Origin of the sequence: Paraniabella aurantiaca (assembly GCF_050309965.1) — a bacterium.
Classification (GTDB): domain Bacteria; phylum Bacteroidota; class Bacteroidia; order Chitinophagales; family Chitinophagaceae; genus Niabella.
The window spans coordinates 1,903,158-1,960,430 of sequence record NZ_JBLOSY010000001.1 but is presented as its reverse complement, the minus strand read 5'-3'; the positions used below and the strand labels follow the sequence as shown (position 1 = coordinate 1,960,430).

At 41.0% G+C, this 57,273-nt stretch carries 59 protein-coding genes (2 of these 59 running past the window's edge); 39 read left to right on the top strand and 20 right to left on the bottom strand.

What is annotated here, in order from left to right:
• Both ACLOAU_RS08440 and ACLOAU_RS08435 read right to left on the bottom strand, forming a co-directional pair.
• Positions 1–517 carry the 5' portion of a HEAT repeat domain-containing protein gene (locus ACLOAU_RS08440; RefSeq protein WP_427861424.1) on the bottom strand. Its footprint begins 248 nt before the window's first position, so the window shows 517 of its 765 coding nt (coding positions 1–517); it begins with the start codon at positions 515–517; its stop codon lies beyond the left edge, outside the window.
• A gap of 110 nt (positions 518–627) precedes the next feature.
• On the bottom strand, positions 628–1,965 hold the full coding sequence (locus tag ACLOAU_RS08435; protein WP_427861423.1) for a sensor histidine kinase: 1,338 nt from the start codon (positions 1,963–1,965) through the stop codon (positions 628–630).
• A gap of 253 nt (positions 1,966–2,218) precedes the next feature.
• On the opposite strand from ACLOAU_RS08435, the gene ACLOAU_RS08430 reads away from it, so the two are divergent.
• The 4 genes from ACLOAU_RS08430 to ACLOAU_RS08415 all read left to right on the top strand — a co-directional run bounded on the left by ACLOAU_RS08430 (position 2,219) and on the right by ACLOAU_RS08415 (position 3,787).
• On the top strand, positions 2,219–2,788 hold the full coding sequence (locus tag ACLOAU_RS08430; protein ID WP_427861422.1) for a YceI family protein: 570 nt from the start codon (positions 2,219–2,221) through the stop codon (positions 2,786–2,788).
• Positions 2,789–2,918: 130 nt separating this feature from the next.
• Positions 2,919–3,275 carry a hypothetical protein gene (locus ACLOAU_RS08425; protein WP_427861421.1) on the top strand — a complete coding sequence of 119 codons (357 nt, stop codon included), beginning with the start codon at positions 2,919–2,921 and terminating at the stop codon, positions 3,273–3,275.
• Between the two features lie 6 nt (positions 3,276–3,281).
• Complete coding sequence (locus ACLOAU_RS08420) at positions 3,282–3,602, top strand: GNAT family N-acetyltransferase (RefSeq protein WP_427861420.1); 321 nt, start codon at positions 3,282–3,284, stop codon at positions 3,600–3,602.
• 50 nt (positions 3,603–3,652) lie between these two features.
• Positions 3,653–3,787, top strand: a complete 135-nt coding sequence (locus ACLOAU_RS08415; RefSeq protein ID WP_427861419.1) for a hypothetical protein — start codon at positions 3,653–3,655, stop codon at positions 3,785–3,787.
• A 129-nt stretch (positions 3,788–3,916) separates the two neighbouring features.
• Here the strand turns inward: ACLOAU_RS08415 and ACLOAU_RS08410 are convergent, their stop codons facing one another.
• Positions 3,917–6,148, bottom strand: a complete 2,232-nt coding sequence (locus ACLOAU_RS08410; protein WP_427861418.1) for a glycoside hydrolase family 2 protein — start codon at positions 6,146–6,148, stop codon at positions 3,917–3,919.
• A gap of 329 nt (positions 6,149–6,477) precedes the next feature.
• On the opposite strand from ACLOAU_RS08410, the gene ACLOAU_RS08405 reads away from it, so the two are divergent.
• On the top strand, positions 6,478–7,095 hold the full coding sequence (locus tag ACLOAU_RS08405) for a TlpA family protein disulfide reductase (protein WP_427861417.1): 618 nt from the start codon (positions 6,478–6,480) through the stop codon (positions 7,093–7,095).
• Between the two features lie 35 nt (positions 7,096–7,130).
• On the opposite strand, the gene ACLOAU_RS08400 is transcribed toward ACLOAU_RS08405, so the two are convergent.
• Both ACLOAU_RS08400 and ACLOAU_RS08395 read right to left on the bottom strand, forming a co-directional pair.
• Positions 7,131–7,532 (bottom strand): DsrE family protein, encoded by a 402-nt coding sequence (locus ACLOAU_RS08400; protein ID WP_427861416.1) that lies wholly within the window; start codon positions 7,530–7,532, stop codon positions 7,131–7,133.
• A gap of 2 nt (positions 7,533–7,534) precedes the next feature.
• Positions 7,535–8,035 (bottom strand): GNAT family N-acetyltransferase, encoded by a 501-nt coding sequence (locus ACLOAU_RS08395; protein ID WP_427861415.1) that lies wholly within the window; start codon positions 8,033–8,035, stop codon positions 7,535–7,537.
• A 189-nt stretch (positions 8,036–8,224) separates the two neighbouring features.
• Here ACLOAU_RS08395 and ACLOAU_RS08390 point away from each other — a divergent pair, with 189 nt between their 5' ends.
• From ACLOAU_RS08390 to ACLOAU_RS08350, 9 genes are all read left to right on the top strand, one after another.
• On the top strand, positions 8,225–8,971 hold the full coding sequence (locus ACLOAU_RS08390; RefSeq protein ID WP_427861414.1) for a bestrophin-like domain: 747 nt from the start codon (positions 8,225–8,227) through the stop codon (positions 8,969–8,971).
• A 361-nt stretch (positions 8,972–9,332) separates the two neighbouring features.
• Positions 9,333–9,803: a hypothetical protein gene (locus tag ACLOAU_RS08385; RefSeq protein ID WP_427861413.1), complete on the top strand. Its 471-nt coding sequence runs from the start codon at positions 9,333–9,335 to the stop codon at positions 9,801–9,803.
• 446 nt (positions 9,804–10,249) lie between these two features.
• The gene (locus ACLOAU_RS08380) at positions 10,250–10,897 is read left to right on the top strand and encodes a hypothetical protein (protein WP_427861412.1); all 648 of its coding nucleotides are present in this window, start codon (positions 10,250–10,252) and stop codon (positions 10,895–10,897) included.
• 167 nt (positions 10,898–11,064) lie between these two features.
• Positions 11,065–11,874 carry a hypothetical protein gene (locus ACLOAU_RS08375; protein WP_427861411.1) on the top strand — a complete coding sequence of 270 codons (810 nt, stop codon included), beginning with the start codon at positions 11,065–11,067 and terminating at the stop codon, positions 11,872–11,874.
• Positions 11,875–12,076: 202 nt separating this feature from the next.
• On the top strand, positions 12,077–13,168 hold the full coding sequence (locus ACLOAU_RS08370; protein ID WP_427861410.1) for a serine hydrolase domain-containing protein: 1,092 nt from the start codon (positions 12,077–12,079) through the stop codon (positions 13,166–13,168).
• Between the two features lie 367 nt (positions 13,169–13,535).
• Positions 13,536–14,132, top strand: a complete 597-nt coding sequence (locus tag ACLOAU_RS08365) for a hypothetical protein (protein ID WP_427861409.1) — start codon at positions 13,536–13,538, stop codon at positions 14,130–14,132.
• A 338-nt stretch (positions 14,133–14,470) separates the two neighbouring features.
• Positions 14,471–14,977, top strand: coding sequence for an exonuclease domain-containing protein (locus tag ACLOAU_RS08360; RefSeq protein ID WP_427861408.1), 507 nt, complete (start codon positions 14,471–14,473; stop codon positions 14,975–14,977).
• Positions 14,978–15,086: 109 nt separating this feature from the next.
• Positions 15,087–15,341: a hypothetical protein gene (locus tag ACLOAU_RS08355; protein ID WP_427861407.1), complete on the top strand. Its 255-nt coding sequence runs from the start codon at positions 15,087–15,089 to the stop codon at positions 15,339–15,341.
• A 336-nt stretch (positions 15,342–15,677) separates the two neighbouring features.
• On the top strand, positions 15,678–16,280 hold the full coding sequence (locus ACLOAU_RS08350; RefSeq protein WP_427861406.1) for a hypothetical protein: 603 nt from the start codon (positions 15,678–15,680) through the stop codon (positions 16,278–16,280).
• A gap of 229 nt (positions 16,281–16,509) precedes the next feature.
• Here ACLOAU_RS08350 and ACLOAU_RS08345 read toward each other — a convergent pair whose 3' ends face one another.
• From ACLOAU_RS08345 to ACLOAU_RS08330, 4 genes are all read right to left on the bottom strand, one after another.
• Positions 16,510–16,866, bottom strand: coding sequence for a hypothetical protein (locus tag ACLOAU_RS08345; protein ID WP_427861405.1), 357 nt, complete (start codon positions 16,864–16,866; stop codon positions 16,510–16,512).
• A 335-nt stretch (positions 16,867–17,201) separates the two neighbouring features.
• Complete coding sequence (locus ACLOAU_RS08340; protein WP_427861404.1) at positions 17,202–18,104, bottom strand: IS3 family transposase; 903 nt, start codon at positions 18,102–18,104, stop codon at positions 17,202–17,204.
• Between the two features lie 2 nt (positions 18,105–18,106).
• A complete protein-coding gene (locus tag ACLOAU_RS08335) occupies positions 18,107–18,652 on the bottom strand; it encodes a hypothetical protein (protein ID WP_427861403.1) in 546 nt (181 codons plus the stop codon).
• 171 nt (positions 18,653–18,823) lie between these two features.
• Positions 18,824–19,246: a TIGR03067 domain-containing protein gene (locus tag ACLOAU_RS08330; RefSeq protein WP_427861402.1), complete on the bottom strand. Its 423-nt coding sequence runs from the start codon at positions 19,244–19,246 to the stop codon at positions 18,824–18,826.
• A 448-nt stretch (positions 19,247–19,694) separates the two neighbouring features.
• Here ACLOAU_RS08330 and ACLOAU_RS08325 point away from each other — a divergent pair, with 448 nt between their 5' ends.
• The 4 genes from ACLOAU_RS08325 (at position 19,695) to ACLOAU_RS08310 (ending at position 23,585) form a co-directional block, all read left to right on the top strand.
• Positions 19,695–20,270: an FEKKY domain-containing protein gene (locus ACLOAU_RS08325; RefSeq protein ID WP_427861401.1), complete on the top strand. Its 576-nt coding sequence runs from the start codon at positions 19,695–19,697 to the stop codon at positions 20,268–20,270.
• 314 nt (positions 20,271–20,584) lie between these two features.
• Positions 20,585–21,757, top strand: coding sequence for a hypothetical protein (locus ACLOAU_RS08320; RefSeq protein ID WP_427861400.1), 1,173 nt, complete (start codon positions 20,585–20,587; stop codon positions 21,755–21,757).
• Positions 21,758–21,802: 45 nt separating this feature from the next.
• Complete coding sequence (locus tag ACLOAU_RS08315) at positions 21,803–23,014, top strand: AAA family ATPase (RefSeq protein ID WP_427861399.1); 1,212 nt, start codon at positions 21,803–21,805, stop codon at positions 23,012–23,014.
• Positions 23,007–23,585, top strand: coding sequence for a DUF4276 family protein (locus ACLOAU_RS08310; RefSeq protein WP_427861398.1), 579 nt, complete (start codon positions 23,007–23,009; stop codon positions 23,583–23,585). Before ACLOAU_RS08315 ends, ACLOAU_RS08310 begins: the two co-directional genes overlap by 8 nt.
• A 225-nt stretch (positions 23,586–23,810) precedes the next feature.
• On the opposite strand, the gene ACLOAU_RS08305 is transcribed toward ACLOAU_RS08310, so the two are convergent.
• Positions 23,811–24,053 (bottom strand): helix-turn-helix domain-containing protein, encoded by a 243-nt coding sequence (locus ACLOAU_RS08305; protein ID WP_427861397.1) that lies wholly within the window; start codon positions 24,051–24,053, stop codon positions 23,811–23,813.
• Positions 24,054–24,361: 308 nt separating this feature from the next.
• Between ACLOAU_RS08305 and ACLOAU_RS08300 the strand changes: the two genes are divergently transcribed.
• Together ACLOAU_RS08300 and ACLOAU_RS08295 are read left to right on the top strand one after the other, a co-directional pair.
• On the top strand, positions 24,362–24,850 hold the full coding sequence (locus tag ACLOAU_RS08300; protein WP_427861396.1) for a hypothetical protein: 489 nt from the start codon (positions 24,362–24,364) through the stop codon (positions 24,848–24,850).
• 823 nt (positions 24,851–25,673) lie between these two features.
• On the top strand, positions 25,674–26,192 hold the full coding sequence (locus tag ACLOAU_RS08295; RefSeq protein ID WP_427861395.1) for a hypothetical protein: 519 nt from the start codon (positions 25,674–25,676) through the stop codon (positions 26,190–26,192).
• Positions 26,193–26,201: 9 nt separating this feature from the next.
• Here the strand turns inward: ACLOAU_RS08295 and ACLOAU_RS08290 are convergent, their stop codons facing one another.
• Together ACLOAU_RS08290 and mnmE are read right to left on the bottom strand one after the other, a co-directional pair.
• Positions 26,202–26,606, bottom strand: a complete 405-nt coding sequence (locus tag ACLOAU_RS08290) for a hypothetical protein (RefSeq protein WP_427861394.1) — start codon at positions 26,604–26,606, stop codon at positions 26,202–26,204.
• A gap of 17 nt (positions 26,607–26,623) precedes the next feature.
• Entirely contained in the window at positions 26,624–27,976 is a 1,353-nt protein-coding gene (mnmE, locus tag ACLOAU_RS08285) for a tRNA uridine-5-carboxymethylaminomethyl(34) synthesis GTPase MnmE (protein WP_427861393.1), read from the bottom strand.
• Positions 27,977–28,087: 111 nt separating this feature from the next.
• Between mnmE and ACLOAU_RS08280 the strand changes: the two genes are divergently transcribed.
• From ACLOAU_RS08280 to ACLOAU_RS08250, 7 genes are all read left to right on the top strand, one after another.
• Positions 28,088–28,867: an NIPSNAP family protein gene (locus ACLOAU_RS08280; protein WP_427861392.1), complete on the top strand. Its 780-nt coding sequence runs from the start codon at positions 28,088–28,090 to the stop codon at positions 28,865–28,867.
• A gap of 73 nt (positions 28,868–28,940) precedes the next feature.
• Complete coding sequence (locus ACLOAU_RS08275; RefSeq protein WP_427861391.1) at positions 28,941–29,459, top strand: TlpA family protein disulfide reductase; 519 nt, start codon at positions 28,941–28,943, stop codon at positions 29,457–29,459.
• Positions 29,460–29,636: 177 nt separating this feature from the next.
• Complete coding sequence (locus ACLOAU_RS08270) at positions 29,637–30,302, top strand: DsbA family protein (RefSeq protein WP_427861390.1); 666 nt, start codon at positions 29,637–29,639, stop codon at positions 30,300–30,302.
• Positions 30,303–30,324: 22 nt separating this feature from the next.
• On the top strand, positions 30,325–31,041 hold the full coding sequence (truB, locus tag ACLOAU_RS08265; RefSeq protein ID WP_427861389.1) for a tRNA pseudouridine(55) synthase TruB: 717 nt from the start codon (positions 30,325–30,327) through the stop codon (positions 31,039–31,041).
• A gap of 69 nt (positions 31,042–31,110) precedes the next feature.
• Entirely contained in the window at positions 31,111–31,560 is a 450-nt protein-coding gene (locus ACLOAU_RS08260; RefSeq protein WP_427861388.1) for a hypothetical protein, read from the top strand.
• Entirely contained in the window at positions 31,545–31,985 is a 441-nt protein-coding gene (locus tag ACLOAU_RS08255) for a carboxymuconolactone decarboxylase family protein (protein ID WP_427861387.1), read from the top strand. Before ACLOAU_RS08260 ends, ACLOAU_RS08255 begins: the two co-directional genes overlap by 16 nt.
• A gap of 506 nt (positions 31,986–32,491) precedes the next feature.
• Positions 32,492–32,758: a hypothetical protein gene (locus ACLOAU_RS08250; protein ID WP_427861386.1), complete on the top strand. Its 267-nt coding sequence runs from the start codon at positions 32,492–32,494 to the stop codon at positions 32,756–32,758.
• 17 nt (positions 32,759–32,775) lie between these two features.
• Here ACLOAU_RS08250 and ACLOAU_RS08245 read toward each other — a convergent pair whose 3' ends face one another.
• Positions 32,776–34,317 carry a helicase HerA-like domain-containing protein gene (locus tag ACLOAU_RS08245; protein ID WP_427861385.1) on the bottom strand — a complete coding sequence of 514 codons (1,542 nt, stop codon included), beginning with the start codon at positions 34,315–34,317 and terminating at the stop codon, positions 32,776–32,778.
• 177 nt (positions 34,318–34,494) lie between these two features.
• Here ACLOAU_RS08245 and ACLOAU_RS08240 point away from each other — a divergent pair, with 177 nt between their 5' ends.
• On the top strand, positions 34,495–35,193 hold the full coding sequence (locus ACLOAU_RS08240; RefSeq protein ID WP_114789993.1) for a response regulator transcription factor: 699 nt from the start codon (positions 34,495–34,497) through the stop codon (positions 35,191–35,193).
• 99 nt (positions 35,194–35,292) lie between these two features.
• Complete coding sequence (locus ACLOAU_RS08235; protein WP_427859941.1) at positions 35,293–36,870, top strand: IS1182 family transposase; 1,578 nt, start codon at positions 35,293–35,295, stop codon at positions 36,868–36,870.
• Between the two features lie 252 nt (positions 36,871–37,122).
• Here ACLOAU_RS08235 and ruvB read toward each other — a convergent pair whose 3' ends face one another.
• Positions 37,123–38,157, bottom strand: a complete 1,035-nt coding sequence (gene ruvB / locus ACLOAU_RS08230) for a Holliday junction branch migration DNA helicase RuvB (protein ID WP_427861384.1) — start codon at positions 38,155–38,157, stop codon at positions 37,123–37,125.
• A gap of 108 nt (positions 38,158–38,265) precedes the next feature.
• Positions 38,266–39,585: an OmpA family protein gene (locus ACLOAU_RS08225; RefSeq protein ID WP_427861383.1), complete on the bottom strand. Its 1,320-nt coding sequence runs from the start codon at positions 39,583–39,585 to the stop codon at positions 38,266–38,268.
• Positions 39,586–39,961: 376 nt separating this feature from the next.
• Between ACLOAU_RS08225 and ACLOAU_RS08220 the strand changes: the two genes are divergently transcribed.
• On the top strand, positions 39,962–40,378 hold the full coding sequence (locus tag ACLOAU_RS08220; protein ID WP_427861382.1) for a DUF4488 domain-containing protein: 417 nt from the start codon (positions 39,962–39,964) through the stop codon (positions 40,376–40,378).
• 62 nt (positions 40,379–40,440) lie between these two features.
• On the opposite strand, the gene ACLOAU_RS08215 is transcribed toward ACLOAU_RS08220, so the two are convergent.
• The gene (locus tag ACLOAU_RS08215) at positions 40,441–43,371 is read right to left on the bottom strand and encodes a leucine--tRNA ligase (protein WP_427861381.1); all 2,931 of its coding nucleotides are present in this window, start codon (positions 43,369–43,371) and stop codon (positions 40,441–40,443) included.
• Between the two features lie 282 nt (positions 43,372–43,653).
• Here ACLOAU_RS08215 and ACLOAU_RS08210 point away from each other — a divergent pair, with 282 nt between their 5' ends.
• The 6 genes from ACLOAU_RS08210 to ACLOAU_RS08185 all read left to right on the top strand — a co-directional run bounded on the left by ACLOAU_RS08210 (position 43,654) and on the right by ACLOAU_RS08185 (position 48,664).
• On the top strand, positions 43,654–44,523 hold the full coding sequence (locus tag ACLOAU_RS08210; protein ID WP_427861380.1) for a cell division protein FtsX: 870 nt from the start codon (positions 43,654–43,656) through the stop codon (positions 44,521–44,523).
• Positions 44,524–44,572: 49 nt separating this feature from the next.
• Complete coding sequence (locus tag ACLOAU_RS08205) at positions 44,573–44,824, top strand: DUF3098 domain-containing protein (RefSeq protein ID WP_427861379.1); 252 nt, start codon at positions 44,573–44,575, stop codon at positions 44,822–44,824.
• 71 nt (positions 44,825–44,895) lie between these two features.
• Positions 44,896–45,726, top strand: coding sequence for an undecaprenyl-diphosphate phosphatase (locus tag ACLOAU_RS08200; RefSeq protein WP_427861378.1), 831 nt, complete (start codon positions 44,896–44,898; stop codon positions 45,724–45,726).
• A gap of 46 nt (positions 45,727–45,772) precedes the next feature.
• On the top strand, positions 45,773–46,354 hold the full coding sequence (locus ACLOAU_RS08195) for a hypothetical protein (protein ID WP_427861377.1): 582 nt from the start codon (positions 45,773–45,775) through the stop codon (positions 46,352–46,354).
• A gap of 142 nt (positions 46,355–46,496) precedes the next feature.
• A complete protein-coding gene (locus tag ACLOAU_RS08190) occupies positions 46,497–47,807 on the top strand; it encodes an MFS transporter (protein WP_427861376.1) in 1,311 nt (436 codons plus the stop codon).
• Positions 47,804–48,664, top strand: a complete 861-nt coding sequence (locus ACLOAU_RS08185; RefSeq protein WP_427861375.1) for an MBL fold metallo-hydrolase — start codon at positions 47,804–47,806, stop codon at positions 48,662–48,664. Before ACLOAU_RS08190 ends, ACLOAU_RS08185 begins: the two co-directional genes overlap by 4 nt.
• A gap of 54 nt (positions 48,665–48,718) precedes the next feature.
• Here ACLOAU_RS08185 and ACLOAU_RS08180 read toward each other — a convergent pair whose 3' ends face one another.
• Complete coding sequence (locus ACLOAU_RS08180; protein ID WP_427861374.1) at positions 48,719–49,231, bottom strand: DUF2911 domain-containing protein; 513 nt, start codon at positions 49,229–49,231, stop codon at positions 48,719–48,721.
• 95 nt (positions 49,232–49,326) lie between these two features.
• Positions 49,327–49,989 (bottom strand): YceI family protein, encoded by a 663-nt coding sequence (locus ACLOAU_RS08175; protein WP_427861373.1) that lies wholly within the window; start codon positions 49,987–49,989, stop codon positions 49,327–49,329.
• Positions 49,990–50,121: 132 nt separating this feature from the next.
• Here ACLOAU_RS08175 and ACLOAU_RS08170 point away from each other — a divergent pair, with 132 nt between their 5' ends.
• Together ACLOAU_RS08170 and ACLOAU_RS08165 are read left to right on the top strand one after the other, a co-directional pair.
• The gene (locus ACLOAU_RS08170) at positions 50,122–51,249 is read left to right on the top strand and encodes a redoxin domain-containing protein (RefSeq protein ID WP_427861372.1); all 1,128 of its coding nucleotides are present in this window, start codon (positions 50,122–50,124) and stop codon (positions 51,247–51,249) included.
• Between the two features lie 89 nt (positions 51,250–51,338).
• On the top strand, positions 51,339–52,253 hold the full coding sequence (locus ACLOAU_RS08165; RefSeq protein ID WP_427861371.1) for an energy transducer TonB: 915 nt from the start codon (positions 51,339–51,341) through the stop codon (positions 52,251–52,253).
• A gap of 139 nt (positions 52,254–52,392) precedes the next feature.
• Here the strand turns inward: ACLOAU_RS08165 and ACLOAU_RS08160 are convergent, their stop codons facing one another.
• Together ACLOAU_RS08160 and ACLOAU_RS08155 are read right to left on the bottom strand one after the other, a co-directional pair.
• Positions 52,393–54,105: a M3 family oligoendopeptidase gene (locus ACLOAU_RS08160; protein ID WP_427861370.1), complete on the bottom strand. Its 1,713-nt coding sequence runs from the start codon at positions 54,103–54,105 to the stop codon at positions 52,393–52,395.
• A gap of 118 nt (positions 54,106–54,223) precedes the next feature.
• The gene (locus ACLOAU_RS08155) at positions 54,224–54,871 is read right to left on the bottom strand and encodes a DUF5606 family protein (RefSeq protein WP_427861369.1); all 648 of its coding nucleotides are present in this window, start codon (positions 54,869–54,871) and stop codon (positions 54,224–54,226) included.
• A gap of 203 nt (positions 54,872–55,074) precedes the next feature.
• On the opposite strand from ACLOAU_RS08155, the gene ACLOAU_RS08150 reads away from it, so the two are divergent.
• Positions 55,075–57,273: the 5' portion of an outer membrane beta-barrel protein gene (locus tag ACLOAU_RS08150; protein WP_427861368.1), read on the top strand. 711 nt of this gene lie beyond the right edge of the window; the window shows 2,199 of its 2,910 coding nt (coding positions 1–2,199); its start codon is at positions 55,075–55,077; the stop codon falls past the right edge of the window.

Sequence of the window (57,273 nt, the reverse complement as noted above, 5' to 3'; positions counted from 1 at the left end):
ATAAAGGCAAAATATCTTCGGGGTGTTTCCTGCCTCTCAATTCAATACCATGGCATATTTCGCGTCTTATTTCTTTATCCTCGTGGTGAAGATATTTTCTCGACCAGGCCAAGACCGGTATAGGGTTCACTTCGCCCATCTTTTTGATCGATCCGATAACAGCGTTCCTGGGGGAGTGATGCACATCAAACAAACCTTTATCGAAAAACTGTTGTACGATGTCAAAATCGCGCTTTCCTATCTCACCGGCAGCATTGATCGCGGTTTGCCTGATTTTAAAATCTTCTTTTTGTAAAAGGAGATTTAATAAAGTAATAACCTGCAGTTGCAAATGTTGCTGTTCGAAATAAATACGTCCGATAGCCAGATAGCCGGCTTTGCGGATATAAGTATCATCGCTGGAAAAATAAACAGTAATACCTTCCGTTGCCGATGAAGAAAGGGCCTCACTGATATTTTTTTTTATAGCAGCTGATAAAGCAGCTCTTTCATCTTTTTTCAAATCATAAAATGCCATAATTTTTATTACCTATATGAATAGATAAAATTAACAACAAGAAGAATAGTCTTCGATATTTGCAGACCAGGCACAAAAAAAATACAAGGAATCTGTGTGACGCGGCAATGCTAGTGGTAGAGTTCCAGGGCTTCATTGTTTACACCACTATCTTTTCTATAAGAAAAAGCAGGCACTTGCGCTGTGGGCAGTGTGAGAGAGAATGTTGTTCCCTTATCTGCGCGGCTGGTAAAATTCAGTTGCCCACCCATTTTCTCAGCAAACTCCTGACAAAGCATCAGACCCAGGCCGGTGCCTTTTTCCGAATCCGTGCCTCTTCTTGAGCCAGACTCTACTCTAAAAATTTTGGTTTGCATGGCATCCGGAATGCCAATACCGTCATCTTTTACCACTATAATACATTTATCAGCTTCTGTTATAGCCGTGATCCATACATGACCACCCTTACGTGTAAACTTGATGGCATTCATTAACAGGTTGCGGATCACCAACGCCAGCATCTGCGCATCAGCCTTCACATGAATATGGCGGGGAAGGTCAACCCCTAAAGATATATCCTTTTTAAGACTGATACTCCGGGCCAACTCTACTACGTGGGTAAGTACTTCTTTTACACCCAGTATCTGTAGATCTGCACTAAGACGTTGCTCCTGGGCACGGGTCCATGCCAATATATTGGAAAGCATAAATGAAGTATTGCGTGTCATACTTAGCAATTGTGCATTCATTTCCTTCTGCTCCCGTTCCTCCAGCTCAAAATCTGCCAACAACTCAAGATATCCCTGGAGTGAAGCTAACGGCTCTTTGAGGTCATGGCCTAAAATAGACAAGAGCTTGTTTTTGGTATTATTGGCTTCTTCAAGGGCAATTGATTTTGCAATCAATTCCTCGCGTTGCCGGTTGTAAGATCTCCTGACGAACATCGTTACAATAAAAATAAATATAACAATTCCCAGGTAGGAGAAAAAAACATCAACAAACCTGCTTGTCGTATCACGATAGGTTAATTCAATAAAATTGGGGTTGGTGTACTCGGCCATCATTATGCCGGAGAGCAATACTATATTAAGCGGTAACCAAATATAATACTGCTTTATTGGAGCCGTTGCCGCTGAAATAAAAAAAGCTACGAGAAATATAATATGGTTCGGGCCGTTAATGCCTGCATTATAATAATAATTTACTACTAATGCTATATTTAGAACAATCTGAAAGAGTGTAGCGCTTACCCGCGAATGACCTTTAAAACGGGATAAATAGTATAATACACCTACTAAAAAAGCCATGCCAACCAATATCAGGAATAGCTCCATCGTCAATAAAAAATAAGAGATAGGCGTATATAAGAGTACGCATATAATAAGTGCAACGCAGGTAGCGTTAAATATCCTTCCTTCTAAGGCAAAATGATCCTTATCTCCAATCAACCATTTCCAATAACGAACCATACTAGTTTTTTATGAGGGCTGAAGCAGCGTCAGCTTTTAGAGGGCATTGTAGCTCTACCAGCGACAATTTAAGCCGTAAAGATAGCGGTTTTGCCGTTCATTACCCACGCCACTATAAAATCCAAAACAAATTTGCAGCACCGGGTGAAGCCTGGTGCTTTTTGCAAAAAAAATGAGCATACTTAATCTAGATTAAGTGACAGAAAGCCAAAGCGCTTTAGCTTCGCATTTCATATCAAAAAATAATTCATACATGAAGCGCTATTTATTTATCGCAGCCGCATTTTTAGGCCTTTCCGCATTTACGTTTAATAATTTATGGAAAAATGATCCGGCTCATTCGCAACTGGGTTTTACTGTAACGCACCTGGGTATTAATGATGTTTCAGGATTTTTTAAAGATTTTACGGTGTCTGTAGAATCAACTAAACCCGACCTGAGCGATGCAGTAGTTACTCTTTCTGCAAAAGCAACATCCATTGATACGAGGATCGAAGCAAGAGATAATCACCTGAAAAGTGCCGATTTTTTTGATGCAGAGAAATTCCCTGAAATTTCTTTTAAAAGCACGGGCATTAAAAAAGCAGGAAAAGATGCTTACAAACTAAGTGGTGATTTAACACTTCATGGTATTACCAAGCCTGTTGTTGTAGACCTGCTTTATAAAGGCAAAACTCAAAACCCAATGAGTAAAAAGGAAACTATTGCCTTCCAGGTTACCGGCAGCATTAAGCGTTCAGATTTTAAAGTAGGTGAAAAATTCCCTGACGGTATGGTGAGTGATGTAGTACGCATTAAAGCTGATGGAGAATTTGCTCAATAGCATATTAAGAGTTTAATAGATAACAGCAACCTACGGGTTGCTTTTTTTATTCTTAATAATCACACTTAACCTACATTATTGCCGGGATATACAGAAGCAGGTAAATTCGTAGTGTAAAAAAGGAGTAGTTATGAAAACATTAAAAGCTTACGTGGTTGCAGATAGCAAAACCAACATGGATAGCTTTAAACAAATAGCCGGAAAATTCGACGGCCTTGAAGTGCAGTATGAAACAGATGTAGAGCAGGCTATCAATACGTTCAGCCTGCAAAGCTTTGACTTGTTGATCATTGACAAAGGCTTATCACACGAAGATTATAACAAGCTGCATAAGGTAGCAGACCTCTTGCATCCCGATGCTGCACTGGTAGCATTTGTAATGACAGATGACGAATTTATTCATTACAAGCTGGCTGGATTATTAGCTAAATGGGCCGATGCTCATTCTGAAAGTAAAACCAATTTTATCGATAACCCTAAATTGTAATCATCAATGAAACCTGAATTTGAAGATATACCCCTGGTGCAAAACGAAGCCAATTCGCGTTTTGAAATAGTTGTAGATGGGCTATACGCTTTTGTTGAGTACGAGGTGGACGAAGACGGACTGGTTGCTTTGGTGCACACCGAAGCCGATCCGGGCTTAGCGGGAAAAGGCGCTGCCGCTGCAGTGGTTGAAAAAACATTATTGCAGTTAGAAAAAGAGGGAAAGCAAATATTACCCTATTGCCCTTATGTATTTGCTTATATAAAAAAGCATCCTGAGTGGAAACGTATAGTCCACCCGAGCTTTCCGGCTTATCACCAGTTTTAATTGGTTACTTTTAGCATAGCTTACTCGTTGATACTATGTCAAATATTGGAATGATACATGAAGAACAGGCGGCTAATATCGGGAACTTCCTGGCAGATCGCTTGTTACCGTTCCGGCAAAAAAGATCAGTAGGGTCTTTTGTATTTATCGACCCTATCGAACCGGTACCAGCAGGGATCAAATAGAAATAGCAAAGCTAAACGAGCAGGAGCAAAACCTCGCCGCTTTTCTCAAGTACCGGGCAATGACCAGGAGTTGGTACCCTTACCCCAACCAAAGCCGGGACAACATCAAGATACTCTTCAATAGCTATATTATTTTAACCATTGGTATAAAGAGAAGTCTATTATGTCATCTCTTGTGGCACCTGTTACTTCTATGGCAATGCGATTATTCCATTGTTTGATCAGGGGCATAAAGGAAGACAGGTTAATATCATCCCAATGTCTCCTGGTTCTTACATCCTTTTCCTGCCATACCAGCTCACCATTGATAAAGATCTTTACATCACCTGAAGCGTAGAGCTTTAAGCCCAATCCTTCCGGCACTTTGCCAAAGTCTATATCCTGGTATAAATAAACATTGGCTCCTTTCTTCACTTCAACAGGTTGTTTACTTTTTTCAAATTTAACAGGCCCTGTTAGCCAATCTGCTGCTGGTTGCTGGTGCGAAGAAAAAATAAATGGCCGGTCCGTTTCTGTTCGCTGATTTACAAAAAGAATACGTCCATCCGCATCATTATAAACGGGCTGATGCAATTGTTTTAATAAGGTTTCGGGAATTTTTACTACTTCCCTGTCGTAGGTGAGCAAGCCATTCACCTCGCCTTTCACATCGGTTGTTTGCGTATAGATAGCAGCCGATAATCCACGCTTTACCATCAGCACCACATTATGCATCAATTCGGTATACTCCTTAATGAGTGTATCGCTTTCGGTATAGGTTTTATATCCCCAGTTTCTTTTATTAGGATCCCATATATGATCTTTTACTACCAGGCCTAATCCTCCAAATTCGCCCAAGACCATCGCCCGCCAGGGATTTTGATCCACCACTCCCATAGCCGGTCCCGGGTACTGGTGCACATCCAGTACGTCGCCTACGCCGCGGTCAGTCCAGCCACTGGGCGCATCCACCAAACGGGTGCGATCATATTGCTGCGTCCATGCCGCGATCCTTTTCGTATCGTATTGTCCCCATCCTTCGTTAAAGGGTACCCACATAGCAATGGACGGGAAAAAGCGCAGGTGGTCTATAATAGCCTTCCATTCTTTTTCAAACTGAACAGCCGATTCCTGAGGTCGAACCCAATCTTGAGGATTATCATGTTTAACAAAAGACGGATGATCGGTTCCCAGGAACCCCGAAGGCATATCCTGCCAAACCATCATCCCTATCGAATCGGTCATGTAGTAGTAACGGGAAGGCTCTACCTTTATATGTTTGCGAATGGTATTAAATCCCATTTCTTTCAACTTAACAATATCATACATCATCGCAGTCTCCGATGGTGGCGTCAATAACCCATCGGGCCACCAGCCCTGGTCAAGCGTACCCAGGTGGAAAACCGGTTTGTTGTTCAGCGCCAGGCGCATGTACCCATTCTTATCTTTGATCATGTTGATCTTGCGCAAAGCAAAATAAGTATTGAACTGGTCAACGATCTTTCCTCTTTTTTTAATGGTGATGGTAGTATAGTATAACTGAGGATTGGCAGGAGTCCACAGTTTAGCATCAGGTATCGGAAGTATCAAACTGTTCTGAAAGAAAAGCGTAGTGTCTTTTACAACGGTATTGCCATTTTTAATGGAGATGTTTAGCTCGTGCGACCTGGTAAGGTTTTCTGCCTGGAACGTAAAATAAACCCGGCTACGATCTACATCAGGCATGGGATATACGGTAGCAATATGTTCTTTCGAAACTGCTTCCAGCCATACGGTTTGCCAAATGCCAGATACCGCTTTATACCATATTCCTTTAGGATCCAAAGCCTGCTTGCCACGTGCCTGTATATCGGTATCTGTAGGGTCCCAAACGGATACTACAATTTCCTGTTCGCGGTTACTTTTTAGGTAGGGAGTGATATTTACCTGGAAAGGATCAGAGCCTCCCTTATGAGTAACGACCTGCTTGCCATTTACCCATACTTTGGTTTCCCAATCCACTGCTTCAAAATGCAGGATAATATTTTTATCGGCCCAATCGGCCGGAATGGTAAAACTGCGGTTATACCAAAGCTCCTGTTCGGGCAACAAAGGCTTGCCAACGCCGGATAAAGAAGACTCAATAGCAAACGGCACTAATATTTTTCCCTCATATTGGGTGGGTTTTGCAGCTCCCTTTTTCTGCACACTATAATTCCAGAGACCATTCAGGTTTTGCCATGCCGCCCGTTGCATCTGCGGCCGGGGATGTTGTTGCCAAACATTGTCGGGGGTTACTTCACGTCCCCATTTGGTAGAAAGCGAAACCGGTGCCGGTTTATAGTCCTGTGCCTGCGCAGCTAAAACTGCCAGGGCCAATATACTGGTTAAGAGTTTGTGCATTAAAACGGTTTTAAGCAGGGCTTGTCAGAAGTAGCTGGTTATTGTCAACGTTGGCCGGTTACCTTTACAGGCTAACGATGTCCAACACAAAAATACCGGCTATCATCCGAAATATGATAACAATTTACTGCAAAATACGGGCCTGTTTATGTTAGCCGGAAATTAGCAGAGAGATAAGCTGAACTATATCAAAAGAAAAGCGATCAATTGCAGATCCCTGCTAAAAAATACGAAGACCCCAAAGCCCGGAGTGGTATGTTAATTACCGGCATATACGGTATAAGCGACCGTTGTACTTATTTTTGAGTATCAATCAAGCATTAAAATTTATGACCGACAATAATAACGGGCAGGCAATAAACAAAAAGAATAGGCAACACTTTATACGAAAACATGGATTTCCCATTTTGATGGGATTGATCATCGTTACTCTTTTCGTAAGCCCGGAAGCAAAGTCGTGGACCATAAGGCAGCTGATGCGTACGGGCCTTTATAATGTGAACATCGAAAAAGATATGACGATGCTGCCACAAATGGAGACAGGCTTTGATTTTGAAGATGAAAAGGGAAATATTCAAAACACATCGTCTTTAAAGGGAAAAGTGGTGTTCATCAATTTCTGGGCCTCCTGGTGCCCTCCCTGCCGGGCAGAGTTTCCATCTATTGAAACACTATACTCGAAATTCAAAAATGATCCTGATCTTTTTTTCCTGATGATCAATGAAGATGATAATCGCGCAGCGGGCAGGGATTACCTGCAAAACAAGGGCTATATTACCCCCATGTTCAAAACCAGATCAGTTGTTCCCGCAAACATCTACAACGGAACGTTACCCACCACATTGGTATTAGATAAGAAAGGAAAAGTCGTCTTCAGGCATGAAGGCTTCGCCAATTATGCTTCGGAGGATTTTATCAGCCAGATTAATACGCTCATCAAGGAGTAACTAAAAGAAACCCCACTCGCAGACCTGTATTGAAGCTATGGCTTTACTATTGCCCAACCTTCATATTGCCGCAAAATAATTTCACCATTAGCACTCGGTACATAATGCACAAAGGGGTACAGCTCCTCCCGCGATATGCCACGACCTGTTAAGGTATTCATACATTGCACAAACACCACACCTTTATCAACCAAAGGTTGCAAGAGCGTTTCGTAATTATTAGCCTTAAGCAACATTTCTATACCGTCGCCAAAAGCCAATAGCTCAATAAATAGCTTGTCCTCCAGCCGGGGATCCTTCAATACATTGGTTATATTGCCAATAATACTTTTTATTTTAGGTCCTGCCTCACTAATCACATACAACGCATGATACTGTTGCAAAGGAGCCGCGGCTATACTAAATGCACTACCACCGGTTTCATGTAAACTATCCATAATTAATCTTTCCCTTTTAAATGTAAATAAAGTGTCATATCATGCCATATTTCCCCACCATGAGTGGATTGAGATACACCCAGGTCTTCAAAGCCGAATTTTTGGTAAAAGCCTGTCAGGTGTTCCTTACAGGTTAATATAACACCGCTCCTGTTTTGCGCTGCTGCCTTTTCAATAAGATGTTGCATCAACTTCCCGGCATACCCGTTGTTCCTGAATACCGGCGCTACTGCCAGTCCGAACACAGATTGCCAGGCTCCATTTTCATCGTGTAATGCTGCATGTTCAAACATGGCATCGTTAATGGTTTTATGACCGGTAACCATACCATTAATATATCCCACTATCTCCCCTTCAGCTTCGAGCAACCAAAAATGTTGCGGAAAAACCTCCAGCCTTTTGACAAAAGATGAAGGCGAGGCCGCTTCGTTAGGTGGGAAACATATATTTTCAATCGCACTTATTGCTGCCAGGTCGTTGATCGTTGCGTTTCTAAAAATCATATAACGATATATGATACAAAGTTACAAAAACCAGGAAAGGTGAGAGCCGCCGCTAACCTGTTCATTGCCGCAACGCTTAAATAGCATTATCACAGCTTGTACATTATTACCGGGCAATAACGGTATAATACTGCCGGTATTTTTTGTATATTCGGTTACCCGATTCCCTCTTATTTAACCCTGCTAGTTATGCTGAACTCTTTATGGTGGATGATCTTTTATGTACTGCTCCTGTTTACCTCTTTGCTATTGGGCATACGTTACGGAACGGTATATAAGAAGAAACGCTCCTGGGAAAGCTCGGGTATTGAAAATGCCATCATAGGCATTTTTGGTCTTATTATTTCCTTTACTTTTTTGCAGGCGGGCAATGCCCATAAGGAGCGATCGGCTAACCTTCACCGGGAAGTTAATAATATTGATATGTTGTACCGCTATAGCCGGGAATTGCCGGACTCCATGTACCAGTATACCCGGCATATGCTGGGCAACTTTTTACAATACCAGCTTGCTTATGAAAAAACGGACGACATCACTACCTTTAGTAATGCCAAAAAGATCAGCGATACTTATTGGCAAAAGCTGCAGCGTTTTAAAGCGGAAGCAACGTCTGAACAGGTAGACATTGTGAATAAAATTGCCGGGTATTTTGAACAGATTACCGCCGCTGTTACCTCATATGCTTATGCCAATTATGAACGAACACCCGTTTTCATTATTTTTTTATTGATAACCGTATCCCTTCTTATTGGCTTTTTGGTGGGCTTTATGAACGGCATCAAAACCCGTGTTCATTACCTGGTTCCGCTTATTTATTTTGTAACCATCTCACTCACCATGCTGGTCATCAGCGATCTCAATAATCCGCGGATTGGTTTGATCAAACCGGCCTACCATCATATACAGGCGGCATATGACTTTATCAAACAGCAATAATAGTGTTGCAGCGTGCTATCAACCATCCGTTGATGCAGATAATACGCAATGACAAAAGAGGATCGTCACTTGGAGCGGAGCGCAGCAAAGTCGAAAGGTCTAGTCTCAATGTTATTAATGCCACAAATGCACGAATAATCCGCCGCCGTTAATACAACAATGTCAGCCCTTTAGTAACGTCATCCCGACTGCAACGAAGTGGAGCGGAGGGATCTCCTTCAGGAATACGTACCGCCCAATACATAAAACCGTATTTCATTTTACAAAAAACAAGTACATTAGCAAAATTGATTGGGGGCCCTATCGAACACTTATTTTGGAGTCAATCAAGATTGCTCATAACCAGAAAAAACAAACCTATATGATCTTTCGAATCCTTCCTTTCCTACTGATTTTATTTACCGGTTGTCAAACTGCATCGAAGACAATTCAAACAAAAACACTGGCTGAAGACAATAAAGATATTGTAGTGCTTTCTTATCTTATAAAAGATTATATGCGGAATACGCGCAGCATTAATTTCACGCTTGACGATATCATAAAAAAAGACACTTTAGGACGGATTACAAAAAACTTTTCCAGTTTAGAGGTGGGTGATTGGCCGGATCCCTGGAGAGGTGGTTATGCTGTATATTTTAAATTCGCAGACGGAAGAAACAAAGACTCCGTTAATCTAACGCAGGATGAAAGGATTCCGTGGAAGGTAACCACTAAAACAAAAATTGGCAGGAACAAGGCGCAACTTGCCAAAAAATTTGACGGTGAAATTCATTTTCATTTTCCTGAAAGAGGGTACCATATTAATGAGATCATACTAAAAAGACCTATGTAAGCTGTAAAGAATCGACCATAGTGACAAGCTTTATGTGGTAACAAATGAAAACGAATGCAAGTCACCTGGCGCCGTCATTCCGATACTTGAGAAGCTGGGGAGGAGTATTTTTACAGATAGTAAAACCACTACCCCCCACAAATAACCAGACGGACATATGCTAATAATCTTACCTCATAGGTGAAACGAATGAAAGTCCCCGTATTGTCATTCCATATAATGAACTTTCCAAAGGAGTTCTTCGAACCTTCGAAGAGCATGGCGGAGCGAAGTCTCCGCCCGGATGGCCCGGTCGCCAGCCCGACACGATCATTCTGGCGGGGACGAGGAGGAATTTTGCTCTATTTTCTGCCTAAACTTTGGAGTTAGTGGTTAGTTAAAAAGACCCCGTATCCATAGCAACCATTTACTGATTATCTGCATCTTAAAGGGTATATAAAAAAATCATGAAAAAGATATGCACGATTATTGCGTGCTGCGCCGCTCTGATGCAGCTAAATGCTCAAACAGTTGTAGTTAACTCTAATGGAACACATTCGATTGTAATAGGGGAAGGATCAGTAAAAACCATCGTCAACTCCAACGGAACGTATTCAACCGTAATAGATAACGGAGGCCCCACCAAAACCATCGTCAACTCTAATGGAACGCATTCCATTTTGATTGATCATGGAGGTTCAACCAAGACCCTTGTCAACTCCAACGGAACATACTCTATGTTTATTGATCAGGGAGGCCCCATCAAAACCCTTGTAAACTCTGATGGAACACATTCAACCGTAATTGACAATGGAGGTTCTACCAAGACGATAGTCAACTCCAACGGAACGCATTCAACGTTTATTGGTCAGGGAGGCCCCACCCAAACCCTTGTAAATTCCGATGGAACGCACTCAACTGTAACCGATCACGGAGGAAGCACAAAACCGATTGTAAACCCCAACGGAATTCATGCAACTGTAATCGACCAAGGCGCAATAAAGACAATTGCAAATCCTAACCGAGCTTATTCATCTGTAATTAGTCATAGAACTGCAGGAAAGAATATTCCTGTCAACAAAACTCATTCAACTACCAAAAAAAGAAAAAAATAGAAAGCACTGCTAATATTTACGCTTTCGTTTGGCGGTAGTAAATGTAAGGGAACCATATCCCGTTTTATAAAATGTAAGTACATTAGCAAAACTGCTTTGGGCAGCCAACGCTTTTTAAAAAATTAAAAAAAATATTTCCGAAATATGCATTTAAATTTTGGGGCCAAATGATCAAATACGTTACCAGCTTCATACTGATGTTGCTGCTCTTTTCGACCTCTTTTAGTCAGATACTCAGGCAGGAAGACTTTATAGAGATTGAACCTCCGGCTCCTGGAACTACGGAGTGGTACCCACTTAACCAAAGTGATCGGGTGATAAAAGTTACTATAAAAAAGGGTGCATTACAATTAGAGCAAACCAAAGCAATGAATGGAGATACGGAATACCAACTTCCCGGTGGACTGTTGCTTTCCCGGAACGGCGGGGAGTTTGGAGGCGGGCTTTTTTATAAACCGTTTGACAAGAGAATTAAAAGGATATTTGTTAATAGTGAATGGAAGGATGAGCAGGTAACGCCGACGCTTCAATTTTACTCGGCCCCTGTGAAAGAAGGGTATAGCAAACCTGAATATTTCAGGCTGCCGGGGGGCAACATCAATTCTTTTTTCAAATTTAACGACACAGTGTTCTTTACAGCCGGTCTGGCACATTTAAGTTCCAATGACGGGGCCTTGTTAAAGCTGGCCATTTCTGGAAAAGATACATTTACTATATCAAAGGTGCTTGACTTAGAAGGTGCTCCTATGACGGAAACGGTCGTTAAAGACACAATAATCTTTGTAACTCACGATGGTTTGCTCGTTGTAAGAGATCTTCAAAAAATAGCCCGTTTAAAAAAGCAGTTCTGGACATCGCTTGCGCCCCAATCTGTTGCTTATTTAAATAGCCATAACCTGTATATTGGTATGAGAGGTTGCTATGCGAAAGTAGATCTGGTTACTAGCTCTGTGAGGTGCTTTAAACTAAAACGGTAAAACCAACCCGTAACTTTTACAAAAAATAACTACATTAGTCCGATAGCTAGTAATAAATACTATTGACAGTTAGAGCAAACTATCCATAGATATATCATAAGCATTTGGAAAACTTTTTCGATTAATACCGGATAAGCGTTCGCAATATTTCGGAATTGCAGGCAGTGCTTTCCGACACGATACCTAATTACGTAAACGACTCATGAGAAAATTTATATACCTGTTTTTTATCTTAACTCAAACAAATGTTTTCGTTTTCTCGCAGACGCAAAACGAAAAGATCGATAACTTGGTTCAAGCTTATACCAATCTGAATAAATTTAGTGGCAATGTTTTAATAGCTGAGAAGGGTAAAATAATTTTTGAAAAAAGTTATGGATTTGCTGACAGAGAATTTGATGTTCCAAATTCAAAGAATAGTAAATTCCGTATTGCCTCATTGACTAAGCAGTTTACTGCTGTTTTAATTATGCAGCTTGTTGAATCAGGTAAGATTGAACTAAATGCTACAATTACCCAATATTTGCCTTACTACAAAAAAGAAATTGGAGACCGGATTACAATACATCAATTACTAACACACACATCAGGGCTCGCCGAATATACAGAAAGAGATGATTTCTTTTCCGACATCAGTAAGCATTCGTATACACATAAAGAGTTCGTTCAGAAATTTTGTAGCGATAGTCTTTTATCAAAACCCGGAACCCAATATAAATACTCAAACACAGGGTATTATATTTTGGGAACCATCATCGAAGAAATTACTAAAAATAATTATGCAGATGTGTTACAGAAAAACATCCTGGATGTTGCTGGAATGAAAAATACTGGTGTTGAAAATTCATCAACAATTATTAAACAACTGGCAAAAGGATATAATTTCAAATCTGGCATTTATTTGAATGCCGACTATATAGACATATTATCTACTATTTTTTCGGCCGGGGCTATTTACTCAACAACCGGCGACCTGTTTTTATGGGATAAGGCATTTTATACAGATCAATTACTTACCCAAAAAAGTAGAGAACTAATGTTTACGGCTACTTTGGCAAATTATGGATACGGAGTGGGAATAACCAAATTTTTTGTTACAGACTTAAACAAAGAAATGCACTTTATTTTTCATCAGGGAGCAATTAATGGATTCCGATCTATAATGACACATATTGTCAATGAAAATGTTTTAATCGCAATGCTCTGCAATAATTTTGATACCGACTTAAATCCAATTAGTAATGGAATATTTTCCATTCTTCATAACCAACAATATACAATTCCGAATGAATGAACCTGTCAACCAGTTAAGGCTACCTGTAACATGGTATTGGCAATAGTAGGGCTGCAGAAAAATGCTCGACATTGGTATTTCTATTGTCGCACCATCGTAATCCCGATTATTCCTGGTCAATAAGTTTTTCACCTGTAATGGAAGCCATTTTGTTCTACAAAAAATAACTACATTAGCAAAACTGCTTAGGAAGCTAATGGGAACACCAAAGATTGCCCAGGAGCTATTAACAATATTATTCACAAATAAAGCGGGCTCTACGTAGCTTCATAAGTATTTATCACCGATTAATAGATATTTGTTTCGCATATAAACGAGTTGTGCGTCATTTTAAACCGACATCCTTTTCAAATTTTAATTCATAAAAATGGCTTGGAATAAATATTACATCATTATTAAGTCACCCAGGTTGACAGACACTAAAGAAATTTTGACAAAATTAAATCTGGGACAATACGAACCGAAAGAAGAAGTGCCTTTGCATTATTCCAACAAACCTGATACGCTGTTTACCGGCTTTTACAATGACAACTTTATTGTTGTTCATCCTGACTTAGCATTTCACTTTTTTGGCAAGACACAAACAGAAACTGAAAAAGTATTCATTGACACATTTCCTGACAGCGAAATTGCAGTACTTGTAGAGAACAGCACCGTTGGACTGTACAGTTATGCAATTATTGATAGTGGAGAAAAGATCCGCATGAAAGATGGTTGCGATGGAGAAATTTATAATGATACCGGCGACTTGCTGCCAGAAGAGAAAGAAATTTTAAGTCAGAAAATATTTGAAGACGAAGAAGTTGAAGAAATGAAGGAAGACGGTATGACCGATGAAGAAATAACAGCAATGATAAATCACGAAGCAAGTGGGAGAGTTCCAAACTTATTGACAAAACGTTACTTCGGCCAAACAGTCGGTTCTATTGACACAGACAAAATAATGTTGACTAAGTACGAGTAACACAAAACGAACGCACAACATTGGGTTTATGCTTACTGGCTGACGAATCACGGAATACCAGCACTGCAGAAGCCATGGCCGTTGGCAACCAATAAGTTTTTCTATAGTAGCAAATTACAGGAAGCCTTATTTCGTTTTACAAAAAATAACTACATTAGCAAAACTGCTTCGGGGAAACTAATGGCAACACCAAAGATTGCCCGATAGCTGCTAAACAATATTATTGACAATTAAAGCGGCCTCTTCGTAGACTTAACACGGACACCTATTTCGCATATCTCTAAGTTGTTGGCAATTTTATGACATCCTGAACAAGCTAAGAAACAATGGCATATATAATGGTTGACGTAGAAAGTGATGGCCCTATTCCAGGCGACTTTTCTATGATATCTTTTGGAGCAGTTTTAGTTGATGAAGAACTTGACAAAACATTTTATGGAAAACTGAAACCAGTTTCAGACAAATTTATTCCAGAAGCCCTTGCTGTTTCTGGATATTCAAGAGAAGAAACGCTGGCATTTGGAGAGCCCAAAACTGTTATGACAAACTTTGCAGATTGGATTAAAATAAATTGCAAAGACAGACCCATTTTTATTAGTGATAATAACGGTTTTGATTGGATGTTCATTTGTTGGTATTTCCACCACTTCATAGGAGTAAATCCATTTGGCTTTAGTTCTCAAAATTTGGGCAGCTTATATAAAGGAATTGAAAAGGATACTTTCAAGACATTTAAACACTTACGGAAAACAAAACACACTCATAACCCGGTGGACGATGCGAAGGGGAACGCAGAAGCATTATTGACAATGAAAAAAGAGTTTGGACTAAAAATAAAATTCTAATGGCATATTCAATTAAGAAAAATGAAATTATAGATTATCCCCTATAAATATTATGGCTTATGAATAAATAGAGGATTTTAAAATCACTCTAAATTAAACTTCAAACTCAATGACAAAGAGTATTATAGAATTTACTTGTTTTGAAAATGATGATCCCTTAGAAATACAACTTGAGCCTGAGGCTATTGTTTTCATTGTTAAGAATGGCAAAAGTTTAAAGTTTATTGGAACAAGTGACATTAACGATTTCCATTGGGCTGTTAGAGTTGACCACAAGGCAAAAGGAGTTCAACTTTTCCCAGAAAGTTTAGGAAACTATTCAATAGAGATATTTGAAAATAATGAGCTTCTTGAAGACTGGTAGAAGGATATGCGATGGAAGATAACAAACACACAACAGATAGGCGTTATTGTGGTTGGCGAATATATTCTTAACCTTTTATTCACTATTAGCTTATTCTAAATTAACATAAACAAAATTCTAACTACGTAAGTCGGTGTGCTGTTTTACATTAGCAAAACTGCTTGGGAGCCAATGGAAACGCCAAAGATTGCCCGAAAGCTACTAACAATATTATTGACAATTAAAGCAGCCTCTACATAGGCATCGCAAGTATTTATAAACGATTAGTGGATACTAGTTTCGTATATTTCGGAGTTAGCTGCTATATTCTGACCAACCATAATTCAAGAAACGAGAATGAAATTATTTGATTTTTTCAGAATATTTAGACAAGAGACCACATCAAGAAGTAAAGTTAAAATAGACAGTTACCTACCTTCATTTTGGGAGGACGACTATTGCCAAATCGAAATTGTTCCGATTGAAAATAAAGAATACATCATAAAGACGATTGAACAAATAAACGACCTTGCTGACAAGTCAGGAACAGATTCTGGATTTACTGAAACATTTGTACGAGGACAAATGCCTACTACGACTTTTTCAAAAGAAATTCGAACAGACTATCTGCAACAACTATTGACAGGCTTTGAATTTGAAAAAGCAAAAAAAATCAACTATGACAGTCATAAAATTCTTGACTGCGAAACAGGAATAATCAAAGCATTTGGTTTCTCGAACTTCACTGTATTTTTTGAAACTCAAGAGGACTTTGTGAGAAATATTTGGCTCTCAATTAACTTAATAGTTTCAGTAAAACAATACGACTTGATTAAATCAGCTTTACATAGTTTAGGCGAAGAATGTGAGATGGTTTTAGTTGACTGGAATAGCTTGGAATTGTTCGACTTGAGAGACATAAATCTGATTGACAAATATTTGATGGACTATTGGAAATAATACAGCAACTAAAAAGAGTTTTCTCGCCACGGTTGGTTTTTCGCCTACTGCTCCATTGCCTGATTAATAATTTGCCAATAAAATGCCTGCTCGTAACACACCTTGGAATCGCAAAAAGGGCAAACATAATTTAATATCTAAAAGCATATTCCGGCAACACCGGAGGAATAAGCTTGTTGTACAGGTCCCGTCAGGGACCATCCATTGGTAGAAAGCCCAAATAGCCAGGTTATCGCGTGCCGTAGGTACGCAACCCAATAAGCTTCTCGCCGCAGTTCGTGTTTTTCACCAACTGTTCAGGTAAACAATAAAGATGCTTGCTGGTGAGCAACACCAGCAAGGACGCAAAGAAACCCCAACACTGCGGAAAGCCTTTCGGCTCGCGGTTTATAGTGAGCGCAATATGGAAGAACGTAGCAAGCGGGGCTGTATGACGTTTGTGATCCATTTTGATGCCTTTGTTGGTGTTTTTCACCAACAAAGTATTTTCGGTTATACAGCTGTTTTTGGCCTTTGGTAAGCAAAAGAAAGCGAGCGTAATATGGAAGAACATAGCTAGCGGGGTTGTATGATATTTGTGGCCCATTTTAAAACATTTTCGATATAAAATTAGCATGTTAAAGGGCCGGTTTATTTTTTTGATCCCTTTTGATCCCTTCTGATCTCTTGTGATCTCTTATGCCCCTTCCTGATCCCTTATGATCCCTCAACGCACGTTTTCTGTATCCTTTCTGTATCCTGGCTGTATCGTTTCTGTATCGTTTGTATATCGCTCCTGTATCCTGGCTGTATCGTTCGTGTATCCTTTCTGTATCGGTAGGGGCCGCATTTGGTGTTTTTGTATCGTCCTAAATTAGCTATACAGGTTAAATAATAAGTCCTGATATAGTTATACGAATATAATTTTCAATCCTGTAATGACTATACAGTTGCTTTTTCAAAATTATAATTTTGGTTATAGTTCTTCCATCTTTTATTAATCTTTCCGGATTTAAAATGGGCTTGATCAGGGGTCATGTAGTCGCAACTGGCATGCGGCCTTAAGCTATTATACGCATTGATACTTTTATTGATAACATAATTGGTCTGCTCAAAACCAAGCTGGTTATTATACAAATTAAATTCCGTTTTTATTATTCCATTTACTCGTTCTGCCAATGCATTTTCATATGGATCGCCATTTTCAGTCATGCTGATTGCTATTTTATTTTCCAGCAACAGGTTTACATATTGATGGGAACAATATTGAGAACCTCTGTCAGAATGATGGATAAGCTGCTCATTATATATTCTGTTATTTAAAGCCATTTTTAAAGCTTCTATACACCCCTCAGCGGACAGGTCATTGCGGAAGCTGTAGCCCATAATTTTCCTGGAATAAGCGTCTGTAATTAAACTTAGATATCCCCATTGATTACTTATACGGATGTAGGTAATATCACTGACCCAGATTTGTTCGGGCCTGGTTATTGACACAGACTTTATCAGGTTGCCATATTTACGCATCCAGTGCCTTGAGTCCGTTGTAATAACTTTTCTTTTTCTACGACGGATCAACAGCATGTGCTCTGCCAATAAATCAAAAAGATAATCTCTTCCTATACTGATTTTATGAGAAACAAGCCTGTGCTGTAATAGGTAATGAAGTTTGCGGGTACCTAATGCCGGTAATTCTTTGCGGATATTAATTACTTCCTGGATAATAACATCTTCTTTGACCAGGCAGTTTTCTTTGCGCCATAATGCATCGTAATAAGCATGTCTTGTTTTGCCAAACAGTCTGCATAACACAACCATCCCTTTATCCGGGTGATCCTGTTTCATTTTTATGACTGCCTGGCACCAGACTTTTTTCTAATATCAATTTTTAATTGTTCTTCGGCCACATCAATTAAAGTATTCAGCGCTTTTATCTTTAGCTCAGCCTCTTCCAATGCTTTTTGCAGAGCCGCTGTTTGTAACACTTCTTTACTTTTTTTCTTTTTACTCATGGACTCATGCTTTTCTATACAAATCTCTACGTTTTCTGCTTTATATTGATGAAGCCATGACCTGATGGTGCTTGAAGAATTGATTTTATAGGCATCCTGAGCTTCTTTGACGCTCATTCGTTTTTGCTCGATAGCACTGACAATGGTGCGTTTTTGAAGTTTTGTATATGTTTTTCGCTTGATATGCTCATGATAATTTGTTGAACCATATTTTTTTAACCAGATATTTAAGGTGGATACTCCAAAACCATAAATTCGCATGGCTTCTTTTCTGGGCAATCCTTCTTCCACTTCTTTTACAATTTTTAAAATCAATCGTTTGTCATAACGTGACTGTCCGTCAGATCTGGAAACATAATTTGTTGGTTGATTTGATTCCATATACACTTGTTTGGTGTATAGCTATCTTAGGACAAGACATTTTCACCAACTGGCCAAGTGCACAATAAGGACGCTTGCTGGTGAGAAATACCAGCAAGGGCCAAAAACCGGTTTAATAATTTAAGATAGGGGTAGCTATTACCTTTTCACAGGCATTATGGTTAGGCGTTTTCATGAACCCTTTCGCTTGCAGATAATCAACTCCTGATTGTTTTTGTCTGATATTTCTGTAGGGCGCAAACCAGGTGGCGCAATCACAATCTTCAACAAATCTCCGTTCAACTCATAAGCAATGTTGACAGGCGCCGAAATGTTAAGCGTTTCATCTGGCTGAACAACAATGAACCTGAGGCTGCCAGTAGTGTCCAACTTGAAAGAATAGGTAACCTCCTTCCCGGTCTCGTCTGTAAAAAAAAGTTTATCTCCTTTGAAGACATATAGGTAAGATACATTCCATTTCTTGCCGTTTTGACTTTCAGATTGCGCCAACCAGGCTCCTTGTAAGTTTGCCTGGTCGGTAGCTTTTGCCGCATCCCTGGAGACGCCGCAAGACAAAGCGCAAACGAGTAGCAGTATAAGGAGGTAGATCTTCATAATGTTTTATTACCAAACGCATAACTATATGCAATGTTACAAAATTGCAATTAATATGGAGAAGACACTACATACTGCCCAACAACACAGCACGCAACATGGGGTTTGCCAAACCGCGGGTAGGCACGGATGATGTGTCGCCGTTAACAAAACGAATGCAGCCCCTTAGTACCGTCATCCCTCCGCTACCGTCGTTCCGAGCGCAACGCAGTGGAGCCCCCGCCCGGATGACCCCTTCGCCAGCCCGACACGATCATTCTGGCGGGGACGGGGAGGAACCTCTTCAGGAATGTCTCTGATGCGGGGATTACGTATCGCTGTAAACAAGAGATGTCAGTCTGAGCTTGACGAAGACACAAAAAATAAGTACATTAGCAAAACTGCTTGGGAAGCCAATGGAAACGCCAGGGATTGCCCGATAGCTACGGCACCATACAATGTAAAAACAATGAATCGCTTACTACTAATAGTTTTAATAACAGGCTTACCTGCAACTGTGTGCTTTAGTCAGACCAAAGCAACTAAAAGTACATTGCGACTATTGACATACGGCCTCCCGAACTTTCAAAAACAGAACGCAGAAAATGTCGTTTCCGATAAGTGGGGAATTGAATTTTATGCAGTTGCTGGCTGTGACGTGTCTAAGGAGCTACAGGACAGCGCGGAACAACATAATAAAATTATAGAGCCGCTTATTGAAAAGAAATACGGAAAAAACTGGCAGGAAAAATTTAACAGAGAAGTGGATGCCGAATTTGAATTAGAGAAAAAAGTAATAGCCGTAGTTGATAAACTGGATTATATCGAGAAAAGACAAGCCGAAATGGCAAAGGAAGGTAATGGGTTGCATTATATTATGACGCCCATTCGTAACTCAACTAAATACAATGTTTCTGTACAGGGTTGGGGTAAGTGGAACGATAACGATGAGTGGGTTACCTATTACCAACTACTGGTTGATTATAAGACAAAAGTCGTAAAACTGGCAAGTGATAAAATAATGCTGCCACGAATACACGAATGATGTCGTTGTATAAAACGAATGTCAGCCCTTTAGTACCATCATCCCGACCGCAACGGAGTGGAGTGGAGGGATCTCCTCCAGGAACGCCTGCCGCCCCAAATACGGAAAACCGTATCTCCTTTTACAAAAAATAAGTACATTAGCAAAACTGCTTTGGGAAGCCAATGGAAACACCAAAGATTGCCCTATAGTTAATAATAATTTTCAATTAAGCAAACTAAAGTAAGTGATGTGAATATTTACACGAGTTTTGGACGCGGCTAATAGACATACCGCTTCTTAAAAATCAACAGTAATACCTAAACAACAAAATCATGGCTAAGACTAAAGATGAAGAAACGACAGGAACACCTGAAAAGAAGGCTAGAAAGCGGAGAAATTTTCCAAATGTTGGTTTCCAGGATTGTTTTGACTTTGCTAAAGTTATATATCAATTAGGAGCGGGGCAAAAAGTAAGAAGGCTTACTGTATTTGAAAAAATTGAAAAATCACCGGACAGTGGACCTAGCCGAACGTTGGTTACTAATACAAATAAGTATGGGTTAATTATTGGGGGTTACCAAGCCGATTTTTTTGAACTGACAAAAAATGGAGGATTAGCCACTAACGATGATATTGAAGATACAATTCAGTTAAAGGCTAAATTCGATTTAGCCTTTACTAATTTTGAAGTATACAATCAACTTTATAATAGATTCGTCAATAACAAACTTCCAGCACACAGTGTCATCGCAGATATTTTAAGTGAATTTATTTCAGATATAGAAAAAGATGAAACAACGGCAATTGTTGACACTTTCATTGTCAACCTGAAATATTTAGGTTTGTTAAGAACGATTTCGGGTGCTGAAAGAATCATTAGCATCGAACATGCTATCGACGAGTTGCCCAAGACCTCTAAATCACTCGTAACAATACCTGATGATCCGACCGCAAATGATACTGTCGACCTAGTTCATGTTTCTTCAGGTAATGGTGTAAACAAGTATGAAAACTTTGAAAATTTGTGCTTCTATATCACGCCGATTGGTGAGGAAAATTCGGAACAGAGAAAACACTCTGATTTATTTTTGGAAGCAATTGTAGAACCAGCCTTAAAGCAAATAGATTTAGAAGTAAAGAGAGCAGACCATATCGATAAGCCAGGCACAATTACTAAACAAATAATCGAATACATTTCCAAAGCTAAACTTGTAATTGCTGATCTATCATACCATAATCCAAATGTATTTTATGAATTAGCTCTTCGTCATGCCTTTAGACTTCCAACTGTTCAGATAATAAGAAAGGCAGATAGAATACCATTTGACTTAAACCAAACAAGGACAATAACTATTGACACGACGGATATATATTCTTTAGTTCCCAAAATAGAGACATATCGTTCCGAAATAGCAAACCAAGTAAGACAGGTTTTAAGTGATCCAGATGCAGTTGATAATCCAATTGTAACCGTGTTCCCCAAATTAAGTACTAAACTTCAATAACATTAAAGCTACGAGCTACATAGCAAGTAGTAGTAAACTATAACTATGGTAAAACTTAAAAAATTCGCAATCATCAACTACCGATCTTGTCTAAAGTCAAGCATAGATTTGCAAGAAGACCTGACTTGTTTAATCGGCGTGAATGGTGTTGGCAAAACGAACATCCTTAATGGAATTCAGTTACTAAAAAAGATAAGAGGTGGATCGAAAATAGCAAATCAAAAGCAAAAAAATGTTGGATCTCAAACTACGATTTCTGCAACTTTTTTATTTAACGATAAGAGTATTGAGATGAAAGGTGTAATCCTTTATGAGACAGATGATCGAAACTATGACGAGGTTTTAGGCGCTAATCTAAAATTTAATCTTTCTGAATTTACAGGATCTAACAAATGGATTGAGATATCCTCTGAAGTTTTGCAGTATATGGATCAGATAAAAGGCGGAGGTCGAAAAACTTTTTTAAAGTATTTTTTTGATGATGCGTTTTTCGAAATAGAAGATCAACTAATAACACCTATTAGAAATTTTTTGCGACGTATTAGCTACTACAGCGCTAGCCAATTTTCTGATCCGACAAAATGCCCTATATCATTTGAACTCGAAGAAAGCAAACCGTTCAGGCAAAGTCGATACAATATTTATCATGAAAAATTTCTTAACGATCTTTACTTAACCTACAAAAGAGACAAAAAACTTTTTTCGAAATTCTTAACAACTGTTAATAAAGAAGGCATAGGAATAATAGATAACTGGTCATTTTCAGAATACGACATGCCTTCGAGTTCTTACAATGTTAAGTCGGGGGGCAAAATTGAAAAGATTGAAAAAAATAGACAATTAATTATACCATATGTAACTGTCGATTCGATTGAATTATCACCTAATCAGCTATCTGAAGGAACCTTCAAGACACTTGCATTGATATTTTACATTATTACAGATGACAATGATTTGTTGTTAATCGAAGAGCCGGAAGTTTGTGTTCATCATGGGCTCTTAAATAGTATAATGTCTCTAATATTAACCTACTCGACCCGCAAGCAAATAATTATTAGTACGCATTCTGACTTTGTGCTTGATAAATTAAAACCCCATAATATACTTATTGTAAAAAAACATCCTAAAAGTGGAACAAATGCGAAGAGTATATCAAAATTGCTATCAAAAAGCGATTATAAAGCCTTGAAAGATTATTTATCTGAAGTTGGTAATCTAGGGGAATACTGGAAAGAAGGAGGTCTTGAAAATGAGTAGATATCCAAAAAAAGTAGGGTTAATTGCTGAAGATGAAAGTGATATTGAATCTTTAAAAGAGCTACTTAAAAAGGTTGTAAAACAAGAAAATATTGGCTTTAAATCTTTTGTAGGTAGAGGATGTGGAAAAATTAAACGTAAGGTCGACGATTGGGCTAAACAGCTTAAACTTAGAGGCTGCAAAGTGCTTATTTTAGTCCATGATCTAGATAGAAACAATCATGACACTTTATTCAAATCGATTCGTGATAGTATTGAACCTTTTACCATAGCCGATACATTTATCAGTATTCCTGTTGAAGAAATGGAAGCTTGGTTTTTAGCCGATCCTAATGCAATAAAAATTGCACTAAAACTTCAAAAGAATATAAAAACATATCATCATCCAGAAAGAGTTAAGTCTCCTAAAGAAGTTTTAGGAATGGAGATAGAAAAGGCATCTAAAAATTCTAAAATTTACATTAATACCAAACACAATCCATTAATTTCGAAACAGGTCGATATCGAATTACTAAAAAGCAAATGTGATTCTTTTAATCAACTGTACGAATTTGCAGCCAAGAAAATTTAGCAATAGTCTATTTCTGTCGATTCAAAAAAAGCCGTAGTAATGCAGCTCTTGTTACCAAGTGGAGATTTTTAGATGTAGTCTTGGCAAAGAGAAATTAATTCAGTTCGTCATAGCTGCCATAGTAATAAAATCAGGTGTACTAAGATTTTAAATACGGTGTATTGTCTTGAAATAACTTTTATCATCAAGTAATATTATGAACCTAATTGCGCATTTCATAAAATCTCATTCTTCCAGCTCAAAATCAAAATCCAATAATTTTTTTGGATGTATTTCCAGGCCCCTTGCCAGCTCCAATAGGGTTAGCATCGTAATGTTAGCTTTTCCCTTTTCTATCTTACTAATATCGCTATAATCTATATTGCAATTTTGCGCCAGCTTTCTATAGCTAAGATCTTTTTTCTTTCTTAGCTTTTCGAGCTGCTTGCCCAACTGGGTTAAAAAATCGCTTTCTACAACTTTAGTCATTATATAGATTTATGGCAAGGTTAATTTCTGTGGAAAAATATATGTGGGAAATAATCCCTACATATTAATATTTCTACGTACTTTAGTTGTAGAATTTATATTTGCGATTACTTCATAAAAATATTTGAAGCATTCGCTTTGAATCTCGCTCTGAAACCTGAGAAATTTCATTAGCAACGAGATGATAAGTAGAATAGCTCACGGCCTGGGCGTGAGCTCTCTTATCCGTTGCACGGCTTCTCAGGGCCTCAGAGCGGTAAGTTGAGCGCCACGCCTTTTTTGTGCGGGTGCTTTTAAAACCACCTGTTATGAACGCCGTTACTACACCTACCACACGCCACCCGTTTAACGAAGCCCAATGGCTGCGTATTTTATTTCTCATTGCCGATACGGAGCAATGGTTACAGCAATTGCATAAGGATACCTTTTACCAGCTGCCACTCAAACAGCATAAAAAGCTGTTGCGTAATAACTGGTGGCTGGGCGCATCGGTATTGGCACATATACTCGAGCGCCATTATGCGCCTATGGCCCGCCACCCCGGCGCCGGTAAGTTTACCATTGGCGTGGAGCGCATTGTTTTCATCATCAAAGAGGCTTTTGCAGCCATTCCGCAGCCGGTGCCGCAAAGCTGCAACTACCAAAGGGTTTGGGATGCCAACAGCATCATCGGCTACGATGTTTGTGGGAGTGCTACGCAGGTGGTTACGGTTATTGCGGATGCGGCGGGGCGGATTGTCACTGCGTTTCCGGGCATTATTGTTAATGTGATGCATGACGGTTCGGGCTCACCGTGATGGAGCGGGAAAGGCCGCGCTATGTTGCGGATTGCAGATGCTTGCTGGATATAACTAGGCGTTTCCCCCTTGTTACTTTTATATATCAACCAGCTGAAGCATTTCGCTATTATTTGGCTTTTCAAGGTTAAGTTTCTTTGTTCTTTTTTGCTTGTCCCCGTCCGAACGGAGTTCATCCGGGCGGGCAAAAAAGAACGAAAAAAAGACCCCCGGCGGCACTTATCCCGAAAGCATTCGGGACCGGGAAGGGTGCTACCCCGCCCGAACGTGCCGTTCGGTACGGGCGGGTATCATCTGTGAATATAGTGGTGTGTTCGCCCCTATGTACCTACCGTGTTATGGGCGAACGCTGATCTGTGAATACCTGCCTGACGGCAGACAGGGTGGCTTACGCACGCAGACTTCCTAACCAGTAATGGCATCTAAAACACATTTAAGCCAAACGGATGCCAGGCGGCCTTGATGTATGAGCGTTAAGAAAATGAATGAAGTGGAGCGTAAAAAATGCCTGCTGTCTGAGCCCGCGTGAACCTGGTAACTGCCTCGCTCTGCGAAGCGAGTTCAGGCATTTTAGCGCAACGCAATTCATTTTTAGCGAAGACATCATAGCCTTGATTTTTGGCTCCACCTTTTTATCAAGAAAAAGGTGGAAAAGATTAATAGGAAACAAATTCTATAACACTGTTGATAATGAAGCAAACATATATTGATTTATTTATGAAAAATACCGACTCTAAACATGGTTCGTCGAGCTCACCATGACATTGCAATGTAAAACGGCCTCATTTTCCTAATCTGCAATACAAATCTTCAATAAAACACCATGAAAAAGCATCCTCGTGTTAACCTAAACCGCACTGCGGCATCCCACAAAAGCAATCCGCTGAAAGCATCTCCGCTAGGGATATTGAAGGAGTTTTTCAGCTACGCCAGTCCTGCCGAACACGCCAAAGCCTTTGATGAATTCTGTAGGGCAGCGCTGAAAGAAAAATATTGCTGGCGAAGGGGCAGCCCGGACAACGCCCTGCATTATGCCGAACAACTAGAGGGATTAATAGAAGCGGCTTACCTGCTTTATAAAGACAGGCACTTATACCGCACCAAAACAATACCTGCATCGCTTACCACTGCGGCGTATGCTGATGCTTTATCATACTTAAAAGTATTTTTCAGACAGGCCTCACCTGCTAAGTGGAAAAAATGGCTGCATATTTTTACTACCGCAGCCCTGTCTCACCAATCAGCGGCTGATGACATGAAGCCTGTAGCCATCTATACCTTTATTACTCACCTGCAGCAGCTGTTGAGCGTGGCTGCAGCTATTGTAAACAAAAATGAATAGTAGCTAAATCTATTCGAGCCAAAAACCTTTTGGTACTCCGTATCTTTTTAAAGGAACTTCTAAATAGTCAAAAGGTACACTGTCTATAATACTTACACCATTTTCATTAAACAGATCTGCTCCAACAAACCTGTAAGCCTTATGGTTTTTAAGTAATTGCCCGGTTCTGTATTGTGCCGCAATCAATTTACAAAGTGTATCATAAGCGGATCTTATGCTTGTATCTGTAAAATAATGATCCTTTTCCTCTCTACCTAGATTTAGGATGGTAAGATCTTCTGTTGTAATCACTGCATTAAACTGCCTTTTGGGTTTAGAGGTTTTAGTATTACATGCAACAATAGTAACTAGCAATATACTATACAATAACCGCATTTTAGTTTCTCTGGAATTTAGCATTTTAAAAAAGTACATTGTTTGACTTTAAGCAATTACTTCCCAATGCAAAACTTGCCAAAAATCGTCCCCAGAATATCCCTGTCTACCTCTACCTGGCCGGTAATCTCCCCCAGGTAATGCAGGGCCCGGCGAATATCGATGGTGAGCAGATCGCCACTGAGGTTATGTTGCATGCCCTCCTCTATAGCGTCAATACTTTCAATAATTTTTTGAAGCGCTTCGTGGTGGCGGGCATTGGTTACAATAGTACTTTCGGTATTAATTTCTTCACCAATGGCTTTCTCATACATGGCATCTTGCAAGGCTTCTATATTGTTCTTCTTTTTAGCAGATATAGATATTTGATACCTGATGCTGGATACTGGTACCATATCTGCCTTGTTCAACACAGTTATGGTTTTATCTTCGAACTGCTTTAACCAGGCAAAATCGTTCTCCTCTTGATCGGTAGCATCTATCAAGTGAATGATGATATTCGCTTTTTCTGCATTCTGCTTACTGCGCTCGATACCCAGGTTTTCAATAGTATCGGTGCTATGTTCACGTATACCGGCGGTATCTATCAAACGAAACAATACACCCTGTATGTTCAAAGTTTCCTCAATGGTATCCCTGGTGGTACCGGCAATATCACTTACAATGGCACGCTCCTCATTGAGCAAGGCATTCAACAAGGTGGATTTACCAGCATTGGGCTTGCCAATGATCGCCACGCTGATGCCGTTTTTAATGGCGTTGCCGAGTTTAAAAGAATCAAGCAGGTGGGTAACCCTCGATCTTAGGTTATGGATCAGGGTTCTGAATTTGTCCCGGTCCGCAAACTCCACATCCTCATCACTAAAATCCAGCTCCAGCTCTATTAAAGCCGCAAAATTGATCAGTTCATCCCTGAGTATTTTCAGATCGCTGGAGAAGCCGCCTCTTAACTGGTTGAGCGCCGTTTGCTGAGCAGCCTTGCTGTTAGCCGCAATCAAATCGGCCACTGCTTCTGCCTGCGCCAGGTCCAGCTTGCCGTTTAAAAATGCACGCTGGGTAAACTCGCCGGGTCTTGCCAATCTTGCACCGGCAGCCACCGCCACTTCAATGATCTTTCCCAGGATATAAGGTGATCCATGTCCGCTGATCTCTACCGTGTTCTCGCCGGTATAGCTTTTCTTGCCGAGGTACAAAGAAACCACCACTTCATCAATGACCTCATCCCCGGAAATAATATGCCCGAAATGTATGGTATGAGAGGCTTGTTTTAGCAGGTTCTTCCCTTTAAATATTTTATCAGCAATCTGAATGGCATCGGCACCACTCAGCCTTATAACGCCTATTGCACTTACACCGGGGGCTGTTGCCAGCGCCACGATGGTATCATCCAAACCCGGAAGCATATTCATGCCGCAAAATTATGTATTCGGCAGCACTCCTGTATGCGCCCTTATTATATACGGCCGATGGATTATATTTACAGCTGTTTTATAAAAGCTCCTGTTAAATCTTTTTTTGCCATGACCCGCTTACAACATACGCTACTGCTTTGTCTTATTTTTCTCGCTACAACAACCCATGCGCAGAAGAATTTGCGCGAGTACTACCAGCTCACTACTTACCATTACAGTTCGGCTACGCAGGAAGCTGCCTTGAACGATTATTTTGAAAAAGCCCTGTTGCCCACCCTGCACCGGTTGGGTATTACCCGGGTAGGCGCCTTCAGCAACCTGGCTAACGATACGGCAAAGCAAAAGAAAATGTATGTATTGATTCCCTTTCGGGGGCCGGAGCAATGGATCAACATTAACGACAAGCTAAGTACCGATGCCACCTACCAGCGCGCGGCGGCGGCTTATATGAATGCGCCTAACAAAGCGGGTGTGTATAACCGCATGGAAACTGTTTTGATGAAGGCATTTGCGAATGCACCGGTATTGCAAAAGCCGGGCATTACCAGTACCAAAACCGATAGGGTGTATGAACTTCGGAGTTATGAAAGTGGTACCGAAAAGCTGTTTCATAACAAAGTACAAATGTTTAACCAGGGTGGGGAAGTAGATATTTTCAAAAGGCTGGGATTTAACGCGGTATTTTATGGGGAAGTGATAGCCGGGGCAAGCATGCCGAACCTGATGTATATGACCACCCATGCGAATATGGAAACCCGGAACAGCAACTGGAAAAATTTTAGCAATGATGCCGCATGGAACCAGCTTAAAGTGGACCCCGCGTACCAGGATAATGTATCGCGTATCGAGATCAACTATTTGAAGGCACAACCTTATTCTGATCTGTAAACAAAATGACGATTGCCGCTGTTAAATAAAAGCATTAATTATAATATCTTTCTCCCCTATTAAAATAGTACACATGAAAAGATGGATGACTATAATAGCTATAATGTTGCTGGGTAGCTTAGCCGGTTTTGCTCAGGCTGATGGCGACGGCTCAGCAACAAAAACGGGCGACAAGGTGCCGGCCTTTGATTTTGAAACAGCAAAAGGCAAAAAAGCGAGTATTGCCGACTACAAAGGCAAGCTGGTGCTGATCAATTTGTTTGCTACCTGGTGCCCGCCCTGCCGCAAGGAGTTACCCGAAATGCAAAAGCAGGTATGGGAGAAGCACAGCAAAAACGAGAAATTTGCGCTTTTTGTCTTTGGCCGTGAAGAAAACTGGGATGTGTTGGTACCCTTTAAAGAAAAATTCAAATATACTTTCCCTATTCTGCCCGATGTGGACAGGGGCGTTTTCAGCAAATTCGCCACTCAATCTATTCCGCGTAATATATTGATTGATGAAACCGGCACTATCATCTACCAGTCTATTGGTTATGAACCCGGCGAGTTTAAAAAGCTGGTGGAGCTGATTGATGCAAAGCTGGCCAAATAAGAGAATAAATTTTTTAACCGCCAGGACGCTAAGACGCGAGGAAGCTAAAACTCAGGTAAATTTGTTGTACAGAATGATATTCAACCTTTTTCCTGGCGCCTTCGTGCCTTAGCGGTTAAATAACATCCGCTCGTGTAAGAATGTCGCCCATTAATCAACAAGGTTTATTTTTGCAGGATGACTATTTATTATTGTTATGATGCGCATTGTGGCTGGTGCTATGGTTTTAGCAAAGTGATCAGCCGTTTTGCAGTTCAATATCAAAATCAATTTCATTTTGAAGTATTAAGCGGCGGTATGATCCCCAAAGAATCGGCCAGGCCCATAAAAGCCATGGCGGGCTATATTGGCGAAGCGTACCATAGAGTGGAAGAGCTGGCAGGTGTGAAATTTGGCGCAGACTATCTTTGGCATATTCAAAATCCGGATGATAGTGATTGGGTGCCCGAATCTTTAACACCCGCAATAGCGCTCTGCATTTTTAAAGAATATCAGCCCGAACAACAAATAGCCATAGCAGCCGACTTTCAAAAAGCACTATTTGAAGAAGGGCGTGACCTGAGCGACGGAGAAGCTTACCGTCATTTGCTGGAACAATACAATATACCTGTAGATGCTTTTTATGAAATGCTGAAAGATCCTGCTTATGCAGAAAAAGCGCGGTATGAATTTGCCCTTTGCGCACAGCTGGAGGTAACGGGTTTTCCAAAATTATTATTGCAGGTAAACGATACTAAATTTTATCTGGTAGCTGAAGGCTATACACCTTACGACACACTTACAGCAAGAATCGAGAAGATCTTGCAGGAACTATCAGCCACTAACCAGGTAACCACCCATTAATTTCAGCACTGCTATATACACAATGACTACTGAAGACTTACAAACTATTGATTTCGCTGAAGGCGCTGTATTATTGATTGATAAACCACTGGACTGGACCTCATTTGACGCGGTGAGAAAAATTCGAAACCTGATTAAGATAAAAAAAGTAGGACATGCGGGAACCTTAGACCCATTGGCCAGCGGCCTGCTGATTGTTTGCACGGGTAAGTTCACCAAAAAGATCAATGAATATATGGCCCAGGAAAAGGAATACACAGGAACCTTTACCCTGGGGGCTACGACACCTACTTATGACCTGGAAAGCGAGCCCGTAAACATTCAGCCCATCGATCACTTATCGGTTGATGACATACAGAACGCTACTGCAGGTTTCCTGGGAGAAATTGACCAGGTACCACCTATTCATTCCGCCATCAAAATAGATGGTAAGCGGGTATACGAACTGGCGCGGAAAGGCGTGGATGTAAAGCTGGAGCCAAGAAAAATAACGATTAAGGAATTTGAAGTGGATGCTTCCGCCTTACCCATCGTATCATTTAGGGTAGTATGTACAACGGGTACTTATATCCGCAGCCTGGCCAATGATTTTGGAGCGGCTCTTGGTTGTGGCGGCTATTTAAGCAGCCTGCGCCGCACCCGTATAGGTTCATTTACTGTTGCTGATGCCTTGTCTATGGAAGATTTTGAAAAAGCCATGCGCGAACGAAAAGCAAAAGCCGCGGATCAACAACCATAACATCCTTTTAATTTCTTAAACCAGTTTAAGTTTTGAAAGCGTTGTAATATTGATCTTCGATTTATCAATATGCAACAAAAAACTTCATACACCAACCGGGTACAGCTGATCTTCAGGATAGCTATTTCGCTTACCTTATTTTCTGCCGTTGCAGACCGGTTTGGCTACTGGGGTGATCAGTCTACCTGGGGCAACTGGGCCAATTTTAAAGCCTATACCGGCCAGTTATTGTTTTTTCTGCCACAATCATTGGTAGCGGCTGCTGCTGTGGTTGCTACTATTTTAGAAATCGTTTTTGGCGCTTTACTATTAATAGGGTACAAAACCAGGCCTATAGCCTTTTTAAGCGGCAGCCTGCTTGTGCTTTTTGGAACCAGTATGGTGATGGCCCTGGGGGTTAAACCTACCCTGGATTACTCCGTATGGGTAGGCGCTGCAGGCTGCTTTTTATTGGCGGGCATCCCGCATTACTCATTCAGCATCGATCAACTAAATAATAAAAAATGGAAAAAAGATTAAACATTGCAGAGACAGAACCTGTGGGTTATAAAGCCATGCTGGGATTGGAAGGTTACCTGGCTACCACTCAATTAACAAAAACACATAAGGAGCTGATCAAAATACGAGCTTCTCAAATAAACGGTTGTGCATTTTGTATTGATATGCATACTAAAGATGCCTTAAAAAACGGGGAAACCAACCAGCGTATCTTCCTGTTAAACGCATGGCGGGAAACAGACCTATTCTCCGCCGAAGAAAAAGCAATACTGGCGATTACTGAAGAAATGACCCTGATCCATCAGCATGGTTTGTCTGATGCCAGCTATCAACAAGCTTTACAGTTCTTCGATAAAAATTATGTAGCGCAGATTATAATGGCGGTGGTAACGATTAATGCCTGGAACCGTATTGCTATCAGTACTCAATTGGAAGTACCGAGGTAGATTGTTACCGGTGATACTTCTGCGACCAACGATACAGGACACCGGCTGATTCGCAACTTTTTAAACAGTTAGGTGGGAGACACATTGAATTTAGTGATAAGTGCAGCAGCTTTCAATTTTAAGCGAGGCATGAACCTCCGGCTTACAGATGCAATCTCATGTTGGCTATTACAGGCTGACATAATCAAAGCAATAACAGATATTCTCCCTGAACTATATCGATCAACTCCAGATAACAATCTCGCACCTAAAATAAAAATGACTTTGTGGAGGTAAGTAATTTATATATAGGAGACCTAACCGCCAGGAATACGTTGAGTCAGGTAAGCTGATACTAACATTTCTATTCCCGTCTGGGCTTCCTCGTGGTTGTTAGCAACCAACCATAAAACAATTTTAAAAAACTGATAAAAATTAATACCTTAACATAACTATAAAAACTATTTCGTTTTTTTAAGCGTCAGTCAATTATCATTAAATTTGAAGTAAAGAATAATTTATAGGCTATGTTAGAACATTTGATAGAAAAAGAGGAGATCAGCAGCTACACCATCCTTCCTGCGGAGGAGGACAAGTCTGCGTTCTGGAAAGAAAAGCTGGAGTACGCCGTACGACTGGGCAATGAATTTAAAAGCAAAACAAGCATTACTTTTAATACCAGCGAAGGGCCGCGCACCGTGCACACCACAGTTTGGTCGCTCACCGAAAATTATATAGTTTTAAAGGCTGGAACCTTAATTCCTTTAATAAGCCTTATAGACGTACATTTTTAAATACATAAAAAAGCTGGTTAAAACCAGCTTTTTCTTTTTCTGCTTCCACCGCTTAGCCCGATGGCACCGAGCAGTGAGCGTACAATAGTATTACCGGCGGTACGCGCCACACTTTTCACAATAGGGTTGTCAAAGAAGCCCTTTTCTTCTTTTTGTGTCTTTGCTTCTTCTTTCTGCTGCGCTATCTCTTCTTTTTGAGTGGCCGCGGCTTCCAGCTTTTGAACTAATATTTCGTAAGCGCTATTGGAGTCAATCACTTCATTATAATGCCTGGCTATTCTAGAGTTGTCTACTATAGTATTTAATTCGGCATCTGTTAACACATCCATGCGGCTCTGCGGCGCCCGCAACATACAATGCACCAGCGGTGTAGGTACTCCTTTTTCGTTGAGCATTGTAATAAGGGCTTCCCCAATACCAACCTGGGTGAGCAATTCGTCTGTTTTATAAAACGCACTTTCAGGGTAGTTCTCTGCCGTTTGCTTGATCACCTTTCGGTCTGCCGCAGTAAAGGCACGCAATGCATGCTGTACTTTCAAACCCAGCTGCGATAGTACGGAAGCCGGTACATCCATAGGATTTTGCGTACAAAAATAAATACCGATGCCTTTAGAGCGGATGAGTTTTACAATCGTTTCTATCTGCCTTAATAAAGCTTCGCTGGCTTCATTGAAAATTAAATGTGCTTCATCAATAAACAATACCAGCTTGGGCTTGTCCATATCTCCTTCTTCAGGGCTGGATGCATACAACTCAGCTAACAATTGCAGCATAAACGTCGAGAAGAGCTTAGGCCTATCCTGCAAGTCGGTAACCCTGACAATAGAGATCATACCCCTACCATCGTTACTTATGCGCATCAGGTCTTCTACGTCAAAGCTTCTCTCGCCAAAGAACAGGTCGGCGCCCTGCTGCTGCAGTTCTATTACTTTTCTTAGAATGGTTCCGGTTGAGGTAGTTGATACTTTGCCGTAATCTTTTTCCAGTTCAGCCTTGCCTTCATCACTTACGTATTGCAGTACTTTTATAAAATCCTTCAGATCCAGCAAGGGCAATTTATTGTCATCGCAATATTTAAAGATCATGGCTACCAGTCCGCTTTGCGTATCATTCAGATCTAGTATTTTAGAAAGCAAAATGGGACCGAATTCGCTTACCGTTGCCCTTAGCCTGGTACCCTTTTCATTGCTTAATGTGAGAAACTCTACGGGGTAAGCTGCCGGCTTAAACTCCACACCCAACTGCTGGCAACGGGAAGTTATCTTTTCGTTTTCCGTTCCCGCAGCCCCGATACCGCTCAGGTCGCCTTTTATATCCATCAACACTACCGGTATACTGGCATCACTCAACCCCTCGGCCAATACCTGCAGGGTTTTGGTTTTACCGGTTCCGGTTGCCCCGGCAATTAAGCCATGCCTGTTTAATGTTTTAAATGGTATAAACACGTCTGCGCCATCCACCACCTGGCCATCCAGCATAGCACGGCCTATCTTAAAATTTTCTCCTTTGAAGGAGTAGCCACTGTTTACTGCTTCAAGAAACCCGGATGTATTGGACATAGATTTTAATTTGAATATAGTTTTGTTTTATCAAAAATAAATATTTCAATCATATGATTATGAGTGCTTTTTTAATGGCATGATTTTTACATCTTTAACAAAACATTCATGCACTTATTATTTATGTATTAAAACCATTAACTTTATTTGTGCTAGAAAACATTAAAAACGAATACAATGGAAGCAAATAAACCACATATTTTGTTATGCGAAGATGATCCTAATCTTGGGAACGTCTTGAAAAATTATTTAGAGCTGAATGATTATGACGTAACGCTTGAAAGAGATGGAAGGCTGGGTTTAGCTGCATTCCAGAGAGAGAAATTTGATCTTTGCCTGCTGGACGTGATGATGCCGCATATGGACGGTTTCACCCTGGCAGAAGAAATACGGGATATTGATGCGGACGTGCCCCTGTTCTTTTTGAGTGCTAAAACCATGAAAGAAGATATTATACAAGGTTACAAGCTGGGGGCAGATGATTATATTACCAAGCCTTTTGACAGCGAAGTTTTATTACTGAAAATTAAGGCTATTTTAAAGCGTAATGAGGAGCTGAACAAAGAAAGCGAGAACAAAGAGTACAATTTGTCCAGCTATCATTTTAACCCGAAGCTGCGCCAGTTAATTCATGGTGATAATACACAAACGTTATCTCCCAAAGAAAATGAATTGCTGAAAATGCTGGCTGAGCATTTAAATGACCTGCTGCCACGCGAACAGGCCCTGAAAAAAATATGGGGCAGCGATACTTATTTCAACGGCCGTAGCATGGACGTATATATTGCCAAGCTACGTAAATACCTGAAAGAAGATGATAAGATAGAGATCGTGAATATTCATGGGAACGGCTTCAGGTTGGTAGTACAGCCGTAAAATAAATCAGAAGATATTTGGGGCTGACCAAAAAGGTCAGCCCTTTTCTTTGTGAGAAAGGGGCTGAGTTGTAATTTTAGTTACCACACAAAAATTACAATGGCTAAAGTAAAAACTTCTGTAGTATTTAAGCAATATAGTCCTCAACAAAATTTATTGTTACCACCTTCACTGGAAGAGTTAATAGGCAAGGATCACCTTGTAAGGGTGGTTAATGAGGTAGTTGAGTTGATGGATATCAGCGACCTGATCAACTTATACAAAGGTGGCGGCACCAGTAGCTATCACCCCCGGATGTTACTAAAAGTGTTATTATATGCCTATTGTGTAAAGATCTATACTGGCCGCAAGATAGCCAAGGCACTGAGCCAGGACATTCATTTTATGTGGCTTTCAGCTATGAACCGTCCTGATTTTCGTACGATTAATAACTTCCGCAGCAGCAAAGCCAAACAGGTAATAGAAGCATTGTTTAAAGAGCTGTTGGAGTTTTTGGTAGCTCATCAGTATATCAAGCTGGAAAATTATTTTTGCGATGGAACAACATTGCGTGCAGATGCCAATCAGCATAAAATGGTATGGAAGAAAAATGCAGAGCGGTATGGTCTGAAGGCTGTAGAAAAATGCCAGGAGTTGTTTAAGCAAATAGATGAGCTGAACCGGCAGGAAGATAAAGCCTATGGGCAAGCTGATCTGGAAGAACATGGACAAGCTGCTACCGTGAGCCGGGAAGCAATAGCCCAAAAGGCAGCTACACTCAACGATGTCATACGCAATACTGTTGTAAAGAGCAAACGACGCAAGGCCACCACACTGAAAAAGAAGTTAAAAGATGCTGAAGGCAAGATAGAAAAGTATAACAATCAGATTCAAAAAGCCGGCAACCGTAGTGGTTACAATAAAACTGATACCGATGCCACAGCTATGATGATGAAAAATAAGGTAGAAGTACTGCCAGCCTACAATGTACTGGCAGGTAGCGAGGATCAGTTTATTACCGGGGTGAGCGTTCATCAATCGACCAACGATGGAGCCTGCTTTAATGATCACCTGCACGCCATAGCCAGCCAACAACCTTGCCAGCCCGACAGGATTATTGCTGACAGCATCTTTGGTACAGAGCAGAATTATGAACTGCTACAACAAAATGAAATAGCCAGTTATATGAAGTTCCCGCTATATCACAAAGAACAAACCAAAGCTTATCAGCAAAATTCTTTTCTAAAGGACAACTTTATCTATGATATACTCACAAATACTTATAGCTGCCCTAATAAGCAACTACTTATTTTTAAAGGCAAACACCAACAAACGCATAAACGTACCGGTTACAAATCAGAGGTAAAAGTTTATGAATGTAATAATTGCTCCGGCTGTCCTTTTTATCAACAGTGTTGTAAATCGACTAAAGGGGAGAACCGAAAGATAGAGATCAACGAAAAACTGGAAGCCTTTAAGCAGCAGGCAAGGCAAAACCTTCACACAGAACTGGGACAGTCCTTGAAAAAACAAAGAGGCACAGAGATCGAAAGCTGTTTTGGAGATATAAAACACAATATGGACTTCCGTCGCTTCCACCTGCGAGGTCTTCAAAAAGTAAAAACAGAGTTTATATTGGTAGCTATGGCACACAACCTGAGAAAAGTATCAATAAAAAAACTCAATAAAGCAGCCTGATAAACAAAAAAAGTACGTTTATCACTCATAATATCCCCTATTACTGCAGATATTATTGTGAAACCGAAAACTTAAATAAATAAAGTACAGCCCATATAAGTGAACTGTACTTTTTCAAATATTGAGACGTTTGACCTTTTTAGTCAGCCCCAATCAATGAGACAGAATTATACTCTTTCTTTACTATCCTTAACTCCTTCATGGTTACTAAATGAATAGCATCTTTCTAAAACCAAAGGGAATATACTATTTTTAAAAATTCAGCTCCAAACTGCTTCCACCTCTGTTGGGCTTCTTTCCTAAATGTTCATATGCTTTATGTGTAACCTCACGGCCACGGGGTGTACGTTGCATAAAGCCCTCCTGTATCAGGAACGGCTCATATACCTCTTCAAGTGTACCGGCTTCTTCTCCTACGGCAGTGGCAATAGTGGTAATGCCAACAGGTCCTCCTTTAAATTTATCAATAATCGCCAGCAATATGCGATTGTCCATATCATCTAATCCATATTCATCTACATTCAATGCTTTTAAAGCGTGCTGCGTAATACCCAGGTCAATTTCGCCATCGTTCAGCACCTGTGCAAAGTCGCGCACCCGGCGTAACAAGCCATTGGCGATACGGGGTGTGGCACGGCTGCGTTTGGCTATTTCTCTGGCCGCATCGTTGGATATAGTAGTGCCCAAAATTTTCGCCGCGCGTAATACAATTTTAGTCAATGTTTCGGCAGAATAATATTCCAATCTTGATTTGATCGCAAACCTCGAAAGAAGCGGAGCGGTTAACAATCCGCTACGGGTAGTAGCTCCAATTAATGTAAAAGGGTTAAGCGAAAGCTGTATGCTACGGGCATTAGGGCCGCTATCAATTAATATATCCAGCCTATAATCTTCCATTGCTGCATACAGGTATTCTTCTACTACGGTGCTTAACCGGTGTATCTCATCAATAAACAATACATCATTAGGCTCCAGAGAAGTTAATAAACCTGCCAGGTCTCCGGGCTTTTCAATTACGGGTCCGCTGGTTTCTTTGATATTAACGCCCAACTCATTAGCCACTATACGCGACAACGTTGTTTTACCCAGGCCGGGAGGTCCATGAAACAACACATGATCCAGCGCTTCGCCCCTGATCTTGGCCGCTCTTATAAATATCGTGAGGTTTTCAATAAGCTGTGGCTGCCCGGCAAATTCTTTAATCTGCCCGGGCCGGATGGTATTTTCAAACTCACGTTCAGCAGCATTCAGCCCCTGCTTCTCTTTGTTTAAATTGGGATTGCTCATTTGTACGTCAAAGATAAATACGAATATCTGAACCGTAACTTATAGGTTACAACAAAAAACCGCCTCTTTGCAGAGGCGGCTCCATTTATGGGTTAGTAGTATAGCCTTTTATTTCACCGCTACTTTCAGGTCAACTCTTCTGTTTTGTGCCTTACATTCAGGAGTGTCATTCGCTTCGCAAACAGGGAACTCAGGACCATAACCTTCTGCTTCCACTACCTGTTTGGCATCAGCACCCGCTTTTACCATTTCCTGGGAAACAATTTTAGCGCGCTCTGCAGATACTTTTTTGTTGATAGCAGCATCGCCTGTATTGTCAGTATAGCCACCCAATTTAATTGCTGCTTTAGGGAAGTTTTTAAGGATGGACGCTATATTTAATATTTGCGCAGCTGATTCGGCAGTTAAAACCGACTTGCCGGTTTCGAAATACACACGATCTAACACTACCCAGTTGGCGGATTTATTCACCGTATCAACCGTAAATACGGCATCGTTAAGCATATGGTACAACCGCGCTTCGGTACTGTTTTCCCCTACTTTTAAGGTGGTACCGTCTGCCAGTTTAATCTCAGTATCGGCACCAACATTGTAAATGTAATTGCCGCTAGCCGTATCTAATGTGCCGCTGGCTGTTGTAGCAGGTGCTGATGCAGCCGCCGTATCTAATGGAGCCGTTGCAACAGTATCAGAACCAGTAGTGCCCTCTCCTTGCTTACAACCTTTACCCATTAACCACCACAGTAAAAATGCAAGTGCTGCCAATAACAAAAGCGGGAGCAGCCATTTCATTCCACCACCGGCTCTTTCTGCCTGTTGCTCTGCATAATTATAAGTAGCTGTAGAAGCCTGCTCTACATTTTCTACCGCTTCACGGGCAGTACTTCCCAATGACCCCAGGCCAAGTGTAGATGCCAGTGATCCTAATCCCGAAGGCAATGCACTTAAAATATTAGATTTTTGAGTATTTAAAAAACCCGAAAAGCTACTGACATCCTGGTTGCTTTCAGTTGCGTGTTTTCCCAATAAACCCATAATTAATGGCGTAACCATACTAATTAATGAGTTGGATGATGACGACTTTACTCCGGCAAAATTGGATATAGTATCAATAATTGTATTCGATTGTCCACCAAAGATCTTATTAAACCAGCTGGTTCCCTGTGCCTGTAAATCGGCATTACCGAAAAAGGAGCTAAGATTACCTAGTAAACCCGAGCTGTTCGCTTCTTTTGCTGCATTGAGCAATTGTCCGGCATCGGCTTCCGACTGTGTTCCTTTTGCCACTACACCGCCTAAAATTGAAGGTATTAAACCAGAAAGCGCTTTTGAAATACCGCTGTCACTTTCACCAAGCAATGTGCTGGCCCTAGAGATCAGATCCGGTGAAACATAGTTCTTAACAAGATCTACGATGTTGATTGACATAATTGTATTTTTAATTATTGAAATTTTGGTTTGAAAATTTATGAGTGCGAAATTATAAGCAAGTCTTTTACAGATTTTAAAATATAGCCGTAATAACCTTGTTTATCGCTCAAGCCAGCAATTATATCGCCCAATATCCCAAACACCCTAAAATAAATGGCTTTCAAAATTATAATAACCTATCATATGGCGGACAGGGTTCAGAGCTTTCGTAAAATACATTGACACAAAAACTATTCCTAAATTACAATAAAATATCCAGTGAAAAACGATAAATAATTTAGGGGAGCCAGCCTTCATTACTTCTTAAAGGTGTAACTGCATTCTAGCTGTGACGGAATATGTTGTATATTGAAACCTGACTCACTCCATAATTATGAGAAAAATTACAACACCAATAGCTGTAGCGCTATTTGCTGCTACTTTTTTCCTTTCGTCCTTTTCCTCCGACCCCAAACCCAAAACAAAAGATCTGGCGGGCATCTGGGAGATGCAGATCAATAACCGGCCTACTGGCTTTTTAAAGATATTTGGCACCGGCGGCGATGTTACCAATGTAAGACTAACACCGCTTGGATTTGTGAAAACCCTTAGCGGCTCCTACGAAATACAATCCGACTCTACTTATATTGAAAAAGTAGAGGAGCATGAAAACGCTGCATTGAACAAAATAAATGTTGTATTGCGGTACCAAATGGATAATCCCAATACACTTACCATAAGTTATACCATTAATAACTTTCAAGGTAAGGAAACCTACAGACGTGTACCGTTTACTATAATTGTAAATTAACAGTATAAAAAAATCTCCGTCTGTAACGGAGATTTAATAAAGCATGTTGAAGATTAACACAGTTATACAACTATATTAACCATTTTATTTTTGATATAGATGATCTTTTTAGGTGTTTTACCTTCTACCCATTTTTGAACCACCTCGTTACCCAATACTAATTGTTCTACTTCCGCCTGCTCTGCAGTTAAGGCTATAACCATGGTAGTACGCATTTTACCATTGATGGAAACGGGGTATTCTTTACTGGTTTCTACCAGGTATTTTTCTTCCAGTTTAGGGTAAGCTGCATTGATCACCGATGTGGTATGTCCTAAAGTATGCCACAACTCTTCTGCAATATGTGGGGCATAAGGCGCCAGCATGATCAGCAAGGATTGTAATATCTCCTGCTTGTGGCATTTAAGATCGGTTAACTCATTCACCAGTATCATAAAGCCGCTCACGCCGGTATTAAAGCTGAAACGTTCGGTATCATCTTCAATCTTTTTAATAGCGCGGTGTAACACCTTTTGCTCAGCATCCGACGCTGCATCGGTGGTTACCTGCCATACTGATTCGCCGGTATTCGTTTCTTTATAAAATAAACGCCATAGTTTTTTAAGGAAACGGTGCACACCCTCAATACCCTTGGTATCCCAGGGCTTGCTCATTTCTACAGGTCCTAAAAACATTTCGTACATGCGGAACGTGTCTGCACCATACTTATTTACCAGGTCATCGGGGTTAACAGTATTGAACTTGGATTTGGACATTTTTTCTACTTCCGCTCCGCAGATGTATTTACCATCTTCCAGTACAAACTCAGCATTAGCATACTCTCCGTTACGCCATTGCTTGAATTTTTCTATATCCAACTCAAAACCGTCAACGATGTTTACGTCAACATGCAACTTCACAATCGGAGAGAAATTAATGATGTACTCTTTGTCCTGTAGCTTTTCATGAACTAATTTATTGATAGCCGCATGATGCTTGAAATCCGAATCGGCTTCATTGAGCTCATCAGTTAGCTTCGTAGCATAATTACTACTTAAGATCAACTGGAACTCTGTTTTCTCTCCCGTGGTTTCTTTGGTTGCGATAGCCTGCATTCTGTATACAAACCGGCTGCTACCTTGTATCATACCCTGGTTCACCAGCCTTTTAAAGGGCTCATCAAATCCGATATGGCCCAGGTCGTACAGGGCTTTTGTCCACAGGCGGCTATACAACAAATGACCTACGGCATGCTCGGTACCACCAATATATAAATCAACCTGGTTCCAATAGTCAGTAGCTTTACGCCCTGCAAATTCCTGGTCGTTCTGCGGATCCATATAACGCAGGAAATACCAGGACGAACCGGCATAGCCCGGCATGGTGTTCGTTTCGAGGTGCTGCGATGTCCACTCAGCAATATTGGCCAAAGGACCTTCTCCTTCAGGGCCAGGACTATAAGAGTCTACTTCCGGCAGGGTTAAAGGTAGCTCGCTTTCGTCCAAAGCATAGGCCACCCCGTTGATCCATTTTACAGGGAATGGTTCACCCCAATAGCGCTGACGGCTAAAAGCGGCATCACGCATCCTGTAATTCACCTTACGTTTACCTATGCCGCGTTTCTCAATTTCATTGATCACCAACTCCATCGCTTCACGCATAGGCACACCGTTCAGGAAGCCAGAGTTACTTAAAACTGCATCTTTGGTAGCATTCGCGTCCTCCCCGTTAAAATGTTCACCAATAATATTGGTAACAGGTATCTTGAACTGCTGGGCAAATCTATAATCACGCTCATCTCCGCATGGCACGGCCATAATAGCTCCGGTTCCATATCCTGCTAAAACATATTCGCTGATCCAGATAGGAATATGTTTGGTTTCATCAAAAGGATTTACCGCATAAGCACCGGTAAAAGCACCCGTGATGCGCTTTTCGGCCATACGTTCACGCTCGCTTCTGCTGTTCACATAATCGATATACTCATCTACTTCTTTCTGCTGTTCTTCGGTAGTGATCTGCCTTACCAGCTCATGCTCCGGGGCAATTACCATAAAGTCTACACCCATAATAGTATCAGGTCGGGTAGTGTATACAACCACATTAGCCTTATGATTGGCGATCTGGAACTCGATCTCAGCGCCTGAGCTCTTTCCAATCCAATTGGTCTGCATTTCCTTCATGGCTTCACTGAAGTCTACCGTTTGCAAGCCTTGCAACAGGCGATCTGCATATTCAGTAATACGCAGGTACCATTGACGTAGTTTCTTTTTTACAACCGGATGGCCGCCGCGCTCGCTTACGCCGTTCACTACTTCATCATTAGCCAAAACAGTTCCCAGCGCTTCACACCAGTTCACTTCGCCATAGCCACAGTAAGCCAGGCGGTATTCCATTAAAATATGCTGGCGGGTAGTTTCATCAAACGATTTCCAGTCTGCCGCGTTAAATACATGCAGCCCGAAATTAGCTACCTGGTATTTTTCATTAGGAAAAGGATGATGCCGGTTTCCTTCTGCTTCAAATATTTTTACAAGCTCATCAATGCTTTCTGCTTTTTGCGTTTTGCGATTAAACCAGCTTTTAAACAGCTGTAAAAATATCCATTGGGTCCATTTATAATACCGCGCGTCGCTGGTGCGTACTTCCCGGCTCCAGTCGTAACAAAAACCAATATTATCCAGTTGCTGGCGGAAAGTAGCTATATTTTTATCGGTTGATACCGCAGGATGCACGCCATGCTCAATCGCGTATTGCTCAGCAGGCAACCCAAAAGCATCGTAACCCATGGGATGTAGTACATTAAATCCTTTCAGGCGCTTGTAACGTGCATAAATATCGCTGGCAATATAACCCAGGGGGTGACCCACATGGAGACCAGCACCACTTGGATAAGGAAACATATCCAGTACATAATATTTAGGCTTTTCGCTGTCGTTGCTTACCTTATAAACCTGGCTGTCCTTCCACTGTTGTTGCCACTTTTTCTCGATCGAGTTAAAATTATAGTCCATGTAGTACTATTGTTTTGATGATGCCGCATGCACAAACTCAGAAATACGGTTATCCTTAATGTCTTTGCAGGATAGCCTTTATAAGCCTACGCATTAAAAGGCGCAAATTTAAGCATTGTAGACCGGATACACTAAATTTGCGAGACGGTAAAATTTAAAGTTAAAAGCCCGCCTGACCGGACGGGCAGGTCTGATGTTTAAAGGTTCGCTTCACCGGCTTTCAATTAACATTTGAACTAAACCTTAAATCCCAAACATTCGAACATTGAACTTAAATAATTTATGGCGGGCAAAACAAGAGCAGTAAAAAGGGGAAAAGCATCTTATTTCATGAGTATACTGGGCGTAACCCTGGTGCTTTTCTTGCTGGGTGTCATTGGCTGGCTGGTGATTAACACCCGCACTTTAGGGCAGCATTTTAAGGAAGAAGTAGAGGTAAATGTTTACCTGCGGGAGCCTTTGGCAGCTTCCGACAGTACTGCTTTGGTTCAGTACATCGCATCCAGGCCTTATATTAAAGAGTACGTATTTACTACGAAGCAAATGGCTAAAGCCAAATACCTGGCCGATGGCAATGAGAGCTGGGAAGGTATTTTAACCGAAAACCCACTGCCACAAAGCATTGATTTTAAGCTCAAATCGGAGTATTTGAACGCCGATACGCTTAAAAATATCCGGCTTGACCTGGAAAAACAAACTTATGTTACGGAAGTCACTTATCCGGAGCTTTTGGTGGGAGGTTTAGATAGCAAAATAAGTGTTTTAAACTGGATACTACTCGGTGTTTCAATTCTATTACTGTTAGCTGCTATTGTTCTCATCGACAACACTATCAGACTTGCCATGTTTAGTAACAGGTTCATTATCAAGACCATGCAAATGGTGGGTGCTACCCGGTGGTTCATCGCCAAACCTCTTGATATAAGGGCCATTATCAATGGAGCAATCAGCGGTGTAATAGCAATTGTAGCTGTTTACGCGTTAATACGTGTTTTGATCAACAGGGTACCTTACCTTAACACCATCCAGGACAATGCCCAATTAGGCCTCCTGTTTGCATGTATGCTGATCCTGGGCATTCTCATTACCCTGGTGAGCACGCACACCAGTGTTTTGAAATACCTGAAGAAAAAGCTGGATGACCTTTATTAACGGTTATTTTGAAAAAACAATACTAATATTGCAGTTCTAAATATTTTATATGTCTGAAAATACGGTTACTACATATTCAAGCAGTCCTGCTCTCTTCGACAAAAGCAATTATATATGGATGTTGCTGGGTGTGGTGGTTATTGCTTTAGGTATGTTTTTAATGGCGGGCGGCAGAAGCGAAAATCCTGCTGAATTTAAACCTGAAGAAGTGTACAGTACTACACGTATTACTATTGCGCCTATATTGATATTTATAGGCCTCGCTATAGAATGCTATGCCATTTTCAAAAAATCAAAATAGATCCTGATCTTAAAATATATACAGGCGATGCAGCAGTATCGCCTTTTTTTATATAGTACGAACCCATACTTATGAATCTGATTGAAGCTATTATTATCGCCATTGTAGAAGGAATTACCGAATATCTCCCCGTTTCATCCACCGGGCATATGATCATTGCCAGCTCATTTATGGGCATTGAGAAGGAAGAATTCACCAAACTGTTTGAGGTAGCAATACAGCTGGGAGCTATTTTGGCGGTTGTAGTGTTGTACTGGAAAAAGTTTATCGACCCTATTAAAACCGGCAAGCTGAAGTTCTACTTCAAACTTCTGGTAGGCGTTATACCTGCTTTACTACTGGGTTTTTTATTTTCTGATAAAATAGATGAGCTATTGGAAAGCCCTACTACAGTAGCTATTTCTTTATTGGTTGGCGGCGTGATCCTATTATTTATAGATAAGGCGTTTAAGAATCCTAAAATTCATTCGGAAAAGGAAATTACTTATGGCAAGTCATTTTTAACAGGTCTGTGGCAGTGTATTGCAATGATACCCGGTGTAAGCCGCAGCGCCGCTTCTATTATTGGTGGTATGCAACAAGGCTTAAGCCGCAGTGCCGCCGCTGAGTTTTCTTTTTTCCTGGCAGTGCCTACCATGGCTGCAGCAACCCTTTACTCATTGTTTCTTAAAAAATGGGATATCGGCGGTGTTGAACACAAAGGATATGAGCTGATCACCCAGTCTTCGGACAATATGATCGCCTTTGCCGTAGGCAATATCGTAGCTTTTATTGTGGCGATCCTGGCGATTAAATTTTTCATTAATTACCTGAAGAAATATGGATTTAAGATCTTCGGCTGGTATCGCATTATCGTCGGTATTATATTGCTAATACTCTTATCGCGGGGAGTTATCGGGTAAAACCTTCTTCCCTCAAAACCCTTACACTGCCCTTAATACACCGTATATGAAAATATTACCCGTTCTTGTTTTGGTGGCTGTGATCCCTGGCTGTACCTCTACGCCCAAGCAACCGGAAACAGTTACAACAGATACCTCGATTATCGTAAGTACACCGGTATCAGACACCACCTCAATTATTAAGCATATTAAAGAAGTATATGCTAATATAAATAAGGAGCAGCTTACTCAAAAGTCATTTGAATGGGAAGCCGATACCACCTGCGAAGCCCCTCCGATGGGCGGTACGCTTACTTATTTTTACAGGAATAATGAACTGGTGAAAATGCTGAATGCCGGTGGTGAAGACCACGGATCCTGGAAAGAGGAGTATTATTTTGATAAGCATCAGCTGGTATTTATTTACCAAAACAATACTTACGGCGGAGCCGCCAATCCCGATGAGACCAGTTATCAGAACCGCTACTATTTTTCCAATAATCAATTGATTAAAAAAATAGAAAGTGATTCGGGGGTGCAATTAGATGCCAATGCCATCGGTGACCTTTCAAAAACCATCTATCGCTTAAAAGAAGCAGGTAATAGCGCCGCTATTTCGCGCATATTATCTTGTAACACTGAAGAATAAATTATACCAATCAAAGGTTCGAAACGAGGGGGTATCCTTAAGAGCAACACCACTCCCTGGCGGTAAAAACAAATAGGCGTTCCAGTCATTTTTAAAATTAATATAAAACGGAGATTCTATCTTTGAAACAATTAAATTTTATATGACGCAACAAACTGCTTCAAAAAAAGTAATTAATGGTTGGGCCATGTACGACTGGGCCAATAGCGTGTACAACCTGGTAATTACAACCACCTTCTTCCCCATCTACTTCCTGGCGGTAACCAGCAACAGGGCCGACCACAAAGTGAACTTCCTGGGCCGGGAATTTGTCAACTCTTCACTATACGACTATGTACTGGCGGTGGCCTATCTGCTTATAGCTTTACTATATCCCATACTTACCTCTATTGCCGACACCAGGGGCAACAAGAAAAATTTCATGCGCTTCTTTTGCTATATGGGTGCATTGGGTTGCAGTGCTTTGTTCTTTTTTAAAGCCGACACTCTTGGCCTGGGCGTGTTTGCTTTTATGCTGGCCGCTATGGGTTATGTAGGCAGCCTGGTATTTTACAATGCTTATTTACCAGAGATTGCCGCGCCACAGGACCGGGACAGGGTGAGCGCCCGCGGCTACTCTTTTGGCTATATAGGGAGTGTAATTATGCAGATCGTTGGCTTTGCACTAATATTGATCATGTCTGACCAGGGCCTGGCTACAAGACTTACCTTTTTGCTGGTAGGTATCTGGTGGTTTTTGTTTGCACAGATTAGTTTTTCGCGCTTACCTGAATCTGATTCAAAGCCCGAGAAAAAAGGCAATGTGATAAAAGAAGGATTTGGTGAAATACGAAAAGTGTATGCTGAAATAAAAAAAATGCCTGTTTTAAAACGGTTTTTACGCGGTTTCTTTTTTTACAGTATGGGGGTACAAACCGTTATGCTGGCTGCTACTATATTTGGTAGTAAATTGCTCAAGCTGCCCGATACCAACCTGATCATAACAGTGGTGATCATTCAGGTGGTAGCTATATTAGGAGCCTGGGGCATGTCGAGGCTATCGGCCATGTTTGGCAACCTGAAAGTGTTATTAGCTGTGATCATCTTCTGGATTGCAATATGCGTACTTGCTTATTACACAGCTGTGCTGGCCGAAGGTGGTTTCAATGCAGAGTACCTGTTTTACGGGCTGGCAGTATTGGTTGGTTTGGTAATGGGTGGTATACAAGCGCTTAGCCGGTCTACCTATGCCAAGCTCATGCCGCCCACAAAGGATACGGCATCATTTTTCAGCTATTACGACTTTACCGAAAAACTCGCTATCGTAATCGGCATTTTCACATTCGGGCGTATTGAAGAAGTTACAGGAAGTATGAAGAATTCAGTATTATCGCTGATCGTATTTTTCGCTATTGGCTTCTTTTGGTTATACGCTGCTTTGCACAAAGAAAAACAAAATCATTTAGCGTCATGAACCTTTATTCTGTTAACCACGGTCATTTTAAATTAGATGGCGGCGCGATGTTTGGCGTAGTGCCCAAAAGCATCTGGAACGAGCTTAACCCTGCTGATGAAAACAATATGTGCAGCTGGGCTTTACGTTCTTTATTGATTGAAGATGATAACCGCCTGATATTGGTAGATACCGGTATGGGTGATAAGCAAAGTGAGAAATTTTTCGGGTATTATTATTTGCACGGCGATGACAACCTGGATAAAAGCCTGGCTGCATTGGGCTTTCACCGGGATGATATTACCGACGTATTTTTAACACACCTCCATTTTGATCATTGTGGCGGCGCCATTAAACAATCGGGTGGGCAGTTAGTGCCTGCTTTTAAGAACGCAGTATACTGGAGCAATAGCGATCACTGGAAGTGGGCAACCGAGCCTAATCCCAGAGAAAAAGCATCTTTTTTAAAAGAAAATATTTTACCCATACAGCAAAGCGGTCAATTACAGATGATTGGCAACCGCATCAGTAATAAAGCTTCGCTGGATACTGCGGCTTTTTCTGCACATATGCAGGTACGTTTTGCAGATGGACATACCGATGCTATGATGTTGCCACAGCTCAGCTATAAAGGAAGAACCATCGTTTATATGGCCGATCTGCTGCCTTCCCTGGGACACCTGCCCCTGCCGTATGTAATGGCTTACGATACGCGGCCGCTCATCACCATGACGGAAAAAGAAAGCTTTCTTCAAGAGGCGCTTGATAATGAATATATCCTGTTTTTTGAGCATGATCCTGTAAACGAATGCTGTACCCTAAAACAAACAGATAGAGGAATAAGAGTAAACGAAATTTTTAAATTATCAGATATATAAACAAAAAGCCCAGGACTCGTACCCTGGGCTCTTTATTATTGTTTATTGAGTTTCTTACTTAACGGTAAAGTTTACTTTATTATCGCCCCATAAGAGCGTAACCACACCATCTTTGCCTGCAGTAATGTTTAATTGTTCAGAAAAAGCAGGAGCTTTCTCCGATTTAACAGTAATTCTCAAAGCATCGTCAGCTTCTTTATACTTAAAGGCACCAAACTGATCCCATTTTTTATTAAATATAACGGTCCAGTAGTCTCCATCAACCAAAGTAAAAAGCGCATATTTTCCGGCGGGTAAAGGCTTGCCTTCTACGGTTACATCTTTGCTTACTTCAAATACGGTAGCTTTATTAGCGCCTGTGCGCCAAACCTGTCCGGGTAAAGGTTCCAGGTCTTTACCAATGGTTCGTCCTTTTACAGACGGTTGACTATAATTAACAGTAACCACTGTGCCATTGCTTAATTCAGTCTTAACCGTAGCAGGCGGACTTTTGGGGGCAGCTTTATCCTGCGCATTAACCAGCACAACAGCTATTAAACCTAATGTTAACAGTAAAAACTTCTTCATTGTATAAATTTTATTAATAACGCTTTACAATTTTGCAAATAACCTGCCAATTACAAACGTAAAAAGCTGCAATTTAGTATAACCCTGTAAAGCAATTATTTATTAGCAGTAATAGAAAAGCTAATATTCACTTCGGGCCTGATGAATTTATCGCCCAAAGACTGATCATTTCCGTAAACCAGGCCCCAGTCTGTACGGTTTACATTGAAATTAGCCCTCGCTGTAACTGTAGCCGGTGTTACTGTGATAGCTGCAGGGAAAGTTACATTTTTAGTAACGCCTTTCAAAGTAAGGTTACCCTTTACAGTGTTAGTAGCTCCGTCTAAAACGATCTTATTAGTACTATCCGGTGTATAAGGTTCAACACTGGTAATTTCAAAAGTAGCAGTTCCGTTATTGGCTGCATCAAAGAAATCAGGAGATAACAAATGTCCTTTTAACTTATAAGCCCCTGAAGTATCCTGGTCGGTTACCTGTAGACTATTAATATCAAATACCAGTTTACCACCCGTTACCAAAGCATCATTTTTTACAAAAAATTCACCTTCTTTGATGTTAAAAGTACCCTGGTGCTGGCCAACAGGTTTGGTACCAATAAATTGTATGGTTTGCGTGGTGTCAACTTTATAAGATGCACCTTCAGCTGCTGCTACTTCCTGCTGATCTTCAGTTTTTGCTTCATCAGCTTTAGGGGCAGAATTGCAGGATACAAAAGTAATGGCAGCCACTACAAATGATAACGATAGTATTTTCTTCATAATTTGATTTTAAGTAGTTTAAGATTTAGTTTACAACAAAGAGTATTTTAAAAGGTTTAAAAAAAACAGCAAATTTTACGCCGGGAATTATTAGATCCTATTTTAGTATTTTTATTCATATTATTTTAACCAATGCGAAGAAAAACTGCCATTTTCAAACCTGCCGTTGTAACAGCAATACTGTTTCTTTTTTGTTTTAACAGCTTTTCCCAAAATAAAATATATACCTATTACCTGAATGACAAAATGGAATTTGTTCCCAGGGAACAGGCGTCAATTATCGGGAAGGGCTCCAAAAGAGACACCAGTTTTGTAGTACAGTTTTATACACTTACTGATAACCGGTTGATTTTATTGGAAACATTTAAAGACTCTACCTTAAATATCCTGGATGGCTATCATGTTGCCTATTACCCTAATCGCAAAAAATCGGAAAGCGCGTATTATAAAAACAATGCATTGCATGGTCTCTCCCTGAAATGGGATAGTTTGAGCCGAACTACCGATTCGGCCATGTACTACGAGGGGATGCCCACCTACCTGGTTAAATACCGGTTTAACACCAATGGCGGTAGTGAAAAACTGCATGAGTTTGACAATACTTCTGCAAAAAGAAGATTGACGGAAAACGATATCGTAATAATGGATAACGGAGCCGTAATAGACCCTAATATATGGCAGGCTCTGGTTTACAATGGCCGGTATGCTTTCAGGCAGGACAAAGTAAGCTCCAACAAATTCCTTGTTTTTAGATTTAGTGAAGCCTATTATGGCAGTATCGTATCTAAAGATCCCAAGCCTAAAGAAAGCGGCTTTTTTAAAACCGGCCAGGAGTTTAACATAAACGAGGTTGATATTAACGGCAACAAGCTCAGGTCGAAAGATCTGAAAGGAAAAGTGCTGGTGCTCAACTATTGGTTTATTAACTGCAAACCCTGCCGCATGGAAATGCCGGAGCTGAACGAGCTCGTAAAAGAATATAAAGATTCGGCCAATGTGAAGTTTATAGGCATATCACTCGATGACCGCTCTGCCATCAGGGAATTTATAAAATTGTCGCCCTTCAACTACCAGCTGGTAGCCGATGGGCAGACTGCAGCCCATAGGTATGGCATAAGCGCTTACCCCACGCATGCTATTATCGATGGAGAAGGTAAAGTGTATTTTCATACGGTAAGCTCGCCCCGCCAGCTATTTTACTGGATGCGAAAAACCATTAACGAGCTGCTGGAAAAACAAAATCAAAAGCCGCAGATCTAGACGTAGTTGGGTTACCGGAAAACTATGGACCCGCTTCACCAACTGATCACTAAGATATTTGCTAATTTTAAGCCCATAACTGTTAATCGATGAGAAAAAAATTTTTATACCCATTAGTAATCCTCACCTTTTTATTAATAACTGCGGGCACAAAAGGTGTAGCTCAAAACAGGGTGTATACCTACTACCTGAACGCTAAGATGGAAAGCGTTCCTAAAGAAAAAGCAGTGATAGTGGGAAAAGGACGAACACTGGACACTGCTTACCTGGTTCAATACTACAGGCTAATCGATAATCACCTGCTGTGGCTGGAACAATTCAAAGATTCTACATTAGAAATTTTGCATGGCGACCGCGTATTATATCACCCTAATAGAAAGGTTGAAGAGAAAACTCATTTTGAAAACAACAGGCTGAATGGTCTTATGATAAAATGGGATAGCACGGGCAATATGACCGACTCCGGGTACTATAAAGAAGATCATTTACTTTTCGGAGTAGAAAAGCGGTACGTCCGCAACCGGTGGCTATATAATTCGGTGGAAACAGATAGCATCAATAATACCATGAGAGATACAGATTATGATTCACTTGGCAACAAATTAAGAGAGATTGCTTTTGTGGGCAGTAACGGCACCTGGACAGAATATAAAAAAGACGGCTCGGTTGAGTCGGTTGACAGCGTTTTTACCAGGGAAGACAGAGATGCAAAATTTCCGCCCCAGAACGGTGGCTGGCGCACTTATCTTGAAAGAAACCTGGACGGGATGGTACCTATTAGAAACGGAGCAACGGGAGGTCAGGGTACGGTAATTATTCAGTTTGTTGTTGAAAAAGACGGCACACTCTCCGGCATGAAACCGTTAACCAAAATTGGTTACGGAGCCGAGGAGGAAGTTTTGCGTATTCTAAAAAAATCACCTAAATGGATTCCGGCCAGCAGGTATGGAAAACCTGTGAAAGCCTACCGCAAACAACCTATTACTTTTAATATACGTGGTTAACATGGGGCTACCGTAACGCAAGCGGTGTATAATCGCACGCGCTCTATCATGGCAACAGTTCAAAAACGTTACGCTATTGAGAATAAAAAAAACCTCACGGCAAATCCATGAGGTTTATAGTAATTTATATCAGGGCTCATTACACTTTATCCATCTCTTCTTTTACAAATTCCATCAGGCCTTTAATATGCGCAGGCGACAGATCAAATTTCAAACCGGCTGCTTCAAACAATTGAGGTAAAGTACGGGTACCGCCCAGGCTTAATGCATTAGTATAATTATTTAAAGCCTGCTCCTTATCTTTTTGAAATTGTTGCCACAGGCCGATAGCACCTAATTGGGCAATACCATATTCAATATAATAAAAAGGCACTTCAAATAAATGCAACTGGCGTTGCCAGCTATAATTACGATATGCCTCCAAGCCGGTAACGTCAAGCGATGCAGGCGTGAACTCTGTTAGTATTCTTTGCCAGTTCTGCAAACGCTCTTCATGTGTGTGGCTGGGATTTTCATATACCCAATGCTGAAACTTATCGATAGTAGCGATCCAGGGGAAAATGGTTAATACCCTTTCTAACTGCAGCTCTTTCGCTCTTCTCAGCTCCTCTTCTTTCTCAAAGAATACGCCCCATTCGTTCATGCTGAACAACTCCATACTCATGCTGGCTACTTCAGCAAATTCAGTGGGATATTCTTTAAACCCGGTTAAAGATAAAGGGTGCGACAAAAACGAGTGAATAGCATGCCCACCTTCGTGTACCATGGTAATTACATCATTCAATGTACCTGCGGCGTTCATAAAAATAAAAGGAGCACCGGTTTCAGCCAGCGGGCAGTTATAGCCTCCCGGGGCTTTTCCTTTCCGGCTTTCCAGGTCGAAGCGTTTTAGCTGGCTCATCTTTTCCAGGCAGGCGGCAAAAAACGGGTTCAGCGCCTCAAAGCAGGTTACTGTTTTTTGTAGCAGGTCACCGCCGGTTTTAAAAGGCTTCAGCGGCTCTATGCCTACAGGCTCAGCATCTGTATCCCAGGGGCGTAAGCTATCCAGGCCCAGCTTCGCTTGTTTCTTTTTATAGATCTCGTCAACAATAGGCAACACATATTGCTTTACCGCATCCTGGAATTGGAAGGAATCTTCTTTGGTGTAATCAAACCGGCCCAGTTCTGCAAAACGATAGTCCCGGTAATTTTCATAGCCGGCGTTTAGCGCCACCTGGTTTCTCTTTTTTAAAAGGCCATCATACAATGCATTCAAAGTATCTTTATCCTGCAACCGCCTTTCGGCAATTTTGCGGTACACTTCTTCCCTTACATTTCGATCCGGATCCTCCAGAAATTTAGCTGCCTGTTGCAGTGTATATTCTTTTCCTCCAACCTCAATGCTCATTTTGCCACTAATAACACCAAATTGCTGCGCTTCTACTGCCAGCTCCGATTGCAGGGGAATATTTTCTTCCCTGAAGAGATCTATACTCTTCTTTACATTTCTTAAATACGTAAAATAAGCAGGCTCTTTTAATTCCTGTGTGAAAGGATTTTCCACCAGCTTCCTGTTCAACAAATCGGAGTAAGGTTGAATCTTTGGCTGAATTTCCATCATAAAATAATTGAATGATTCGGCCAGTTGCGGATTCTCGGTATCGCAGGTCATCTTTATTTGCCGCCAGCAGGCATCTTCACTAATAACAGCTTCCAGCTCACTAAGATCTTTTAGCCATTGCTCTAACTCTTGCAATGAGCTGATATTACGCTCTAACAACTCCTTAAAATAGGGTTCCAGCGTTAGCCAGTCCGTTACCTGGAAATCAGCAGGTAATAATTGCCTTGGGGTAGGTTGAATATCTGCGGTCATAAGTTTTCGATGGTTAAGTCTGTAAGTCGGAAAGTCCGCGAGACCGGAAGATCAATTGCTTAAATGCATTAACCTGCCGACTTCCGGACTTCCCTGAATTTAGATGCTGTGTTAAATATTATTCCTCTGCTTTTTTCTTAGCAGGTGCTTTCTTTTTTGCAGCCGCCTTTTTAGGAGCCGCTTTTGGAGCTTCGCCATCAGCGCCTTCTTCAGTCGCTTTCTTTTTTGCTGCCGCCCCGCCTGCCGGACGGGCAGGCTTTTTAGGAGCTGCTTTTGGAGCTTCTTCATCACCAGCTTCATCAGCTACTGCTTCTCCTTTTAAAGCCTCAGCTGCCATTTGTTCGGCTGCTGCTATATCTTCTGCCGATGCCTCAGGTTCTGCTTCTGATAATTTAAGCTCTACTTCATTCTTCTTCAATATGTCGAACCATTTTACAATTTTCTTCATATCACTATTGTAAACACGGTCGAAGTCCATAACAGGGAACACTTCCTGGAAATAAGCTTTTACAGCTTTATCGTCTTTGGCATCCGGTAAGGCCGCTGTGCCTTTTTCCATTGCCTGAAATACCTCTACAAGGTTTACATTTTCTCCGGTAGTATAAATTTCAATACTTTCCAAATGCGAAAACTGGTGAATACGTGTTGACGCAAATTTGGTTGTTTTATCCTGTAAAGACCGCACGATCGCACCATCCTTTTTGCTGCTTACCAATTCATACAGGCCAGGTAAACCTGTAACCGCAACTAATTTATAATATTCCATAACAAAAATATTGAGTGGCGCAAGATAAATATTCTAAGCCATTTAATTGGTAATTTTTGCTTTTTTATAATGAAACGGGACAACGGATGCCAGATGCGGGATGATTGGTCTGTCGTCTGTAATCTACTGTCTAAAGTCTAAATTCTTACCAACAGCGAAGGATTGCCCGGTTTTGAGCGTCAAAAGGGCTAATAAAATTTTTTATGAAGTTAGCCGGTTTTTTGTCATTTTTCTTGGTGTTGAGCATTGTGGGGCAGTCCCAAACCATTAAAGGTACCTTAATGGACCCTGTAGAAGGCATTGTAGTAAAAGGCGCCACCGTGCAATTACTCAACCCAACTGACAGCAGCAGTATCCGGTCTGCCATATCCGACTCTTCGGGAACTTTTCTTTTTACCAATATAGACAAAGGCCACTATGTATTAAAAGCTACCTCTATCGGGTTTGAAACCTTCCTGAGATCCATTGCTTTAAACGACTCTACCCCGTCCCTCGACCTGGATGATGTATATATTCCTAAAAAAACCACTACATTGGAAGGTGTAGTAATTGTGGCCAGCGCACCGGCAGTAAGCCAGAAAGGGGATACGACCCAGTTTAGCGCAGGTCAATACAAAGTAAATCCTGATGCTACCGTAGAAGACCTTATTAAGAAAATGCCGGGCATTACGGTTGACAGAAGCGGTAACGTAACTGCCCAGGGTGAGCAGGTTAGAAAAGTGACCGTAGATGGTAAAGATTTTTTTGGAGAGGACGCTACTATGGCTTTAAAAAACCTGCCTTCAGAAGTGGTTGATAAGATACAGGTATTTGACCGCTTGAGCGACCAGGCGCAATTAACCGGGTTTGATGATGGTAATGCGGTAAAAGCTATCAATATTGTTACCAAGAGCCAGGTTACCAATGGCCAGTTTGGACGTATTTATGCAGGTTACGGAACGGATAGCCGTTACCAGGGCGGAGGTAATGTTAGTTTTTTCAATGGTGACAGAAGGCTTTCGTTCGTAGGTAATTTTAATAATGTAAACCAGCAAAACTTTGCTTCGCAGGATTTACTGGGTGTAACCAGCAGCGGCGGTGGTGGCGGTGGCCGGGGCGGTGGTGGTGGCGGCTTCGGAGGCGGAGGCTTTGGTGGTGGTGGCAACAACTTCACGGTTGGTATGCAGCCGGGCATTAGCAAAACCAATGCCCTGGGTATTAATTTTAGTGATAAATGGGGTAAAAAGAAAAACCTGGATATAGCTGCCAGCTATTTCTTTAATAACTCCAACAACACCAATGAGTCTGAAACCTTTAGAGAAACTACGCTACGTATGGACTCTATTTTATACTCGGGCAATAAGTACCTGAGTAACTCTAACAATAACAATCATCGATTTAACTTAAGGCTGGAGTACAAGCTGGATTCTAATAACAGCATCTTCATCATCCCTTCCGTTAACTTTCAAAATAACAATACCTACTCCAACAATTCCAGTTATTCTTACTACAGCCAGTCTGACTCTGTAAACAATGCAGCAGGTAATTCCAGCTCTCACCGGGATGGATACAATATCAGCAACAATATTATGTATCGCCACTCTTTTGCAAAGAGAGGCCGCACACTTTCTTTAGGCCTTCAAACATCATGGAATAAAAACGACGGCTATTCCTATAATTTTAATCAATTAAGATACTACCAGCCGGTAGAATCAGATTCTTTATTGAACCAATACCGTTACAACAATACCAACGGCTCAAGGTATGCTGGCAGAGTTACCTATTCGGAGCCGGTGGGCAAGCAGGGGCAGTTTGAAATTGAGTACCAGCATGAAGTACAAAAAAATAAAGCTGATCAGCGCACATTTGACCATGACGGAAATGCATATTCAATTTTTCAACCGGAATTTTCCAATGAGTTTGACAATACAATTACTACCAACACAGCCGAATTGGATTACCGCCTGGGACGTAACAGGGATAATCAATTATCCGTGGGCGTTAATCTACAGAATTCAAAACTGGAAAGTGAAAGAATATTTCCCACCAATACCCAGGTACGACAAAATTTCAATGCCATCCTTCCCAATTTAAGATGGACCAAAAAAATAGGATTGAATAGTAATGTAAGAATTTTTTACCGCGCAAGAACCGATTTCCCTTCCATATCCCAGTTGCAGGATGTGGTATCTATTTCTACCAATACTTTAAATGTAAGCAGTGGTAATCCTGCCCTGAAACAGTCTTATACCAATTTCGGATCTGCCAGGTATTCCTTCGTGAACCGAAAAAGCGGCAACAGTTTCTTTGCTAATATTTTCGGACAGTTTACGAATAACTATATCACAACAGCTACTTACATTCCCGGGGCAGACTCTACTATACAAGATGGCATTGTTGTAAAACGAGGTTCACAGTTCTCG

Coding starts and splice junctions, on each gene's coding strand:
- ACLOAU_RS08435 (WP_427861423.1), bottom strand. CDS start 1,965: ATGGTTCGTTATTGGAAATGGTTGATTGGAGATAAGGATCATTTTGCC.
- ACLOAU_RS08430 (WP_427861422.1), top strand. CDS start 2,219: ATGAAGCGCTATTTATTTATCGCAGCCGCATTTTTAGGCCTTTCCGCA.
- ACLOAU_RS08425 (WP_427861421.1), top strand. CDS start 2,919: ATGAAAACATTAAAAGCTTACGTGGTTGCAGATAGCAAAACCAACATG.
- ACLOAU_RS08420 (WP_427861420.1), top strand. CDS start 3,282: ATGAAACCTGAATTTGAAGATATACCCCTGGTGCAAAACGAAGCCAAT.
- ACLOAU_RS08415 (WP_427861419.1), top strand. CDS start 3,653: ATGATACATGAAGAACAGGCGGCTAATATCGGGAACTTCCTGGCAGAT.
- ACLOAU_RS08410 (WP_427861418.1), bottom strand. CDS start 6,148: ATGCACAAACTCTTAACCAGTATATTGGCCCTGGCAGTTTTAGCTGCG.
- ACLOAU_RS08405 (WP_427861417.1), top strand. CDS start 6,478: ATGACCGACAATAATAACGGGCAGGCAATAAACAAAAAGAATAGGCAA.
- ACLOAU_RS08400 (WP_427861416.1), bottom strand. CDS start 7,532: ATGGATAGTTTACATGAAACCGGTGGTAGTGCATTTAGTATAGCCGCG.
- ACLOAU_RS08395 (WP_427861415.1), bottom strand. CDS start 8,035: ATGATTTTTAGAAACGCAACGATCAACGACCTGGCAGCAATAAGTGCG.
- ACLOAU_RS08390 (WP_427861414.1), top strand. CDS start 8,225: ATGCTGAACTCTTTATGGTGGATGATCTTTTATGTACTGCTCCTGTTT.
- ACLOAU_RS08385 (WP_427861413.1), top strand. CDS start 9,333: ATGATCTTTCGAATCCTTCCTTTCCTACTGATTTTATTTACCGGTTGT.
- ACLOAU_RS08380 (WP_427861412.1), top strand. CDS start 10,250: ATGAAAAAGATATGCACGATTATTGCGTGCTGCGCCGCTCTGATGCAG.
- ACLOAU_RS08375 (WP_427861411.1), top strand. CDS start 11,065: ATGATCAAATACGTTACCAGCTTCATACTGATGTTGCTGCTCTTTTCG.
- ACLOAU_RS08370 (WP_427861410.1), top strand. CDS start 12,077: ATGAGAAAATTTATATACCTGTTTTTTATCTTAACTCAAACAAATGTT.
- ACLOAU_RS08365 (WP_427861409.1), top strand. CDS start 13,536: ATGGCTTGGAATAAATATTACATCATTATTAAGTCACCCAGGTTGACA.
- ACLOAU_RS08360 (WP_427861408.1), top strand. CDS start 14,471: ATGGTTGACGTAGAAAGTGATGGCCCTATTCCAGGCGACTTTTCTATG.
- ACLOAU_RS08355 (WP_427861407.1), top strand. CDS start 15,087: ATGACAAAGAGTATTATAGAATTTACTTGTTTTGAAAATGATGATCCC.
- ACLOAU_RS08350 (WP_427861406.1), top strand. CDS start 15,678: ATGAAATTATTTGATTTTTTCAGAATATTTAGACAAGAGACCACATCA.
- ACLOAU_RS08345 (WP_427861405.1), bottom strand. CDS start 16,866: ATGGGCCACAAATATCATACAACCCCGCTAGCTATGTTCTTCCATATT.
- ACLOAU_RS08340 (WP_427861404.1), bottom strand. CDS start 18,104: ATGAAACAGGATCACCCGGATAAAGGGATGGTTGTGTTATGCAGACTG.
- ACLOAU_RS08335 (WP_427861403.1), bottom strand. CDS start 18,652: ATGGAATCAAATCAACCAACAAATTATGTTTCCAGATCTGACGGACAG.
- ACLOAU_RS08330 (WP_427861402.1), bottom strand. CDS start 19,246: ATGAAGATCTACCTCCTTATACTGCTACTCGTTTGCGCTTTGTCTTGC.
- ACLOAU_RS08325 (WP_427861401.1), top strand. CDS start 19,695: ATGAATCGCTTACTACTAATAGTTTTAATAACAGGCTTACCTGCAACT.
- ACLOAU_RS08320 (WP_427861400.1), top strand. CDS start 20,585: ATGGCTAAGACTAAAGATGAAGAAACGACAGGAACACCTGAAAAGAAG.
- ACLOAU_RS08315 (WP_427861399.1), top strand. CDS start 21,803: ATGGTAAAACTTAAAAAATTCGCAATCATCAACTACCGATCTTGTCTA.
- ACLOAU_RS08310 (WP_427861398.1), top strand. CDS start 23,007: ATGAGTAGATATCCAAAAAAAGTAGGGTTAATTGCTGAAGATGAAAGT.
- ACLOAU_RS08305 (WP_427861397.1), bottom strand. CDS start 24,053: ATGACTAAAGTTGTAGAAAGCGATTTTTTAACCCAGTTGGGCAAGCAG.
- ACLOAU_RS08300 (WP_427861396.1), top strand. CDS start 24,362: ATGAACGCCGTTACTACACCTACCACACGCCACCCGTTTAACGAAGCC.
- ACLOAU_RS08295 (WP_427861395.1), top strand. CDS start 25,674: ATGAAAAAGCATCCTCGTGTTAACCTAAACCGCACTGCGGCATCCCAC.
- ACLOAU_RS08290 (WP_427861394.1), bottom strand. CDS start 26,606: ATGTACTTTTTTAAAATGCTAAATTCCAGAGAAACTAAAATGCGGTTA.
- mnmE (WP_427861393.1), bottom strand. CDS start 27,976: ATGAATATGCTTCCGGGTTTGGATGATACCATCGTGGCGCTGGCAACA.
- ACLOAU_RS08280 (WP_427861392.1), top strand. CDS start 28,088: ATGACCCGCTTACAACATACGCTACTGCTTTGTCTTATTTTTCTCGCT.
- ACLOAU_RS08275 (WP_427861391.1), top strand. CDS start 28,941: ATGAAAAGATGGATGACTATAATAGCTATAATGTTGCTGGGTAGCTTA.
- ACLOAU_RS08270 (WP_427861390.1), top strand. CDS start 29,637: ATGACTATTTATTATTGTTATGATGCGCATTGTGGCTGGTGCTATGGT.
- truB (WP_427861389.1), top strand. CDS start 30,325: ATGACTACTGAAGACTTACAAACTATTGATTTCGCTGAAGGCGCTGTA.
- ACLOAU_RS08260 (WP_427861388.1), top strand. CDS start 31,111: ATGCAACAAAAAACTTCATACACCAACCGGGTACAGCTGATCTTCAGG.
- ACLOAU_RS08255 (WP_427861387.1), top strand. CDS start 31,545: ATGGAAAAAAGATTAAACATTGCAGAGACAGAACCTGTGGGTTATAAA.
- ACLOAU_RS08250 (WP_427861386.1), top strand. CDS start 32,492: ATGTTAGAACATTTGATAGAAAAAGAGGAGATCAGCAGCTACACCATC.
- ACLOAU_RS08245 (WP_427861385.1), bottom strand. CDS start 34,317: ATGTCCAATACATCCGGGTTTCTTGAAGCAGTAAACAGTGGCTACTCC.
- ACLOAU_RS08240 (WP_114789993.1), top strand. CDS start 34,495: ATGGAAGCAAATAAACCACATATTTTGTTATGCGAAGATGATCCTAAT.
- ACLOAU_RS08235 (WP_427859941.1), top strand. CDS start 35,293: ATGGCTAAAGTAAAAACTTCTGTAGTATTTAAGCAATATAGTCCTCAA.
- ruvB (WP_427861384.1), bottom strand. CDS start 38,157: ATGAGCAATCCCAATTTAAACAAAGAGAAGCAGGGGCTGAATGCTGCT.
- ACLOAU_RS08225 (WP_427861383.1), bottom strand. CDS start 39,585: ATGTCAATCAACATCGTAGATCTTGTTAAGAACTATGTTTCACCGGAT.
- ACLOAU_RS08220 (WP_427861382.1), top strand. CDS start 39,962: ATGAGAAAAATTACAACACCAATAGCTGTAGCGCTATTTGCTGCTACT.
- ACLOAU_RS08215 (WP_427861381.1), bottom strand. CDS start 43,371: ATGGACTATAATTTTAACTCGATCGAGAAAAAGTGGCAACAACAGTGG.
- ACLOAU_RS08210 (WP_427861380.1), top strand. CDS start 43,654: ATGGCGGGCAAAACAAGAGCAGTAAAAAGGGGAAAAGCATCTTATTTC.
- ACLOAU_RS08205 (WP_427861379.1), top strand. CDS start 44,573: ATGTCTGAAAATACGGTTACTACATATTCAAGCAGTCCTGCTCTCTTC.
- ACLOAU_RS08200 (WP_427861378.1), top strand. CDS start 44,896: ATGAATCTGATTGAAGCTATTATTATCGCCATTGTAGAAGGAATTACC.
- ACLOAU_RS08195 (WP_427861377.1), top strand. CDS start 45,773: ATGAAAATATTACCCGTTCTTGTTTTGGTGGCTGTGATCCCTGGCTGT.
- ACLOAU_RS08190 (WP_427861376.1), top strand. CDS start 46,497: ATGACGCAACAAACTGCTTCAAAAAAAGTAATTAATGGTTGGGCCATG.
- ACLOAU_RS08185 (WP_427861375.1), top strand. CDS start 47,804: ATGAACCTTTATTCTGTTAACCACGGTCATTTTAAATTAGATGGCGGC.
- ACLOAU_RS08180 (WP_427861374.1), bottom strand. CDS start 49,231: ATGAAGAAGTTTTTACTGTTAACATTAGGTTTAATAGCTGTTGTGCTG.
- ACLOAU_RS08175 (WP_427861373.1), bottom strand. CDS start 49,989: ATGAAGAAAATACTATCGTTATCATTTGTAGTGGCTGCCATTACTTTT.
- ACLOAU_RS08170 (WP_427861372.1), top strand. CDS start 50,122: ATGCGAAGAAAAACTGCCATTTTCAAACCTGCCGTTGTAACAGCAATA.
- ACLOAU_RS08165 (WP_427861371.1), top strand. CDS start 51,339: ATGAGAAAAAAATTTTTATACCCATTAGTAATCCTCACCTTTTTATTA.
- ACLOAU_RS08160 (WP_427861370.1), bottom strand. CDS start 54,105: ATGACCGCAGATATTCAACCTACCCCAAGGCAATTATTACCTGCTGAT.
- ACLOAU_RS08155 (WP_427861369.1), bottom strand. CDS start 54,871: ATGGAATATTATAAATTAGTTGCGGTTACAGGTTTACCTGGCCTGTAT.